The sequence below is a fragment of the Bartonella sp. AA78NXGY genome (genome assembly GCF_042197005.1).
GTDB lineage: Bacteria > Pseudomonadota > Alphaproteobacteria > Rhizobiales > Rhizobiaceae > Bartonella.
This window is the reverse complement of record NZ_JBHIRI010000004.1, coordinates 57,672-115,342: the sequence shown is the minus strand read 5'-3', so window position 1 is coordinate 115,342 and position 57,671 is coordinate 57,672. Positions and strand designations below refer to the sequence as shown.

The following is a 57,671-nucleotide window of genomic DNA, read 5'->3' as shown; positions in this document are numbered from 1 at the left end:
AAGCTGTTCCAACCATTGGAGAGGTTATTGTGTTTTTTGATTTATCTTCTTGGATAAATTGTATAGGAGATTCAGCTGTTGGAACTGGAGAAGATGTTACAGAAAAAGTAGGAGTAGAAACAGGGGCATAGATTGCTTGCTCAGAAGAAGTTAAGGTATTTTGGCGTGAGACACAAATACGAAGCTCCCCTTGTTCAACTTCAATGTTCGTTAAATTTGTATCATTCAAAATTTCAGCAAGATCACGAATAATTTTCGTATCAATTGCGGTTTTTGCCGAATCCATTTTTTTTGTTGCCATTTTATTTCTAACTCCTTGATCAATGAAGATCGTCATTATCTCATTTTATGACCGAATCTCATTTTATGACCGAATATCTCTAGATTAGGGATGACATCTTTTGAGGCTTTAAAGATTTTTATTTCCTTTAAATCATTATACTTTGCAATTTAAAACTTGTATCTGCTTTACGTAAAATTGCACTTATAAGCCTGTTATCAAAAAAGAGAAAGCATAAAATTACCTCATTTACAGTATTCTTCCTAAAACGGATCAGGTATTCACTGTGTATTATCTATCGCTTGTTTTAGAATATCTTGTCTGGCTGCGCCGATGAATATTTTATTACCAATGATGTAAGAAGGTGTTCCCGTAATATGAAGTGCAGAGGCAATTTGAATGTTTTCTTTAAAAGCGTTTTGCAGAGTGGGATCTTTTATTGCATTATGTAGTTTTTTTTCATCTGCTCCTAATGAAACAGCTATTTTTATAGCTTTAGCTTCATTTGCACGCCCTTGATGCATTAAAAGCTTTTTATGAAACTGAGGATATTTTTCTGGAAATTGTTTTCGAAATGCATAGGCAACGGTATGAGCCGCCATAGAATCAGATCCCAAAATCGGTAAATCCTTGATAATAACCCGTAGATCTGGATATTCTTTTATCAAGCTTTCTATATCTGAATAGGCACTTTTACAAAATCTGCAATTGTAATCAAAAAAATCAACAAGTATTTTTTTACCATTTGGATTCCCCAAAACAGCGTCATGAGGAGAGTGAAAAATTTCCTTTTCTAATGAATGAATGACAGAAGTTTGTTTTTGGTTTTCGTATTCATTCTGTTTTTCCAGCTTATCTTGAAGAATAAGCTGCATTTCAATCATAATTTCTGGATGAGTAAGAAGATACTCTCTGACGATTTGTTGAATATGATGAGAATCAGTATGTGGTATCATTTTTTCTTTAAGCTTAGATAAAAAGCTAGAATCTTCCAAAAGTTGTGATTTAAGCTTTTCTAAGCTTAAATCATTTGCTGTTTTTGAGTGTGATGTTGCGTTTGATAAAGAAGGTAAAAAGATTAAAATACTCGACATAACTATGACTAAAATTTTTGAAAAAAGTATTATTTTCGAGTTTTGAGAGTGATAATTCATTTGTATACCTTCACATTTTTTAGGGTGTCATTGAGTGAACTATATGAAAAGCGCTATCTATGTGCAATGAAGCATTTAGTTATAGTGTATCTTTAAGAATGAGAAAAAACATCAATTTTTCTCTAAAAAGATTTCATATGATAAACCTTGTCTTGGTAAGGATTATGTTTTGTAAAAGATAAAAAAATTCTCTTTAATTTGTCAAATGTTGTTTTGATGTATAAGGGTATCAAAAGCTTTTTGTGCATGTTTATTTTAGGAAAAAGTACGTTGATAATACAATGAAGAACACTTGTATTATTTTTTCCTGTTGATTTATTGAGTACTGAGAAACAAAATAAAATAATGAAAAGTGAAATTATGAAAACCACAACACATTATGAGCTGTTTATCATTGGAGGAGGGATAAACGGCTGTGGATTGGCAAGAGATGCAGCAGGACGCGGATTTAAAGTGGGATTGGCTGAAATGAACGATCTTGCATCTGGGACCTCAAGTGCGTCAACAAAGCTTATTCATGGTGGGCTTCGTTATCTTGAACACTATGAGTTCAAACTTGTTCGTGAAGCATTGAAAGAACGCGAGATCATTTTACGTATGGCTCCACATATTGTGCGTCCTTTGCGTTTTCTCCTTCCTTATCATAAAGAATTGCGCCCTGCTTGGATGTTGCGTTTTGGACTTTTTATTTATGATTATTTAGGGAATTGGAATCAGAAATTGTGGCGCAGTAAAACGATTAATTTTTCAAAAAAATTTTGCTCTACACTGAAGAAAGAATATCAGAGAGGTTTTGAATATTCTGATGCAAGAGTAGATGATGCGCGTTTAGTTATTGGCAATGCTCGTGATGCAGAAAAGTGGGGAGCTGATATAAAAGTACGAACAGAAGTTCTCTCTTTAAAAAAAGAAGACAATAAATGGCGTATCTTTCTTCAAGACAAGTTAAGTAGCAAAGAATATAGTGTCACAGCTTCTTATGTCGCGAATATGACAGGTCCTTGGATTGATCATGTTTTAGCAAGCATATTAGATTGTAAAGAACATTCACCAGTACGGCTTGTTAGAGGTTCTCATATTTTGGTTCCCAAGCTTTATACTCATGATCGTGCTTATATTTTTCAAAATGGTGATGGGCGTATTATATTTGCTATTCCGTATCAAGAAGAGTTTACCTTACTTGGAACAACAGATTGTAATTATCAAGGAGATCCGGCTGACGTTCATATTACTGATAAAGAAATTGATTATATTTGTGCAGCAGCCAGTGAATATTTCATACAACCAGTGTTGCCTGAAACGATTGTCTGGTCTTACTCGGGAGTTCGTCCACTCTATGATGATGGAGCTTCAAAAGCACAAGAAATTACGCGCGATTATGTTTTTAAAGAAATGGGAACAGGAACGACACCAAAGATACTTAATCTTTATGGTGGAAAGATTACAACTTATCGTAAGTTGGCTGAAGATGCGATGAAATTTGTTGAAAAAGAGCTTGGTAAAAAGGGAGCATCATGGACGGCTAAGGCAGTACTTCCAGGGGGTGATTTTCCCTATAACAAATTAGATACAATCGAAAATAGGATTGCTCTTTTAATGCCAGATTTAGATGCTTTTACACATCGCAGGCTTGCACGCTCTTACGGTACGGAAGCATTGGTGATCTTTGCACATGGTAAGGCAAATAAAGGAAAAAATTTCGGACATGGGCTTTATGAAGTAGAAGTAAAATGGTTGATGGAAAAAGAATGGGCTAAAGTATGTGAAGATGTGTTATGGCGTCGTTCAAAACTGGGGCTCCTATTTAATGAACAAGAGGTTGATACTCTTTCTTCCTATATGCAAAGCCAACAAGAGATTGAACAACGTTTATGATCATTTCATTTTACAGATTGTATCTGCAATATTGTAAAATATTTTCCTTCGAGAGATACTGATATTAGTTATAGATATTAAAAAGGCAATGGTTGTCTATACCCTGATTTTAGTTTTTTTTTGCAAGAATCACAAAATGGCAAAATTAGATAGAATATTTAAGATGAAATTTGTCTATCTTATAAAGTGAAATCTAAGAATATCACCAAAAAGAACTCATTGATAAAAAATAATTTATAATTAGATTCGTGTGAAATAAGGTTTTTTTCTTCTTTAGGAGAAGATAAAGCTACTTTCTGTATCGTTTATTTGCACAATGAGTTAAAAAAATCTAAAGAAAATTAAATCGATCATGAAAAATTGTATAATGTGTTAGTTTAGCATTTATTATCTTAAACGCTGTACTAAATCATGTAAGGGAAGAGGCTTGAAGAGCGTAAGAAGAACTTATAAATGAGTTTTTTATATTATAGTAAAAATCTTCTTTTTTCATGTTTATATACCTGAACACTAATCTATGAGAAATGCGATATTGTGTTTTGGCATGATTGATTGTAGTAAACCTTGATATCAATTGAAAATAATGAGCTGTTATTATACTCATGATAGTATAAGAGAATAAAATTTTCCGTAAACTAAAAGTAAGTATTTTTTTATGTATAAAGAGAGAGCTATAAGGACATGAGAGTAATACCCTCATGATATTTTACAACCTTCCATCGCCTATAAAATTTGCAGTAGCACCAATGTTGGACTGGACAGACCGACATTGCAGGTTTTTTTATCGTCTTTTAACGAAAAAAGCTCTCCTTTATACGGAAATGATGGTAGCAGATGCTGTCATTCATGGTGTTCGTGAACAATTGTTGGCTTTTAGCGACAAAGAACGTCCAGTTGCATTACAATTAGGGGGGGCAGATCCGAAAAAGTTAGCAGAAGCTGCACGAATTGCTGAGGATTTTGGCTACAACGAAATAAATCTCAATGTTGGTTGTCCATCAAATCGTGTTCAAGCAGGTGTCTTTGGAGCTTGTTTGATGCTACATCCAGACATTGTGGCAAATGCCGTAGAAGCAATGAAACAAGAGGTTACTGTACCTGTAACTGTCAAATGTCGGATTGGAGTGGACGAACAAGATGAAGAATTAGCATTAGATCTTTTGGCTAATCAAGTTTGGAATGCTGGATGTGATGCGCTCTGGATACATGCACGCAAGGCATGGCTACAAGGATTGAGTCCGAAAGAAAATCGCAATATTCCGCCCCTTAATTATGAAAGGGTTTACAAATTAAAACGTCAATATCCTCATAAATTCATTGGGATAAATGGTGGAATTAAATCGATTGATGAGATCAAAGAACACTTAACTTTCTGTGATGCTGTCATGGTTGGTCGCCAAGTTTATCATGATCCAACTTTGTTAAAACATATTGATTTTGAACTCTATGGTGAGTCGCAGAATAGTCTAAGTGAGAGTGATCTTATTGAGCTTATGTGTGATTATGCAGCTCGACATATTGCATCGGGGGGGCGGCTTTCTCATGTGACACGTCACATGATTGGTTTATTTCATGGGCGGGGTGGGGCACGTCGATGGCGGCAAATACTATCAAATGATGCGACAAAACCAAACGCAGATATATGTACTTTAAAAGAAGCTTTTTATGCTCTCATTTAATAACAGTCAGACAATTAACATATATTAAAGTTGAGATCCTTTGCGTTTTGATTTCTTTGCGATAATTTTGATCCTTTTAATTTTATAAGTTTTTGAAAGTTTATAACTTTTATTATGAATAAGAATGTTAGAATTTATATATTAAACGGCATGCTGATTATACCTATTAAATAAAAAATAACTTAAGGGTATCACTGTAAAGGTAGTCATAAGATATTAATAACATTTTGAATCTTGCACGTTTGTTATTGGGGTAGAAAATAGAATGTAGAAATTATTGCTTTCATAGTATTTAACATTTTTAAAGCACTGTTAAAAAAACAATAAATTATTCATATCCTGTATATATGACGTGATTTTCATAAACATTGTAGATTTTAAAAGGTATCCTTATGATCGCTAGTCCATTTGATGATTTTCGTGCTTTACTTACAAATTTACCTGTTGCTGATGAGTTTTCTATAATTTTGGCAAAAAAACGGCAAAAAAACTTAACAAAAGAGCAAGGAACATTGGGAAAACTAGGAGATCTTGCTGTTTGGTATGCGGGGTGGAGAGGTACAGAAAAACCTATAGTAACGCGACCTTTGGTTGCTATTTTTTCTGGAAACCATGGTATTGTAGAGGAGAATATTACACCATTTCCACAATCTATGACACAAAAAATGGTACAAAATTTTGCATCTGGCGGTGCTGCTATCAACCAAATTTGTATCGCTTATGATCTGGGATTAAAAATTTTTGATTTAGCATTGGAATATCCAACAATGAATATTACCAAGGATGCTGCAATGGACGAGAGAAGTGCAGCTGCTACAATGGCATTTGGAATGGAATCCATTGCTGGTGGAACAGATCTTTTATGTATTGGTGAAATGGGAATTGGAAACACAACAATAGCTTCAGCTTTATGTTTAGCATTGTTTGGTGGAGACGTTGAAGAGTGGACAGGATATGATATGGAATCGGAGGGTGATTTTTATCAGCGTAAAATAGCAGCGGTTAAGGCAGCAGTTTCCTTGCATAAGGAGCATTTAAATGATCCTTTTGAGATAATGCGTCGCTTAGGAGGACGTGAAATTGCTGCTATGGTTGGTGCTATTTTAGCGGCAAGAATGGAAAAGATACCCGTTATTTTAGATGGTTTTGTGGCAACAGCAGCAGCAGCGATCCTTTATAAAATACATCCAAAAGCTCTTGATCATACCCTTGTTGGACATGTTTCTTCTGAGACAGCTCATCGTAAACTTTTAAAAAAAATTGGCAAAGAACCACTTCTAGATTTGGGGATGCGTCTTGGTGAAGGGACAGGAGCAGCTATGGCAGCTGGTATTGTCAAAGCTGCTGTTTTAACACATGCACAAATGGTGTTTTTTTAACAAGAAAGTTTGAATGCCTAAAAGATCATAAGACGGATATAAAAAATCTTAAGAGCTTTGTTCATGCGTCTTGTCGTGTAATTTAATATAATTAAGTGGAAGTTCTGTTGTATATTTAATCTGTTCCATTGCGAAAGAAGAAGAGACATCACGGATGTCAATTTTAGAAATTAATTTTTTATAAAAAAGATCATAAGCTTCAATGTTGGGCACAACAACACGCAATAAATAGTCAATATCTCCACTCATTCGATAAAATTCAATGACTTCACGGAATTCTTGCACAATTTTTGAAAAACGCTTAAACCATTCATGACTATGTGTATTTGTGCGAATAGACACAAAAACAGTGACGTGTGCGTTTACTTTTTCTGGAGAAAGAACAGCAACACGACGTTGAATGACGCCATCTTCTTCAAGTTTTTGAATCCTACGCCAGCAAGGAGTGGTCGAAAGTCCCACTTTTTTAGCAATATCAGCAACAGAAAGTGTCGCATTTTCTTGCAAAAGATGTAAAATTTTTCGGTCAAGACGATCCATATTTCTTCTCAATATTTTAATTTATAAAAATTTACGCACTAAACGACGCAGATATACAATAAGCTCATCGTTAAACCATGGATTTTTCTGTAACCAAGAAGTATTTCGCCATGACGGATGAGGCAAAGGCATAACATTATAGCCTCGAGGTTGAGGAATGGAAAGAATATTTCTCCAATCACCAACAGTTGCAGAAACGGTTTTATGTTTTAATTCTGTAATGTGCCACTTTTGCGCATAACGACCAATGGCAAGAACAAGCTTTATTTGAGGCATTGCCTGAAATATCTTTTCATGCCATATTTCTCGACATTCACGTCTTGGTGGTAAATCAGCTTTATTTTTATCATAACTTGGAAAACAAAATCCCATAGGAACAATAGCAAAGAGAGATTTATTATAAAATTCTTCTTTCGTGACACCTAGCCAATTACGCAATTTTTCGCCAGAGCGATCATTAAAAGGGATAGAAGTTTCATGGACACGCAACCCTGGTGCTTGGCCTGCAATTGCAATCGAAGCAGTATCGGATAAATAAACGACAGGGTTTGGTTCATGAGGAAGAGGAGGAAAATAATGGGGTTGTTGGACGCAAACACGACAGGAATAGATCTCTTTTTCAAGTTTGATAATTGGGCTACATTGTTTCATTAGTAAATAAAATTAAAAAATATTTTTTTTATTCTGTGCGAGGATTTGCTTTGCGCCATTCTTTTGGTCGTTGAAAACTTGATGCCCATATTCCTTTCTTTTTCTTTCTAGCTTCTTGCTCTTCTTTGGGGTATTCATAATAATTTACAGCCCAACCATTATGTACAAGTGTTGCGTTGATATTGCTAACTTGTTTTGTTTTACATGTTGCAAGAATACGGCGATATTTATCTGTTTTTTGCCAGTAACATGTAACAGTTTGATTTTTTAATAGTTTTTCTAAATATTTTTTTGCCTCAAGCCCACAAGGGTAGCGCGCTTCCTTTTTTCCACAAAATTGGTGGAGTTCAGGAGCATCAATTCCAGCTAGTCGAATCTTAATTGAAGAAATCATAATGGTATCGCCATCAATGATTAATGCATTTCCTTCAACAGAGTTTTGAGAAGAAAATTTTTCTTTTTGAGGCAACCGCTGAGTTTTCTTAAAATAAGCTGACATAATGATAAGAATGCTAGCAGCAACAAAAATACTGAAACCGATTACTTTTAGATTAAAGCTTCTTAGATTAAAATGAGAAAAAGATTTTTTCATGAAATAAAGAAACTGCTAACATTACTATAACTCTATTTTAGTATTGTTTATAATTCACCCGAGAAACTTTATTCATATGACGAAACAATGTCTCGTTTTAATGACAAAATTTTCGTTAGATATCACAATAATCAAATACTCATGCAGAATATATGTAAGCAACTTAAATAATAATTCAACTTATCCAAATCCGTACAAAAACAAATTTTAAAGTAAACTTTTTAAACTTAAGGAAATAAAAAACAGCCCTCAAAAAATAACTTTGAAGAGCAATACTCCCACATTTCTTTTGGAGTATAAAATCTATCAATTCAATGATAATTTTATTTATTTAATTTTTGTTTCCTTAAATTCAACGTGCTTTTTTACAACTGGATCATATTTACGCTTGCTCATTTTATCTGTCATTGTACGGCTGTTTTTCTTTGTTACATAGAAAAAACCAGTATCTGCAGTTGATAAAAGCTTGATCTTAATGGTTGCTGCTTTAGCCATAATGTAAATACCCTATTTATACTGAAAAAATATTATTGCTGTCAAAACTTATTTCCGACATCATCAGATTTTCCGGCAACACTACGGATGTTCTCAAAAAAGTCAAGAGCTGATTAATTTTCTCATAAGTTGGACAAACACCAAAATGACATATAAACCGAAAAAAACAGCCATGGCTATTGAAAAACCAAAGGGTTTAAAGATATCCATGGATTTTCCGATAAAGGTCGGTCCGATGAGCATACCAATTCCATAACAAAAAATAAAAGCAGAATTAGCAGCAGCAAGTTCTTGCCCCTTGAGACGGGCTCCTAAATGTGCAAGACTAATTGTATAAAGGCTCGCTGATACACCACCCAGAAAAAACAAATCAAGCATCAGAATCCATGGATATTGAAGAATCCATGGTACTATAAAAGTTCCTATAAAACCTAGAATAGCGCAACTCATCAGCGGGTAGCGTCGATCTTTGGCGTAGTCGCTTATAATGCTGATAGGAATTAAGAGGAAAATATTCCCAAGTGCAAGGGTTGCCATAAAATGTGCTGCTTCATTCTCATTATAACCAATGGATAAACTAAAGGGTATTATAAGAGTTAATACGCCCATTTGAATGGCCCCGTAAACAAGGACCGCCATCATTGCACTTGGAACGTGAAAAAGATAACGAAAAAATGGCATATATTGATTTTTTTGAAATTCTGGACTTAATTTCCAAGCGGTAAGAATTGGTATAGTAGCAAGTATAATAAGGCTATATCCAACAGCAAAAGGAATAAATCCTTGTGTTCCCACTTTTGCTAGCAGCGTTAGACCTATTATAAACCCTAATCCTAAGACAATAGCATAAATAGAAAGGATCAAACCGCGTTTTTTTGGGGGAGCATAACTGTTGATCCAAAACTCTGATAGGATAAACATAACTGTCATGCTGAAATGTAATATAAACTTTAAAATAAACCAAATCCATATGGGATCAAAAAAATAGAATCCTAAAAAACTTAAAGATCCTATCGCCATCATAAGCAATATTGTTTGAGCGATTCCTAAGCATAAGGCAATTCGAGACGTAAAAATAGCTGCAATAATTGTGGCGATTCCACCAACTGTTCCACTATAGCCGATTGTACTGTTGGAAAGTCCTTTCTCTGCCATAAGAAGAGAGACAAGTTGTGTTCCCATTGCCAATGCTGTTCCAACAGTGCCAATGGTTGCAATAGCTGCAATAATTGCACGCAAAGAATTATTTTGAGAGTCAAAAGGTTTTTTTTTCATGAAAATGGCTTAAGGTACTCTTGTTTATTTAAACAATGAAAAGATGAGCTGAAATGAAAGGGAGCCAAAACTATCCTTTGCAGTTTCTCTCATTTCCTAAGTATAAAAAACTGCAAGATTTTTATATGGTTATTATAGACTTAACAATAAAATTTACCCTCTTGTATACTAAAGAAAGAAGATTGTACATATAAAATAATATAAATATTATATAATATAAGCCATTTCTTAAATTGAATTTATTATTCATATTATATTTAATGGAGGCAAGAAGATTAATTTTTTCTTTTCCCATAAAAAGTATACTTTTGTTTTTTTAATTTGTTTTTATGGTAGGATGTCGGTGAAAATTTTATTGGACGAGGTTTTGTTAACAGTTCAAAGCATAAAGCGCCAGCAAAAGGTTGTACCGTTATAAGTTTTACTTCTACAACATCACTGAGCTGATAGCCTTTATGGCTACGCTGTCCTACAAGAACATGTTGTGCTTCATCAAAATGATAATAATCATTTTTAAGTGTAGAAATATGGACAAAACCATCTGTATTGAGTTTATCAAGTGAGATAAAAAGACCTGCTTTTGTAACTCCGGAAATGCGGCCTGTAAAAATACGACCGATTTTATTCGTTAAATAGTGAGCAACAAGCCGATCAATCGTTTCTCTTTCAGCCATCATTGCACGGCGTTCGTATAAAGAAACTTGCGTAGCAATTTCTGCAAGATTTTGTTCTTGTGTATCTGTTAATTGATCATTTCCTAATTTGAGAGCTTTAATGAGTGCTCGATGAATAATGAGATCAGCATAACGACGGATTGGTGATGTAAAATGTGTATAGTTCTGCAAATTCAAACCAAAATGGCCACTATTTTTAGGGTTGTACTCTGCTTGTGATTGTGAACGCAAAATAACTTGATTGACTAGTTCTTGTTGTTGAGTATGAGCGACCTTTTCTAAAATTCTATTAAGGCGCGCTGAGGTAAGTTCGCTTCCGCGGGAGAGTGGTATCCCCAAACTTTGAAGAAAGCTCCGAAGTATTTCTTGCTTAGCAAGAGAAGGTTTTTCATGAATACGATAAATGAGCGGCTGGTGATGTTGTTTTAATGTTTCAGAAGCTGCAATATTAGCTTGTATCATAAACTCTTCAATTAAACGATGCGCTTCTAGTTGTGGTTCACTCACAACATCTTTTATGCATCCATTTTGATCAAGAATAATCTTTTTTTCTGCAATTTCTAATTCTAGTGGTTGGCGACGATTTCGCGCAGCTTTAAGGCATGCATAGGCTTCCCATAAGGGGTGCAAAATGCTCTCAAAAAGAGGGGTTATTTTTTCATTTATATTACCTTCAATTGCCAATTGTACTTCTTGATAAGAAAGTTTGGCTCTTACACGAATCATAGTACGATGAAAACTATGTTTTCGTTTATTACCGTTTGCATCAAAAATCATACGAACGGCTAAAGCTGGTCTTTCTTTTCCTTCACGCAGAGAACATAAATCATGAGAAAGGCGTTCAGGTAACATTGGCACAACGGTATCGGGAAAATAAACAGAATTTCCACGTTTCAATGCTTCTTTATCTAAAGCACTTCCTGTTTTGATATAATAAGAAACATCTGCAATGGCTACAATAATAATCCAACCATCATTATTTGCTGGATCCTTATCCTTGGTTGCATAAACTGCATCATCATGGTCTTTTGCATCTGGTGGATCAATTGTAATAAAGGGTAATTGTCGCCAATCTTCACGATTATCCATATTGGCAGCTTTGATATGTTTGGCTTGCTCAAGAACACTTTCAGGAAAAATATAAGGAATTCCTTTCGAAAGAAGCGCTATCATTGAGAGTGTTTTCTCACTCTTAATGTGCCCTAAAACATTCTTTATTTTTGCGCTCTTTAATCCGTAACCAGTATTTTTTTTTATTTCGACTTCAACGAGATCACCAATTTGAATCTTCATTTCTGGAGACATTTCAACAATGAGTTCATTGGTTTTGCGGTCTATAGGATCAAGGCGCCATTGATTATTTTCCAATTTTCGTACAATAGCAAATGCGCTTTTGGGAGATACATCAATTTTACGAATAATTCGTCCCGTATAAGGATGGCTTGAGCTTTCAGAATTTTTATTTCGAAAAACTTTTACAAGAATATGATCTCCAACACCAATATTACTTCCTGTTATGTGATGAAAAGAGTGTATTTCAATATTGGGCTTTGGAGAATCTTCCCATTCAAGAGGTTGTGCAATAAAACTTCCATCTTTATCACGTCCGCTAATTTTTACTAAAGAAACAGGGGGTAATTTTCCTTTGTTTATTGCTCTTTTGTGGTGTTTAGATATGAGATTTTGATCCTTTAACTCACGTAACATATCTCTAAGCCAGATACGAGAATCGCCTTTTAAGTTAAAAGCTTTAGCGATTTCTCGTTTACTTGAGTGGTTAGGATTCTCAATTATAAAGGAAAGGATTGCTTCCTTATTGGGAAAAGTTTTCCCCTTGAATGAAGAGAGATATTTTATGTTTTTTTCACCTTTAGCCAAAATTTATGTCTCTTTTATTTTTGCTTTTGTTTTAGAAGAAGCTCTTTTTGAAGTTGTTTTTTTACTCGATGCTTTAGCCGATATAAGTTCTAGTGCCTCTGGAAGTGTTACACTAATGGGATCTTTATCTTTTGGCAATGTTGCATTAATTTTACCCCAATTGACATAAGGACCATAACGCCCGTTGCGCACGGTAATGGTTCCTCCTTCGGGATGCTCTCCTAATGTTGCCAATGCTTCAGGTGTTGTTCTGCTTTGCCTGGTTTTGTTTTCTTGTTGTTCTGCTAATACTGTAACAGCGCGATTGATACCAATATCAAAAACTTCATCTGCATGAAGAAGGCGCGCAGATTTTCCATTATGGCTAAGATAGGGACCATATCGTCCAATCGTAGCCGTGATTGTTTTTCCGGTTTCAGGATGAATGCCAATTTCACGGGGAAGGGATAGTAAAGCCAAGGCTTTATCAAGGGTTACATTTTCTGCCTGCCATTCTTTTGGTAATCCTGCACGCTTAACTTCTTTGCTTTCACCAAGTTGAATATAGGGACCAAACCGGCCATTACGAAGAGAGATCTCTTTTCCTGTTTCAGGGTCAATACCAAGTATAACAGGTTCATCATTGCGTACAGCTTCATTCTCTTCTCCAGTATCTGTACCAAGTTGGTGTGTGTATTTACATTCGGGATAATTGGAACAGCCAACAAAAGCACCATAACGCCCAAGTTTTAATGATAATTGACCATTTTTACAAAGAGGACAGGAACGCACATCACTTCCATCTTCGCGTTCAGGAAAGGCGAGAGGTGCTAATGTTACATTTAAAGCATCAAGAACATTGGTTATACGGAGTTCTTGGATATTGCTAATAGATGCATTAAATCCATCCCAAAAATCTCGCAATACGTCTTTCCAAGAAAGTTTGCCATCAGAGATAAGATCCAGTTTTTCTTCAAGATCTGCTGTGAAACCATATTCTACATAGCGATTAAAAAAATTTTCAAGAAAGGCTGTAACAATACGTCCCTTGGCATCGGGAATAAGCTTTCGTTTATCAATGACAATATATCCACGGTCACACAATGTCGCTAATGTGGATGCATAAGTTGAAGGACGACCAATTCCTAACTCCTCAAGCTTTTTAATTAATGAAGCTTCAGAATAACGGGGAGGGGGCTCTGTGGTATGTTGTACAGATTCAACTTTTTCTTTTGTAAGTGCTTCACCAGTGTTTATTTGTGGTAAACGTGTTGTTTCATTTTCTTCATTATTTTCTTCGTCTCGTTGATCCGTGTAGACGGAAATAAAGCCATCAAAACGAACAACAGATCCTGTTGCCCGTAGATTTGCACGCTCTTCTCCTTGCTGTGCTTCAATTTCAACGGTTGTACGTTCAATGTCAGCAGAGCGCATTTGGCTGGCAATGGCACGCTTCCATATCAGATCATAGAGCTTTGCTTGATCGCTATCGAGAAAATTACGGACTTGACTAGGATTGCGTTGAAAATCTGTTGGGCGGATCGCTTCATGTGCTTCCTGTGCATTTTTTGCCTTTGTTGAATAAAAACGTGGCTTTTCAGGAATATAGTCTTTTCCGAAAGTTTCATGAATAACTTTTCGTGCTGAATCAATAGCCTCTGGTGCTATCTGCACACCATCGGTACGCATATAAGTAATAAGCCCTGCCGTTTCACCATTAATTTCAATGCCTTCATAAAGCTTTTGGGCAATTTGCATAGTGCGAGAAGCTGAAAAACCTAATTTTGAAGAAGCTGCTTGTTGTAGTGTAGAGGTCGTAAATGGAGGAAAAGGATTTCTCTTTGTAGGTTTTGCTTCAACACTGAGTGTATGATATTGAGCTTTCTCCAGCATAAAGCGAATTTGGTCTGCTTGTTCTTGAGATTGAATATCAAGCTTGCCTATTTTTCTTTGATTAAACATTGTCAATCTTGCTTGGAAACTATCATTTCGGATGGTTTTTAACTGTGTTGTAATGGACCAATAATCTTCTTTGATAAAATGTTCTATTTCTGATTCACGATCACAAATAATACGCAAAGCAACCGATTGAACGCGTCCTGCTGAACGCGCACCAGGGAGTTTACGCCATAAAACAGGTGAAAGTGTAAAACCAACGAGATAATCGAGAGCACGACGTGCAAGATAAGCATCGACAAGGGATGTATCAATATCACGTGGATTATTCATAGCATCAAGCACAGACTTTTTGGTGATGGCATTGAAGACAACTCTTTTAATAGGTTTATCTTTTAAAACTTTTTTTTGACGGAGAACATCCAGAATATGCCATGAAATAGCTTCCCCTTCACGATCAGGGTCTGTTGCTAATATAAGGCTATCAGCTTCTTTAACGGCTTTTGCTATTTCATTTAAACGTTTAGCGGCAGCAGAATCTATATCCCATTTCATAGAAAAATCTTGATCCGGTAAAACAGAACCATCTTTTGCAGGCAAATCACGAACATGTCCAAATGATGCGACAACTTTGTATTGAGATCCAAGATATTTATTAATTGTTTTTGCTTTTGCTGGAGATTCAACGATAACGATATTCATAATTTTACCCAAATATTGAAATAAAAATTTTTTTATAAACGCCTTTTACGCGAATAGCTAATGCCAATTGCTTAAGAGCACATAAAAAAATATTAGCCATATAAAAAACATGAATATTGTACAACTTATGATTGTCATTATTAGAGTACACCCTATATAGAATTACACGATTTATTTTCCACTGTTATTACAAAAACATACGGCGAAATACTAAGATAACGTCTATTGAGAGGTAGGAGGGGAAATGCTCAAGGATAGAGGATTATGTTTATAAATCATTTAAAAGTTATCCAATATATTACAGACATGTCAAAGCAAATGAATCAGATGGCGCGTCAGGCGCACAGTCCGCTTTTAGCATTGCTTTTGGATATGGTTGCCAAAGAAGGGCAAAGCATTATTAATAGTGCTGAGGCTCTTGGGGAAGATCAAGATTCGACAATGACACACAACCACCAGAGTGTCGAATAAGCTTTCCAGCAAGCTCGAGTTCTACCAACAAGAGGTAGAGAGTTGGGAGTGAAATACCTGAGTGGATACTGAGTGTGTCTAAGTCGATTGGCGTTGTTGAAAGAGCGGAGAGAACTGCTGCACGTGCTGCATCATCATCTGCTAAAGAGAGATCGCTGTTTTTTTCATCTGCTAAATTAAAATTCTCCTTTTCAAGTTGTAAGGAGGATGGTTCCTCAAAAAAATTGAGTTGCGAATTTGGAAGCGGTGAAATTAATGGCGTAAGTGTTTCTATAATGTCAGAAGGATGTGTGGTGAGTAGAGCACCGTCTTTGATAAGATTGTTTGTACCAACAGATCTTGGATCAAGTGGAGAACCGGGAATGGCAAAAATTAGCCGTCCCATTTCAGCTGCTTGACGTGCGGTAATTAAGGACCCTGAGCGCAGGGCTGCCTCTACAACCAAGAGACCAAGTGATAGAGCTGCAATAATACGGTTTCTTCTTGGAAAATCGATAGCACGCGGCTTCCAAGAAATGGGCATTTCGCTGATGATGGCTCCACCGTTGGCAATAATATCTTCATGCAACTTTTTATTTTCAGGAGGATAGATATGATCAATTCCTCCCGCCATGACTGCAACAGTTCCTGTTTTTAAACTTGCTTGATGCGCAACGCTATCAATTCCACGAGCGAGCCCAGAAATTGTTACAAAGTCTGCTTCTCCGAGAAAACGCGCAAATTGAGCTGTAAGCTTTTTTCCCGCAGCTGAAGCATTTCGAGAACCTATAATTCCAATAGAAGTTTTTTGAAAAATTGAAACATTACCTTTGATAGCAATAAGCGGCGGAGGGGCTTCTGTAACCTTAAGAAAAGCTGGATAATCTGGTTCTCCCATACCGATAAACCGGACACCTAATCTTTCAGCTTCTTGCATTTCTTTTTCTGCATCTTCTAAGCTTGCTATTTTAATAGATACAGAACCACCCCCTTTTCTACTAAGCTCTGGCAGTGCTGCCAGAGCATTTTCTGCTGTTTTATAATGATCAATGAGATTGCGAAAACTAACAGCTCCAATATTTTCACTGCGCAATAACCGTAACCAGCTTAGACGTTGATGATCAGTAAGCAGGATTCCTTTATTTATCTCCGTGTTGCGTACCAATCTTACTTTCTTCCCCAATTAATAATCTACCGATATTTGCAGAATGTTTTATAAACACAAATACGCTCATCACAATCAGCATACAATAGAAATAAGAAGCGGAAAAATAAAAAACAAATATCGGTGTGATCGTAACAGCAATAAGCGCAGATAATGAAGAATAACGCATGAGGAGAAAAATCGCACTCCATACAATAATAAAAATAATTGCTGCAGGCCAATAGATTCCTAAGCAGACTCCTAGATAGGTAGCAACACCTTTGCCACCTTTAAATTTAAGCCATACGGGGAAAAGATGTCCTAAGAAAACAAAAAAGCCTGCTAGAGAAACAAGGATACTATTGTCTAGCGGATCACTAAAAAACTTTATAACGAAAACAACGATAGTTCCTTTCAACATATCACAAAGAAGTGTTAGAGCAGCAAGCTTTTTATTTCCTGTTCGTAAAACATTTGTTGCTCCAATATTGCCGGAACCGATTGTTCTTATATCACCAATTTGGAACAATTTCGTAAAAAGAAGCCCAAATGGAATCGAGCCAATGAGATAAGATACGAGGAAAATAAACCATGGAGTGGACTGAAAAAATATTTCTGCTTCATTCATTAAGAATCTCATTAAGTTTGTTGATCAAGTTTAAAAACGTTTTTCCCTTTCACAAAAGTCTGGATCACGCGTCCTTGAAAACGTGCATTCTCAAAAGGGGTATTTTTTGAACGTGAATAGAGCTTCTCTTTCGAAACAACCCATGGTTCTTCAAGATCAACCACAATAAGGTCTGCATGAGCCCCTTTTTTGAGTGTTCCTGCATTGAGTCCAAAGAGCTTTGCAGGCGCCGTTGACAAAAGTTCCGTTATCCGTAGAAGAGATAGGCTCTCATTATGATAAAGACGTAAGGCTGCGCTCAATAAGGTCTCCATACCAATAGCGCCAATTGCCGCGTCATTAAATGGTAAATGTTTTGTGTCGATACTCTGAGGATCATGAGAAGAGACAATAACATCTATAATCCCATCCTTTATTGCTTCAATCATTGCTACACGGTCTTCTTCTGTACGCAATGGGGGCATTAAGCGAAAAGAAGTGCGATATTGTCCAATGTCATTTTCATTGAAAGATAAATGATTAATAGATACACCCGCTGAAATTTTCTCACTGCGTTTTTTACCTAAACGAAGTGCATCAGCAGAGAGTGCTGTCGATATTTGAGCGGCATGATAGCGTGTTTGCGTTAATGCTGCTAAACGTAGATCTCTTTCAAGTGGGATAACTTCTGCTTCGCGAGGGATGCCAGAAAGACCAAGCCAACTGGCAAGCAGTCCTTCATTCATCACACCTTGCCCTGTAAGATCTTTATCTTGCGTTTCATGCATCAATGGAACATCAAAATCGCGTGCATAAGTCATTGCACGCCGCATAACAGATGAATTTTGAAGTGTTTTTTTTCCTTCACTAAAGGCAACGGCTCCAGCATCTTTGAGCAAACCAAATTCGGTTATTTCTTGTCCGTTGAAACCTTGTGTGATTGAAGCAACGGGATAAATATTGACCAATGAGATTTCCTGTGCTGTATGCGTAATAAATTTAACGAGTGCTACATTATCAATAACTGGATGCGTGTTTGGCATCATAAGAAAGGAAGTAATACCACCTGCTGCGGCCGCGTAACTTGCTGATGTAATTGTTTCACAATGTTCATTCCCTAATTCTTCAACAAAAACGCGCGCATCAACAAGTCCAGGGAGAATTGCTTTGTTTTGTGCGTTAATAACTTCTGCTTCTTCAGGGAATCCCTGATTCAGAGCTTCTTTTCCAGCGGCTATAATTCGTCCATTTTCAACAATAACTGTACCAATTTCATCGATTGCGCGCGAAGGATCAATAATACGAGCATTTTGAAAAACAACTGGTTTTATCATTTTTTTTCTCCACTGATCTTTGCGTGTGAATCTAATAGAGCCTCCATGACAGCCATACGCACTGCAATTCCCATTTCTACTTGCGTATGAATCATACTTTGTGGTCCATCTGCTATATCGGATGCAATCTCTACACCACGGTTTATTGGGCCAGGGTGCAGAATAATAGAATCATTTTTGGCATAGGCTAAATTTTCTTTATGTAAGCCAAAATAATGGAAATATTCACGCGTAGAAGGAATAAAAGAGCCTGTCATCCGTTCATGCTGTAAGCGCAACATCATGATAACGTCAGCATTTTTAAGACCTTCTTTCATCGTGTTAAAAACCTCAACACTCATATGAGCAATTTTTGCGGGTAAGAGTGTTGAGGGAGCAACAGCACGAACACGAGCACCCAAAGCATTGAGACACAGGATATTGGAACGGGCAACACGTGAGTGTAAGATATCTCCGCAAATCGCAACAGTTAATCCTTCAATACGACCTTTTGCCCTTTTAATGGTTAGAGCATCTAATAAAGCTTGGGTTGGATGTTCATGAGCACCATCACCTGCATTAATAACACAACAATCAACTTTTTGCGCTAATAAAGCTGCCGCTCCTGCACTGTTATGGCGAAAAACCAGTATATCTGGCTTCATCGCATTGAGAGTTGTAGCAGTATCAAGTAATGTTTCTCCCTTTTTTACAGATGAGTTGCCGATCGCAAGACTCATCACGTGTGCACCTAGCCTTTTACCCGCTAATTCAAAAGAAGATTGTGTTCGCGTAGAGGCTTCAAAAAAGAGATTAATTTGAGTCCGTCCATGCAAAGTAGATTTTATTTTATCAATTTTGTTAGAAAGGATAATATTTGCTTCTGCACGATCAAGCAATGTATTAAGATCTTGTACACTCAGATCTTTAATAGCTAAAAGATGTTGATGAGGGAAAAGTGGGAAAAAATTATCTTGCATCATAGCATTCTTCTTTATCTCTCTCTAAACAGGTTAAACAAGCATTTGTTTGAATATGATAAATGTTTCTTAACTCTAAAAAGACAAATAGTCTATGATATGAATGATTTGAATGTAGGAATATACCTATGAGTGCTGTATCTGCGCAAAATACTCGTCGAAAAAATACATTTCTTAGCGATACGCTTATGTTTCGTATTGCTTCTACTTTGCCTAAGTTTTTGTTAGCAAGTTTTGAAGAAATAGGGGATTTTGCCGCGAGTCGAGAAGCATGGAAACTTTCTTGCTTAGCGAATCATTATAAGCCTTTACTATGCTATAATGATGAATGGGGGCAACCAACAGAAAGATTAGAGATCCATTCTTCCTATCAAGCTCTTCAACAATATTCTAGACAAGCAGGTTTGGTTACCTCGCTTTGGGAAAATACGAGCTCAGAAAATGGAGTACGCTATCAAGCGCGTGCGATTCGTTTAGCTTTATCTGCTGGTTTAGAAACAGGACATTTGAATGAAGTTATCATAACGAGTGCAGCTATTGCTGTTTTAATTAGTGATATTGAGCTCTTCAAAAAATGGCAAAATGTACTTTTATCACGCCAATATGATTCCTCATCAAAGCCTATTCATCATAAAAAGGCTGCTTCTCTAACTTGTGCATTTGACGATATTGAAAAATACGCTTTCAATTTTCCAAGTGTTAAGAAAATTTCTTTCGATGAAAGTATGGAACGTGATCTATATCGTTTAAATGTTGTAAAAACCAACGTTATTAATCCTACCGCTGACGGATATCTTGTTAGTGCAGATTTAGATGGTCATTTAAGTTGTTTTTTTATTCCACGCATACAAGAAAATGGCGCATTAAATGGATCTATATCGATTCGTCATTTAATTCAGCGTTCTGGAGAACTTTTAACACCAGAGGGGGTTGTCGACTTCCAAGGCAGTTATGGCTGGCTTTTGGGAAATGCTGGAGAAGGGCTTAAAGTTATTAAAGATATCGAGACGATGATGCGTTTCGATCAATCTGTCATATCGGCAGGTGTTTTACGAGCGGCTCTTCAATTTGGTATGGATTTTTTCCGGAAAAAAATGCCCAATCAGCCTTTACCTCCACTGACAGAACGTATTTTTGCAGATATTGCATTAGATATAGCTGCCTCACAAGCATTGGTTTTGCGTTTAGCGAGAGCATTTGACAATGCAGCAAATGACCGTTCTGAAGCAGCTTTTGCCCGCATTATGACACCTATTATTGCTTATCATGTAAGTCAATTGGTTGTGCCTATTATTGGTGAAATTATCGCACAACTTGGTATTGAAAGTTTTATAGAGAATAATCCATTATCACAAATGTTGCATAATGGGCCTGCGCGAATTGTGAGAAATAGTTCTGCTAATCAATTGGTAAAGGATGCCATTCTTATTGCTGAAAAAGCACCGGGATTGTTTCAGAAATTGTTGGAAAAAATTGCTCTTGATATTGGACCAGCAGGACCCCGAGCAATTGAAATTATTAGGTCAGCAGATGATATGGCATCAGCAAATGAAGGTGCAGGAAGATTTTTTGTTGAACAAGTAGCTTATGCAGCAGCAGCAGCAGCATTACGTTCTACAGACATAGAACATGTTGCGAATGCCTATATGGAAAGCCGCCTTGGGGGACAATGGAGATCTTCTTACGGGATGCTCATTGCACGATATAATGCAGGGCATTTGCTCAATGTTCTCTATCCTTCCATATGATGAAAGTTTTGAATTCTATTGAGAGCACCTTGTAATATAAAAGCGGCGGCGGCCGAATCAATACGGCTTGCTCTTTTAGCGCGCGATACATTCATTTCTAAAAGAGACCGTTCCGCAGCAATTGTTGATAAACGTTCGTCCCAAAAAACAAATGGAATTTTTGTATAAGCTTTCATATTACTCACAAAAGCTCTGGTTGCTTGAACACGAGAGCCACTGCTTCCATTCATGTTAAGAGGTAAGCCAATGATAATAACGCCTACATTTTCACGGTCAAAAATTTTAATAAGTGTGTAAGCATCTTCTGTAAATTTTTTTCGCTGTAGTACAGGACGCGGATTTGAGACAGTCAGCCCCATATCAGAAATCGCAATTCCGATAGTTTTTGTCCCTAAATCTAAGCCTGCTATTGTTTGTCTAGGCAAAAGATGTTTTATAACTTCATCTATATTAATAACAGTCATAAAGGTATAATACGTTTTTTAATGTTTCAGATCTATAGTTATATTCTTTATTCATGTTATCTAATATTCTTGCACTTACAAGTGCACCCTTGTATAGCCAGAATAAAGATCAAATAAATAAACAAAAAAGCAGAAAGGCGTAAAGAGTATGTCTGTTGATCAAGAGACAGTCAAGCGGATAGCACATTTAGCAAGGATTGCCCTCCACGATGATGAGATAGAACCTGTGACAAAAAAATTCAATGCTATTTTAGGTTTTGTAGAGCAATTGAATGAAGTTAATGTCAGTGGGGTTGAGCCATTAACATCTGTGATGCCGATGACTCTACGAATGCGTGAAGATAGTGTTACAGATGGTGATAAAGCAGCAGATATTGTAGCCAATGCTCCTGTTACAGAAGAAAATTTTTTTCTTGTCTCAAAAATTGTTGAGTAACTTTTTATATTTTTGAAATTTGAGAACCAATATGACTGATTTAACAACTCTCACAATTGCGCAAGCTCGTGATGCTTTAACAAAGAAAAATCTCAAAGCAACAGAATTAACGGAAGCTTATTTACAAGCAATAGAATCAGCTAATCCAGTTTTGAATGCTTATGTAACAATAACAGCAGAACAGGCAATGAGAATGGCTGCTGAATCAGATAGTCGCTTAGCGAGAGGGCAGGGAGGGCTTTTGGAAGGAATTCCCTTGGGGATTAAAGATCTTTTTGCAACCTATGGTGTTCATACTCAAGCCTGTTCAAATATCCTTGATGGTTTTAAACCGCACTATGAATCAACTGTCACGGCTAATTTATGGCAAGATGGTGCTGTGATGTTAGGAAAACTTAATATGGATGAGTTTGCTATGGGCTCATCCAACGAAACATCATATTATGGTCCCGTTATTAGTCCATGGAGAAAAAAAGGCTCAAATGAAAAACTCGTACCCGGTGGTTCTTCGGGAGGATCCGCAGCCGCTGTTGCTGCACAAATTTGTGCTGGTGCAACTGCAACCGATACAGGTGGCTCAATACGTCAACCAGCAGCTTTTACTGGAACTGTGGGAATAAAGCCAACTTATGGACGTTGTTCGCGATGGGGCGTTGTCGCGTTTGCTTCATCTCTTGATCAAGCTGGACCTGTTGCTAGAGATGTTCGTGATTGTGCTATCTTACTCAGATCAATGGCCTCTTTTGATGAAAAAGATTCTACTTCCGTCAATTTACCAGTTCCTGATTATGAAAGTTATCTTGGTCAATCAATCAAAGGAATGAAAATCGGTATTCCAAAAGAATATCATGTGGATGGAATGTCTCCAGAAATTATTGAGCTTTGGCAAAAAGGAATAAATTGGTTAAAAGAAGCAGGTGCTGAGATTAAAGATATTTCTTTGCCCCATACAAAATATGCTCTACCTTCTTATTACATTATAGCTCCTGCAGAAGCCTCTTCTAATTTAGCGCGTTATGATGGTGTGCGTTTTGGTTTGCGCATGCCTGGGAAAGACATCATTGAGATGTATGAAAATACGCGTTCTGTTGGTTTTGGTGATGAAGTCAAACGGCGCATTCTGGTTGGGACTTATGTTCTTTCATCAGGTTATTATGATGCCTGTTATTTAAGAGCTCAAAAAGTAAGAACACTCGTAAAACGTGATTTTGATCAATGTTTTGCTTCAGGCATTGATGCTATTTTGACACCAGCAACACCAACATCTGCTTTTGGTATTGCTGATGAAAAAATAAAAAATGATGCTGTAGCAATGTATCTTAATGATATTTTTACTGTACCAGTTAATATGGCTGGATTACCAGGAATTTCTGTTCCTGCTGGTCTGTCATCAAATGGTTTACCTCTAGGATTGCAATTGATTGGTAAACCTTTTTCTGAAGAAGTCATTTTTCAGATAGCGCACATTATTGAACAAGAAGCAGGAATATTCAGTGCAGAAAAATGGTGGATGTAATAGTCAAAATTCACAAAGGAGCATTTCTCATCCTTAATGAGAAATGCTCCTTTAAATGGTGGAGGGAATGAGCTCTATTTCCTTAATTCGTAGTCTTACCCACCAAGATAGGCTTCTTTAACACGCGAATCAGAGAGCATAGTTTTTCCTTCACCGTGAAATAAAATATGTCCTACCTCTAAAATATAAGCATAGTCAGCTATGGAAAGTGCAGCAAATGCATTTTGTTCAATAAGAAGAACAGTTTTCCCCATATCATTAATTTTTCGAATAATCGAAAAAATTTCTCGAACGAGAAGTGGTGCTAACCCCAACGAGGGTTCATCTAATATGACCATATCAGGATTGCTCATGAGTGCACGGCCCACAGCAACCATCTGTTGTTCACCACCTGACATTGTTCCTCCCAACTGTTTTGCTCTTTCACGTAGGCGCGGAAAAAGGTCAAATATCCATTCAATATCACGGGAAATTCCCTGCTTATCGTGACGAATATAAGCGCCTAGATGAAGATTCTCTAAAACAGTGAGATGGGGCATGATACGTCGTCCTTCAGGGCTTAAAGCAATCCCTAATCGCAAAATCTCTTCTGGTGATTTTTTAATAATAGATTTGCCATTATAGGTAATTTCTCCATAAACAGAGCGATTAAGCCCTGTAATAGAACGTACAATACTGCTTTTTCCTGCACCATTGGCTCCAATTAAAGTGACAATACTGCCCCGCTTTATGGACATAGAAAGATTTTGGACAGCTTTAATGGCGCCATAATGAACGTAAAGATTTTTTATTTTAAGAATATCCATAAACATCTCCGCCAAGATAAGCTTCAATAACTTTAGGGTTATTACGAATTTCATCTGGTGTACCACTGGCAATGCAACAGCCATATTCCATAACCAAAATATGTTGGCAAAGCCCCATAACCACTTTCATATCGTGCTCAATAAGAAGAATTGTAAGATCAAAGTCTTTTTGCACTTTTGCTATGAATTTTCTAAGATCTTCACTTTCTTGTGGATTCATGCCAGCAACAGGTTCATCAAGAAGAAGCAATTTGGGCTTTGTGGCTAACGCACGTGCAATTTCTAGACGTCGTTGCACACCATAAGGTAAAGCTGTTGCCGATTGATTGGCAAGATGATCAAGTTGTAGCTGTTCAAGGAGCTCCAAGGAATTTTTATAAACTTCCTTCTTTTCTTTTATTGCTTTTGAAAAAAAGAGAGCTGAAGAAAACCAAGGATATTTTTGTCGAACATGCGCTCCTACCATAACATTCTGCAAAACCGTTAACCCTGAGAAAAGACGAATATTTTGAAATGTTCTGGCAATATGGCTTCTACAGATAATATAAGGAGACGCTCCAGAAATTTTTTTCTCATCAAAAAGAATGATGCCGCTTGTAGGAGCATAAAATCCAGAAATCATATTGAAAACTGTTGTTTTTCCAGCACCATTGGGACCAATTAATCCAGTAATACTTCCTCGTTTAATTGCCATATTAACATTATTTACAGCAACTAATCCGCCAAAACGCATTACAATATTATTGAGTGAAAGGATATTGTCGTTCATAGCTTTCCCTCAGTATTAGAAAGCTTTTTGCGTGTCAAAAAGCTATAAATTCCATTCCATGAAAATTCTCGTTGTCCCATTAACCCTTTTCTCCAAAACAAGATAATTACCAGCAATAAAAGAGAAAAAACAACCATACGAAGCCCTGGGGTTTCTGGAATATGTATAAAACCTAAGTCAAATGGACTTTCAATGATACGAAGCCATTCAAGCATGACTGTAATAATAATGCTGCCAATAATGCTCCCTGTAATTGAACCGAGACCACCAGCAACAACAATCATTAAAATATTAAAAGTCAGAAGAAAATTAAACATTTTTGGATCAATGGTTGAAATAAGAGCCGCCATTAATGCGCCACCTATACCTGCAAAAAATGCTCCAACAGTAAAGGAAAAACTACGGTAGAAAAAAGCATTAATTCCCATAGTTTTCGCAGCTATTTCATCATCACGGATAGCACGTAATACGTTACCAGTATTGCTTTGCAGTAAGAGGACAATAAAGAGAACTGTAAATGCTAGCCAACCATAGTTCCACCATAATGTTGCATTTTGAGGTATTCCTTTGATTCCCAAAGAGCCATTTGTGAGCGATGTTGCGTTCGTAATGACAATGCGAATAATTTCCGCAAAACCTAATGTTGCAATTCCAAGATAATCGCCACCAAGACGCAATATTGGTAAAGCAATTAATAAACCTACAACAGCAGCACACAAACCACTTACGACAACAGCGATAAAAAAAGGTAACTGCAAATGATATAATGGTTCAGCAATAGGATCAAGAATCCACATCATTTCTTTTTGTTCAGGGGAAAGAAGTAAAATTGCGCAAACATAAGCACCAATAGCCATAAATCCAGCATGTCCAAGAGAAAACATACCTGTGAAACCGTAAATCAAATTAAGCGAAATTGCCAATATCGCATTAATAGCAATCAGATTGATGATACGAAGCGTATAGTCATTAAAATGGCTATCAGCATAAAATAAAAAACCTATGAGAACTAAAACACTTATACACGATAAAACAGTTGTCGCTGACTTTGCCATTAGATTTTCTCCTGATTTCTTTTACCCATTAATCCTGTGGGCAATATCAATAGAATCAGAATCAATAAAATGAAAGCGAAGGCATCTCGATATCCAGATAGCGCGGGGAAAAATGCGATAATCATAATTTCAATAAACCCTAATAACAATCCTCCCAACATTGCTCCTGGTATCGAACCAATACCTCCGATAACAGCAGCAATAAATGCTTTGAGACCAGGAAGAACACCCATATAAGGCTGAATTTGAGGATAACGTAAAGACCACATAATGCCTGCTATGGCGGCAAGAGCTGAGCCTATTCCAAATGTAAACGCAATAACTTTATTGACAGACACACCCATCAAACGTGTTGTTTCAATATCATGGGAGATTGCGCGCATAGCAAGACCCGGTTTTGTTTTATGGATAATCCATAATAGTAATAAAATAAGAATTAATGACACAAAGGGAACGATCAGAGACATGGGAGCAATTCTGATGATACCATCTGCTCCTGATCCTAGATGCCATAAAAATGGTGTTACAAGAAAGTCTGGCTGTTGTACACCTTTCGGAACACCACTAAAGAGTACAGTAGCAAGATTTTCAATAAAAAAAGAAACACCAATTGCACCGATAAGTGCCGAAATACGCGGAGCATGGCGTAGAGGTTTATAAGCAAATTGATCAACAGCAACACCCACAGCACTTGTAATAAAAATGGAAAAACAAAGAGCTAAAACCCAAATCGGTGTAAAGTCTTGCGGGGAAATTTTAAAATAATAAACAAATCCTAGCGCAAGAATTAAAAAAGCAGCAATCCAATAAATTGGAGGACGCCTTTTAAAGCCTATAAATACCGAATAATAAATAAGAGCAGCAAGGAACAAAAGAAGAAAAGCTACCCAAGCAGGCATAAAGCCAATTGTGGAAAAGAAAACAAAATATGCTCCCAGCATAAAGATATCACCGTGAGCAAAATTAATGAGTCTCAGTATACCGTAGACCATGGTGTAGCCAATAGCAATAAGCCCATAAAGAGATCCCAATGCCAGTGCATTAAAAAAGTACTGGATGAACATTTCAGTGCTCATCTCTCATCCTTCCACATTTGTTAATTTACATAGGACAATAAGAAATTTCTAAGTTTTTGGTTGAGAAAAAGATCCTCAACCAATTCTTGCATTTTAATAAGCACAACTTTTTAATTAAAAAGCAGGTTTAACTTCTTCTAAATAAACACGTTTTCCATCCTGTATTTTAATGATACCAATAGGAATTTTAGGATTATGATTTTCATCCATTGACATATCCCCAAAGGGGGTAGGAAAATCTTTTAATTGGCTAAGTGCGATAGTAATTTTTTCACGATCAGTGCTACCAGCATTTTCAATAGCCTTCATGAACATCATATAACTCGTGTATCCCAAAACAGAATTGATATTTGGCTCTTTGTCTGGGTAAGCTTTTTTCCATTCTTTTGTGAATTCTTGCGCAGCTACTGACATATTTGGCATATCCTCACTATAGGGAAGTGTCGTATGTAAGAAACCTTCTGCAGCTTTTCCTGCAATCGTAATGGTTTCTGGATTATCCATAGCATCTCCACCCATAATTTGAAATTTAGCCCCTAATTCTCGTGCTTGTTTCATGATGATAGCACCTTCAGAAAAGTAAGATGGAATGAATAAGATATCAGGTTTCTGGGCGATAATTTGCGTGAGAACAGCTGAAAAGTCCTGATCTCCAGAATTATAATTTAAATTTGAGATAACTTCACCACCTAATTTTTTGAAAGCACGCGTAAAATAACTTGCAAGACCAATAGCATAATCGCTTGAAATATCTTTAAGGATAGCAGCCTTTTTTGCGTGTAAAGTTTGGCTTACATAAGTTGCGATTCCTACTCCTTGATAGGAATCAATAAAGCAAGCACGAAAGTAATATTTTTTACCCTGTGTAACAAGGGGACTTGTTGAGGACGTTGCAATGGTTGGAGTCTTTGCCTTTTCAGATATTTCACCACCTGCTAACGAGAGCGAAGAACCATAGCTACCAATGATTCCACTCACTTTTTCACTTGCTGTTAAACGCATAACAGCATTAGCCGCTTCTACTTTATCAGACTTATTATCAATAATAACAAGTTCTACTTTACGTCCTAAAATTTCTGGAACTTTTTTATGGGCTAATTCTATACCTCTAATTTCAAGCTGACCTCCAAATGCATTTTGACCACTTAATGGAAGATAAACACCAATCTTAATAGGTTCACTCGCATAAACATTTGCTGTAAATGCCATAAATGCTGCGATTATCGTAAGGATTTTCTTCAATTGCATTGCGCATTTTCCTTAATTGAATTGTCGTTTTTTCACCTTATATTGAACTTCTTCATCATGCAAGTTACACATTAATCAAAATATCATTATGTAAAAAAACTTTTATATGATCTCTTTTGTAGGGCACTTCTTGTAAGGTATGTAAAGTGTACAATCAAATAGTTTTATAAATATTCACGTTGATATTCTCTGACATTAACATAGAAGATACGACAATGTGGGGAAATCTTATCTTGGGGCTTGCGTGTTGATACAAGAGCAATGTTTACTTAAACCTAGAGAATCAATATCGTACAATTTATAAGCTACAGGATCACGTTATTATGACGAGTAAGGATGCATTAAAGGATTGTTCCCCATCTGAGGATAGTATAGGTGCTTGTGGGGAGATTATCGAAATCAGTGGTGTCATTAAGTGGTTTGATGGTAGTAAGGGGTATGGATTTATTGTACCTGATTTACCTCATTTTCCAGATATATTATTGCATGTTACAGTAATGCGAAGGGATGGTTTTCAAACAGCTTTGGAGGGAGCTAAAGTCATTTGTGCTGTGGAAAAAACTGAACGAGGATTAAAGTGCGTTCAGGTGAAATCCATAGATTGTTCTTCAGCAATCCATCCATCAGAAGTTCCAGCCCGTACCCATGTTGTTGTTACTCCAGAAAGTGGACTAGAACGAGCAATTGTTAAATGGTTTAATCGTGACAAAGGATACGGTTTTCTTAGCCGTGGGCAAGGAACGGAAGATATTTTTATTCATATGGAAACATTGCGCCGTTTTGGTTTAGCAGAGCTTCGTTCGGGTCAAGTTGTTCTTGTACGTTTTGGTAAAGGAGAAAAAGGTTTAATGACAGCAGAGATTTATCCGGATATAGGCATTCCTTTAGCTACGCATTAAATTTCACGAGTGAAATCAGTGTGTTTTCTATATTTTTAAAGGTGATTGTTTCATAAATTGCTATAGAAGTAGATTTTTAAAGAAAATATAGCTCTCGTGAATCCATAAAACAAATGAAGAAAATTGTGCATATTACGTTGAAAGAAACTAGAAAATAACAAGGAAGCAATTCTCTTGTTTTTTGACTTTTAAACTCTACTACTTTTTATTTTATAAACAAAATTTAAAATTTTTCTCTGGTGGAGACAAGAATGTTAAAGCCTTTTAAAAAGGAGTATATTGTTTTATTGGTGATGCTTTTTATGTTAGATATGCGTGTTGTTGTAGCAAAGGAGCCCGTAGAGATTCCTGTGCATCCGATTCCTTTAGAAATACATACAAAGCAAGGTCCGGTTTTTTATAAGGTAGAGATTGCTTTTACGCCATCTCAAGCAGCAGCTGGTTTAATGTATCGAACTGATTTTCCACGCGATCGTGCAATGCTCTTTGAGCAGCTAAAAAGTTATCCATCGGGAGATGAGCAGAAAATTTTTATGTGGATGGCAAATACGCCTTTACCTTTAGATATGATTTTCTTAAACTCTGAGGGAATTATTGTATCGATTATTGAAAATACTTCTCCATTTTCAACAAATACCATTTCATCAGAAGTTCCTGCAGCTTTTGCACTTGAAATTAATGCTGGTGAAGTTTCTGAAAAACAGATACAAAAAGGACAACGTGTTATTCATCCTGTACTTTGTGGAAAGTGCAATAAAAAATGACCGCTGAAGATATTCGTTTTTTTGAATATAATGGTTTGCGATTTGCTTATCGAGAAGAAGGACAAGGCGCTCCTGTTTTGTTGATCCATGGTTTTGGATCTTCTGCACGGGTGAATTGGTATGCAACAGGTTGGTTTCGTATTCTCACGGAAGCAGGATATCGTGTTATTGCTCTTGATAATCGCGGTCACGGAGATTCAGTTAAAAGTTATGATCCTATCTTTTATACACCTCAAGCTATGGCTGGCGACGCAGTAAAGTTACTGCAGCATTTAGAGTTATCTAAAGCCCATGTTATGGGATATTCTATGGGGGCTCGTATTAGTGCTTTCATGGCTCTTTTGCATCCAACATATGTACACAGTGTTATTTTTGGTGGTTTAGGTATTGGTATGGTAACGGGAGCAGGAAATTGGGAGCCTGTGGCTGAAGCTCTTCTAGCGGAAGATATTTCTACCATTACCAATACGCGCGGTTTAATGTTCCGTAAATTTGCAGATCAAACGAAAAGCGATAGGCGTGCTCTTGCTGCTTGTATCATTACATCAAAACAGGAGTTAACGGCGTCTGAAGTTTACAAAATCAAACAACCAGCACTTGTTGCCGTTGGTTCATTAGATGAAATTGGCGGTGATGCAGAGCCATTGGCAGCCTTGTTGCCTTGTGGTGAAGCTTTATCAATTCCTGATCGAGATCATATGCTTGCTGTAGGCGATAAAGTTTATAAAAAAGGCGTTATCGATTTTCTTTCTCGTTATCCTATAAAATAAGAACTCTTCATAGCTTTTAGAATTTACAGAAATACCCAATATTTTTATTTCGTATAAATTGAAAAAAGCTTATTAAAAAATCTTTCTGTTATGACGTAAGTTTTTATAAAAAATGAAAAGAAAAATAAACTCTTATTAGCTTATTTTGTATATTTTCCAGAGAGGTAATTCTTCTAAGATTAGATAATTATACTTTAAAGGTTATTAAAAAGAATTATTTTCGAATGATGTAATAAATATTTTTTGCTAAAAAATGTAGTTTTAAATAAAAAAATATTTTTATTTGTATTTTTTATAAAATAAACAAAATTATAAATTATTGATCAATTTATTCTTACGAATATGCATTTTAAATACAGATGCTAAAATTGGAGATAAAGTAAAATTATTAAAAATATACAGTTTTTTTTTGCCATTTTTTAATCTATACGGGTATATTTAATAATGATAGACTCCTTTTGTAAACGTTCTTTATGAATGTATAAAGAACGTTGTGAATATATGTAATATTAAGTAAATATTCAGATTATGCTTTTTTACTGACTTTACAGAATCATAAGAGTGTCTTATTTGCACGACACGCAATTATTTTAATCGTTTCAAAAAAACAGGAGAGCATAGTGAATGCTGATGAAATAAAAAAACTTGATAATTATTTTAAAAATATATTCCAAAACTCAGCATTGCAAGTCAGAGCACGGCCTAAAAAGAGTGATTCTTGTGAGGTTTATATGGGAGATGAGTTTTTAGGCATTATCTATCGAGATGAAGATGAAGATGAGCTCTCCTATAATTTCTCAATGGCTATATTAGATATTGATTTAGAAAATTGATTCGTTATTCATAGTTGAATAAAGTCTTTTTTATCCCATAAGATTTATATAAGTTTTAACGCTTTAAAACTCGTATGGTTATTTCGTGCAATAATAAGATGGTCATGGATAATAATGCCTAATGCATTTGCTGCATCTTTTAATCTATATGTCATTGTTATATCTGCATTAGAGGGGGTAGAATCGCCAGAAGGGTGATTGTGGACTAAGATAAGTCCTGATGCGGATAACTCTAAAGCTCGAGAAATAACTTCACGAGGATAAACAGGGGTATGATCAATGGTTCCAGTTTGTTGCACCTCATCAGCAAGTAAGCCGTTTTTCTTATCAAGAAATAAAATACGGAATTGTTCACGGGTTTCGTGAGCCATAACAGCTTTACAATAAGCTAACACTTTATCCCATGATGAAAAAATATCGCGTTTAAATAATTGTGCACGAGCAAGACGTCCAGCAACATCTGAGATAATTTTTAAATCAATTGCAGTTGCGGGACCACATCCTTGAACTTCTTGAAGCCGGTGAATATCAGCTCCCAATACATCAGCTAATGAACCAAAACGTGCTATCAAATTTTTAGCTATGGGTTTTGTATTTGCGCGGGGGATTGTGCGAAAAAGCAATAATTCAAGATATTCATAATCTTCGATTGCATTTCCTTTTGACTTTAAATAGCGCTTCCGAAGACGTTCACGATGTCCTTGATAATGTTTATGAAGCTGTGCGTTTTTCTGAGGCTCTTCACTTTTTCTTTCTGATACTGGGGTGAGTGGAGAACTCGATGTTAATGCAAAGTGATTACTTTGAATATCTTCCTTTTGATTTAATTTTTTAGCCATAACATCTCTACATTGCGTTAGGTATGCGAATTTGGAATATAAAAAATATTTTTAGGAGATTGTGTAAATATTTCATACCCTTCATTTGTAACACCAATTGTATGTTCATATTGTGCTGTCAGAGAGCGGTCACGGGTAACAGCAGTCCAACCGTCAGATAAAATCTTAACTTGTGGTTTACCAAGGTTAATCATAGGCTCAATTGTAAACATCATACCTTGTTTTAATTCAACTCCTTCTCCAGGATTTCCATAATGGAGGATATTGGGAGCATCATGAAAAAGTTGGCCGATACCATGTCCGCAAAAATCTCTCACAATTGAACAGCGTTCAGATTCTGCATACTGTTGAATGGCTGCCCCAATATCACCTGTCGTTGCTCCAGGCTTAACGACAGCGATTCCTTGCATAAGACTTTCATAGGTTATTTTTAGCAAGCGTTCTGCTGCACGCCTAATTTTTCCAACAGGATACATTCGGCTTGAATCCCCATGCCAACCATCAAGGATAAAGGTTACATCAACATTTACAATATCACCTTCTTGCAAAGGTCTTTTATTGGGAATGCCATGGCAGACAACGTGATTGATAGATGTACAGCATGAATGGCTGTATCCATGATAATTTAGATCAGCAGGAAGTGCTCCTCGCTTAGCTCCAAAAATAAATACAAAATCATCTATTTCTTGCGTAGTAACGCCCGGCTTAATAATATCTGTAAGCGCATCAAGGCATTCTGCAGCAATACGACCAACTTCACGCATTTTAGCAAAAGCACAATCATCGAAAATGCGGATTTTTCCATTAAATTTTAAAGGGATTTTATTATATTCGATATACTCAGTCATTGTTTCTTCTATTTTCTATTTTTACTCTCTGAATCGGAAAAATGCCTTCTACACTTACATGACACTTTACAGCATAACATTCTACTCCTGATTTTAATGCTAAATCAAACTTACGTCCATAGAGTGGATCAAGATCATGACAAATTGTAAAAGCTGAGCAATCTTCTCGTTGAATAATATAAAGCATAGCAGCTCGTTTTCCTTGTTGTACGACTCCTATGAGTTCTTCAAGATGACGTGCACCACGTTTTGTCACGGTATCAGGAAATTCTGCTAATCCTTTTTGACGAATAAAATGAACATTTTTAACTTCTAGGTAACAATCAGGAAGAATGTCATCACGTAAAAGAAAGCCAATTCGTGATTGTGTCCCATAGCGTTGTTCTTTTAAAATTGTTTTATATCTATTTAATTCTGGTAGTAATCCGTTTTGAATTGCTTCTAACGCAAGTTTATTGGGTAAAGACGTATTAATGCCAACCAAAGTATTATCGGCTTCAATAATTTCTAATTGATAGGCATATTTTCGTTTGATGTTGTTATGATAAGAAAGCCAAATATTGGTGTTGAAAGCTGTTAATCCAAGCATTGATCCTGTATTAGGTACAGACACGGTGAGGACATGCTGATCATCTTGTTGAACATCCGCAAGGAAACGTTTATAACGACGGATAAGCTTTGCAGGAAAAAGTTTGGGAATAAAGTGCATATCCCTTTTTTAGGATTTATGATTTTATAATTCAACTGAGATTATGATTTATAGGGGCTGTTCCCTATTAAAAAAGATAAAATTGATGTAAAAAACGCTACGATATCTTATATAAATTGTTATAAATTCCATCGTTCACTTTAATGGCTTTTAAAATTTATTATTAGGTTTAGAAACTATTATCTTTGAATGAAAAGATAGATTATCTATAATTTATTATTAAACAGCATTAGAGTATTGTGAAAAAGGTTTCGTAAAAATAGTGGAGAGGGAGATAGTTTAAGTGAAACTAGGTAAAATTGATGGCAGGAACGAATAGGAATCGTGAAAATTTAACAAATGGTCCCATTATTATTTTAGTTGAACCGCAGCTTCCTGAAAACATTGGTATGGTCGCAAGGGCAATGGCAAATTTTGGGCTTTCTAAGCTTCGATTAGTCAATCCTCGAGAAATGTTTCCAAATGAAAAAGCTAGAGCTGCTGCAAGTAAAGCTGATCATGTCATTAACAATGCTGTGATTTTTAACACATTGCGTGATTCAATTGCAGATTTACACTATGTTTTTGCCACAACAGCACGTGAAAGATGTGGATTTAAAACTGTAAAAAGTGCTGTCGAAGCAGCAAGCGTATTACGTCAGCGTGAAAGTATCGGACATAAGACTGGGATTGTCTTTGGAAGAGAGAGATGGGGACTAGAAAATGATGAAATCAGCCTTGTTGATGAAATTATTACTTTTCCAGTTAATCCTGCTTTTGCGTCACTTAATATTGCGCAAGCGGTTCTTTTAATGTCTTACGAATGGATGAAAACTGGTTTAGAGAATGTCAGCGATACGGCATTTCGTGCCGCAGAGATGGAACCTGCAAATAAAATAATATTCCATGGTTTTTTATCTCAGTTAGAAGAGGCTTTGAATATCCGTGGGTATTTTAGACCACCAGAACGTAAAGAAGTAATGCTTGCAAATTTGCGCTCTGTTTTTACGCGCGCTAACTTTAGTGAACCTGAGGTTCGTTTATTGCGAGGCATTATATCTTCTTTGGATCATTTTTCGCCACAATATCCACGAGGGAGTAGAGCACCGGAAGAGCGTGATCGTAAAAAAATTAAAAATAAGTGTGAAAACTAATGGATGAACGACCTGTTCTTTTTTTTGATAGCGGTATTGGTGGTTTAACAGTATTCAGGGAAGCGCGTATTCTTATCCCTGACATGCAATTTATCTATGTTGCTGATGATGCAGGATTTCCTTATGGAAATTGGAAAGAAAATATTTTGAAAGAGCGTATTTTGAAGATTTTTAAAAATCTTTTAACACGTTACAATCCAGCTTTATGTGTGATTGCTTGCAACACTGTTTCTACACTGATGATAGCAGATTTACGACAGAATTTTCCTCATGTCCCTTTTGTAGGAACGGTTCCTGCAATTAAATCAGCTGCAGAACAAACAAAATCTGGTTTTATTTCCGTATTAGCGACTCCTGGAACAGTTAAACGTGCTTATACAAATGAATTAATTAACTCTTTTGCTGGACAGTGTCATGTTCAGCTTGTGGGAAGTAAAAAGCTGGCTGGACTTGCTGAAGATTATTTACGGGGAAAATCTATCGATTCAGAAGAGTTAAGAAAAGAAATCCTGCCATGTTTTGTGGAAAAAAATGGACAATATACGGATGTTATTGTTTTAGCCTGCACACATTATCCTTTTTTGATTAATTTCTTTCGTGAACATGCTTTATGGTCCGTTGAGTGGATTGATCCGGCGAAAGCGATCGCCAAACATATCAGATCTTTATTACCATTGTCGGGAAAGATACACCATCAATATATAAAGAAATATCAAGATTTTGCGTTGTTGACATCAAAAAATATCACTTCTTTAACGGAGAATTTGTTTAAAGGATTTGGCTTAAAACTCATGAAAGGAGTTGACTTTGGGTTACGAGACCAATAATGATGATCTAGCTATTTTTTCAAGAAAATAGCATTAATTGACGTGTCCCGTGGATAACTTTGCATATTGATATGTTAAGGTATTCTGTCAGTCTTTGGTATTTAAAGGCAGAGGAGGGCGCGTTTCCTTGGGGTCTTAAGATCTCGTGTTTTATTTTATAAGGAAATGCGATGAGTAAACGCGAAACAACAAAGTATAAAATTGACCGTCGTATGGGAGAAAATATTTGGGGGCGTCCAAAATCTCCTGTCAATCGTCGTGATTATGGTCCAGGTCAGCATGGACAGCGTCGTAAAGGAAAACTTTCTGACTATGGGGTTCAGTTGCGCGCTAAACAGAAATTGAAAGGGTTTTATGGAGATATTTCAGAAAAACAATTTCATAAAACCTATGAAGAGGCAGCTCGTCGACGGGGCGATACTGGCGAAAATCTTATCGGTCTGTTAGAATCACGTTTGGATGCTGTTGTTTATCGTGCAAAATTCGTACCTACGATTTTTGCTTCTCGCCAATTTATCAATCACGGTCATGTTAATGTCAATGGGCGGCGCACAAACATTCAATCTTATCGTTGTAAACCAGGTGATGTTATTGAGGTTCGGGAAAAATCAAAACAACTTGTTTTAGTTTTAGAATCTGTACAATTGGCAGAACGTGATGTCCCCGATTATATTGAAGCAGATCATAAACAGATGAAAGCAACCTTTACACGTATTCCTGCTTTTGCAGATGTTCCTTATGCTGTGCAAATGGAACCTAATTTGGTTGTTGAATTTTATTCTCGATAATTTTTTTATGAGAAAAATTATTTCTCTCTTCATATGGTTATAACTTAAAATATTGTGTTTTTTATAATCTTTGGAGTTAACAAGTATTTTTTGTGAATGGTTCTATATTAAGTTTATTGCTATGTTTTATAGCGATAAACTTATATAGTTCCATTTCTTTTTTATGTATCTAATTTTTATAAATTCAAAAAACATAACTGTAAGTTTACTTTATATTTGTTTCTGTCTTTGCAAAACGAGCTATTACTTGTGCAGGATATGGTATTATGAATGATGTTTCAGTTGAATATCAGACAATAGAGGAAAACAAAGAGAGAGATGATCTTTTGGAAAGAGAAGGAGATGATTGTCATCCAATATTTCGGGTTGCTCCTTCAAGCGTAGAATTTAATAAATTGCGCAAACGGCTTTTGCGTCATATGCGGCAGGCTTTGGATGATTTTTCTATGCTCTCTACGGGGAAAAAATGGCTTGTCGCTTTATCGGGCGGAAAAGACTCTTATGGTTTATTAGCGCTTCTTTTAGACTTAAAGTGGCGAGGTCTTTTATCCGTTGAAATTCTAGCCTGTAATCTTGATCAAGGGCAACCAGGATTTCCTAAGCATATTCTTCCAGACTTTTTAAGTTCTTATAAAATTCCATATCGTATTGAATATCAGGATACTTATTCCATTGTTACAGATAAATTAGCAGAGTCGCAGACATATTGTTCACTTTGTTCTCGATTGCGACGTGGTAATCTCTATCGTATTGCACGTGAAGAGGGATGTTCTGCATTAGTTTTAGGTCATCATCGTGATGATGTTTTAGAAACATTTTTTATGAATTTGTTTCACGGTGGCCGATTAGCTGCCATGCCTGGAAAACTTAAAAATGATGAAGGAGATCTTTTTGTATTACGTCCTCTTGTTTATGCTGCTGAGGAAGATATGGAAAATTTTTCTCAAGAAATGCAATTTCCAATTATTCCTTGTAATCTTTGCGGTAGTCAAGATGGATTACAACGTAATGCAATGAAAGAAATGCTGAAAAATATAGAAAGACAAATGCCAGGACGTAAAGATACGATGATTCGCGCTTTAACAAATGTACGCCCAAGTCATTTGCTTGATAAGAAATTCTTTGATTTTAAAACGTGTTAATAAAAATTAGATATTTTAAAAATAAGTTTAAAGAGTTTAAGATAAGAGACTTATTTATAATGATAATTTATTTTTTTCATTTAAATATCGTCAGATTGTTTTGTTTCAAATTCTCTTATATTGCAACCATAAAAAACATCCGTTTGCATATCACAAAGGAAGTTCTTGTGTGCATAAAACACTCTTGAAAAAAGTTTCCTTTCACTAACCAATGACTGTCGTAATATGAAAAATGGGAAAATAGTACGGTTGTCAATTTGCTCTTTTGTTAATTAAAAATGGTGAGCCTTGTGGATTTTATTCTTTTGCGCCGCCGTCACCGCCATTTAAAGCTCATTTTAAGGCATTAAATTAAGAGAATATATAACTGCTTGGTGTTTTGGGAGTGTATAGCAAACATTCAGAGTAAGGATTGCTCATAAATTCTCATGAAGTAAGTCACATGATCGGTTCTTGTTATGAAAAGTCGCTTTTTTATAAACTAATGCTGATAGAAATCTTCATCATTGAGGACAGGGAAGGAGTTAAATTTTTAAACTGCTATACCATAAAGGTCATAGGCATCCGATTGTTCGATTTTAACGGTGACAAATTCACCAACACGCAGTGGGCGTCGTGATGATATATGGACAACACCATCTATTTCTGGAGCATCGTACTGACTACGTCCTTTGGCAACTTTTCCTTGACTTTCATCGATAAGCACTCGGAGTCTTTTTCCAATTTTTTTCTTTAAAAGATGTGTAGAAATTTGTTGTTGTTTTGCCATAAAACGATGCCAGCGGTTTTCTTTCACCTCTTCAGGAATATTTTCTAATCCCAAATCATTTGCGGCAGCTCCTTTTACTTCTTCATATTTAAAGCACCCCGCGCGTTCAATTTTTGCTTCTTCTAGCCATTCTAGAAGTATATTAAAATCTTCATTCGTTTCACCAGGAAAACCAACGATAAATGTTGATCGCAAAGTAAGATCTGGACATATTTTCCGCCATTTTTTAATTCTACGGTTTGTTTTTTCCATAAGTGCGGGACGCTTCATGTGACGCAAAACAGTTGGTGATGCATGCTGAAAAGGTATATCCAGATAAGGAAGAATTTTTTTTGCAGCCATAAGTTCGATAACTTCATCAACATGGGGATAAGGATAAACGTAATGCATACGTACCCAAATACCCATATCGCCTAGTTCGCGACAAAGATCAAAGAATTTAGTTTTGATTGTACGATCTTTCCAAGAATTTTCGAGATATTTAAGATCAACACCATAAGCACTCGTATCCTGTGAAATAACCAAAAGTTCTTTTACACCCGCTTGCACGAGTTTTTCAGCTTCACGAAGAACATCGCTGATGGGACGTGAAGTGAGATCACCACGCAGTGTAGGGATGATACAAAAACTACACCGATTAGAGCATCCTTCAGAAATCTTTAAGTAGGCGTAATGGCGAGGTGTTAAACGAATACCTTGGGGAGGAACTAAATCAAGAAAAGGATCATGAACAGGAGGAATTGCTGTATGAACAGCTTCTATAACGCTTTCATAAGCTTGCGGTTTTGTAATAGCCAATACACTAGGATATGTTTGGCGAATAGCATCAGGATCAGCACCAAGACACCCTGTTACAATAACTTTTCCATTTTTTTTAAGAGCTTCATCAATATTGGCTAACGATTCTCTCCTTGCCGAGTCAAGAAAACCACAGGTATTCACAATAACGACATCAGCTCCTTGATGTTGACGTGAAATCTCATACCCTTCAGAGCGAAGGCGTGTAATAATTCGCTCAGAATCTACGAGTGCTTTTGGGCATCCGAGGGAGACAAAACTAATACGAGGTGCTACCATGATGATCCTACAATTACTATGAATGATTGAGTTACGCTTTTATTAATTTAAAAATAATGTTCTTTGTTTTTATACCTATGCAATACAATCTGTTACAAAGTTATTTGATTTTTTTCTACAAAATTTTATGTGTTTGTATGCATGCATACAATTTTGTCTTATTATATCGTAAAATTCCGTTATTGAGGATGATGATATAAGAAAGCTTCCTTCAAAGCATTTAAGTTCTTTTCAAAGTACGTGGTGAATATTTTAAAACTTACTTGTCAAGCCTTGCATTAAGTGAAGAACATGGAGGGAAGGGAAAATTAAACCCGCTCGATAAGGATCTGGATTGTTTATAAACCGAATTGGGGGCATCCTTTGGCTGTGGAGAAGAAGTCAATTGCGTGTGGCACAATAAAAAAATACTCAACAGCTTCTTACTGCGATATCTATCGCGTACTATAAGGTTTATTTTTTAATATTTGCGAATAAGTCCGGTAAGTTTTCCTTGTATTTCTATACGCTCGGATTCGTATGTCCGTACTTCATAATGAGGATTTGCGGCTTCTAATGCAATAGAAGCTCCTTTGCGTCGATAACGTTTTAATGTGGCTTCTTTTTTATCAATAAACGCAACAATAATTTCACCTGTTATTGCTGTATTTTGACGTTTTACAATGATCGTATCTTTATCAAAGATACCAGCCTCCATCATAGAATCATCTTTAACTTCTAATGCGTAGTGCTCACCTGTATTAACCATATCGAGTGGAAGAGAAAGGCTGTTTATTTGTTGCAGTATAGCAGAGGCGGGTACGCTCGCAGAAATACGTCCCATAATAGGAATGGTGATATTTTTTTTTTCTTCTTCATCAAAGGGACTCAAGCTTTTTGATATTTCCCTTTTCTTTCTTTCTATCATACTGGGAGAAATTTTACGTGCTAAAGAAAGGTTAAATGTTATTTTCTCAGGAAGTCGAATCACCTCCACAGCACGAGCACGATTGGGCAAGCGACGTATAAAACCTCGTTGTTCTAAGGCTATAATGAGCTTATGAATACCAGACTTTGAAGAAAGTTCTAATGCATTTTTCATTTCTTCAAAAGAAGGAGGAACACCAGTTTCTTTTATATGGTTATGAATAAATAAGAGTAGCTCATACTGTTTACATGTTAGCATTCAACATTCCAATCAAAATAATAAAAATTAGTAAAGTAAAAATACATGTATATATAACACTTTTACAATTTTTTATCGCCAAATCAAAATTATTTTATTTGTTTTTGATCTTATCATTTAATAAATCAATATGTTTATTTATAGATATATTTAAATTATTATTTATATACTGTATATATACATTAATATTAAATAATGTATAAATATACTTTATAGTTCTGACTGAATTATCCAACACTAAATTTTGTGACTAGTATTATCCTTTTCTTCTAAAAATATATCTACGTATTTTATAATTTTTGATATAAAAAAGTTAACTAGAAGGCATTCTATATATTCAAAACACTTAAAATAATTTTGCATACTGCATATTATTTCTGCTTTTTTATTCTTAGTAAAATTATCTACAGCTCTAATAGTGAGCATAATTTATAGTCATTCGGGATATTTTCAATGAGACTAAATTTTTGCTTCATATCTACTTGATTCTATAGGATAAATTGGCTTTCGTTATATATTCATTATACATGAATAAAAATCATACTCTCAAAGCCATTGTTGCTCATTGTTCCATTTTCAAGTCTAACGTGTCAACCGCTATATACTATTTCCATGAACCCTAATGTTGCGATAATTTTTGGTTATTGAAAGGAAGCATAAAAGGTATTTTCATTTCTTTTTTATAGTTTTATTCTCTCGCTTATATCGGTCAAGAAAATGCTTTTTATTGTTTCAATATAAAAAAGATTTGAAATGAGAAAAACTTACAGTATTTGAGAATTTTCACTCAAGTAAAAAGTAATAAATTATTATAAATCAATATATTATCTTATAAAGCTGTATTCATATTTGAGAATTGAACACTAAATATAAAGATATAAAAATAATATTATAATAAAAGGTATTTTTTCTTCTCTACCCATTATGCTCAACAACCCATGTGAGGGGAAGGGGGTATTTCTCATAATTTTAACGCTTCGAATCTATGCAATATTTTGCAGTGAAATTTTTCCTTTATTGAAACTTCAAAAAGAAGATTAAAGAGTACTTATACAATGATGAAGTAAAGGGGCGAAAACGGAAAATTATTGATAACTGAAGAAAATAATAATATTTTTTTTCCAAAAGGTGTTGACCAAATGGAAAGTCAACCGTATGTTCCCTTCACTTTCTACAAATTAGATAGTGTGCAAACTAGATAGCTTGTGTGAGAGCGCGTAGCTCAGCTGGTAGAGCAACTGACTTTTAATCAGTAGGTCCAGGGTTCGAATCCCTGCGCGCTCACCAAATTTAAGTAATATCAATAGGCTATAAAAAATTTAAGAATCTTTTTTGTTTTGATTCTTTTTCAAGTTTTTATTGATTCTATAGCCTGTCATTTTCTATCAGCTGTTTTGGAATAGAGCGGTGCTATGCTGTCTCTTGTCCAACAAAAAAGAGCTTTAAGATTACGATAGGATTGTACCTGCGTTGGCAGCACATGTGGTTTCTAATTTTCTCAATCTATAGGTTGATTTTTTAATACCCACTGCATTACATGATTCGCAAAACAGTTGCTAAAATCACCACTTATTCACACTTAATATTATGAAATGAATTTTCTATAAGATGTTGATTTATTTAATTTTTACTCTTTTTAACATCTACTATAGTACATTTATTTCTTATGAAGATCATAAAAAGGTTAACAATACGTTAATTTCTTGATAGAAGGGGCCAATTCAAGAGTGGTATATGCGCGAGGGGAATCATTTAAAAACGTAAATTCTTCCGTTGCGTACAAAAAGCGTGACGTGGTTTTTACAGTAGTACTTAACAGAAATAAGTGGACTGAATAGATGCCTTCAAATAGAAAAAAGAAATTTACTTTTATGATTAAACCAACACTTCAATTGTTTTCTATGATCGTCATTTCTCAGTCACTGGTATCTTGTTGCGCAAGCCAAACTATGAATTTTTCAATAAAAGATTCCTATCATAATAAACCAATTAACGTAAACACTTCTGTACTACCTCAACAAGTATCCAATAAGAAGAATCAATCGGAAGAAAAAAAGCGTGGACGAGCGATTGTTGGTAAACCTTATCAAATAAAAGGAAAGTGGTATTATCCTCAAAGTGATCCAACTTATAAACGTGTTGGCGAAGCATCATGGTATGGTTCAGATTTTCATGGACGTTTAACTGCCAACGGTGAAATTTATGACATGAATCTTTTGACTGCTGCTCATCCTACAATGCCTTTACCTAGTTATGCTCGTGTTACTAATTTGAAAAATGGATCTTCAATCGTTGTTAGAGTGAATGATCGCGGACCTTTTATGAAAGACAGAATCATTGATTTATCAAGGCAAGCTGCGGCAATATTGGGGTATGTAGATAAGGGGGTCGCAGATGTTAAAGTAGAATATATTGCTGAAGCACCTGTTGGCTATTATGATGCTGCATATTTAATGTCCTCTTATACTCCTGGAAATGCTGCCCCATATTCATTAGCGTCAGAAAATGTTGCGAAAAAAAGAGAAACTGTTTTGTTAAAAGAGCAGCGCAATACAAGAAACAAAAAAGAATTAGCTAAAGCAGCTGCTGTTGAACAAGAACAACGTAATAAAACTGTTGTAGTTAAATTGCCAGAAATTGGTCCTATCATGGTTGATAAGCCGATACCATTCGATCAAGTTGCTTCTATAAATAAGCTAAACAAAAAAACAAAGGTTAATTGGCTACAACTGTTTTAAGAAAAAATGCATTGATTTTTTATCTATATAATTTTCTAGTAAAAAAGGTAAGAAATTACGGATTTAGTGTAGGATTTTTATCTTAAAGCGCTTTGTCCTTTTCAAAAAGCTTGGTTGGGTTCTATTATTATAAATTCAGTACGGCCTTTCCACTCCATTGCTGGTCTATTCGTCGTTTTATGATATTGCTTGCTTAATAAAGCGTGTACTTTTCTTGCTGTAATAGCTTTTGCTAGACGAAGGTAAATTATTGTGTCAGTCTGTTTGTGTAATCTCTAAAACAACTTGTACAATCGATTTGAGATGAATAAAAAGCTTAACAAGTAAAAAAATATTTTCTTTTGATTCGGCCTTGCATCTTTCTAAAGTATCTACGGTAATATCTTATGAAAAGATTATGCATTATCTTATGCTTTTGTTTATCATGTTCTTTAATGGAGTAAGTTCCCTCACGAAAAACAGAGCGTCTCAAACAAAATACACTTACATTGCCAATTCATGGACTTATTTAAAAGAGACATACTTTAACACGCTACAAGCCTATTTTGCGACAGCGCCTGTGAATGGTATAACTGTTAACGCCTTTAGACATCAGCATCTTTACTCTTATGAAGATATAAATCGACACCATCATACACTTTGCAAGTCCCCAATATTTTGTGCGATAATTCTTAACACTTGAGAGGTTTATAAGAAGTATTTTTACTCTCTTTTTTAATAATTTTTATCCATATACGAACCCTACTTATGACCCGTAAGTAAGCGATTTTTAATGAATTCAATATGAGAAGAGGGGATGAGAGAATCTTACAGTATTTTGAGTTAGCTTCAATTTTAAAATGATAATTTATCATAACAAATCAAAATACTATCAATAAAAATAGGAAAAAATCTTTTGTCTCTCATACATTTAAAATGTTAAACTGAACCTACATGGAAGATAAAAAACGTGTCATATTATTTTTTCTAAAGCTAAATGAAAATAAAATCTTTTTATGAGTTGTAAATAATTCCTCAATTTTCAGAAATCAAAAAGTTTTTTCCTATATAAGATTCTTTATGTTGATCTTTGGGATGGGAGGAGCAGCTATGTACACAATATTAAGGATCTTATTGATATTATGGGGAGTATTGGCATTTGATACGTGGGGGAGAGCACAAGATTTTCAAACTCCCGCATCACAACTGTTATTACTCGATGATGATACAGAGACAATACTTTATGAAAAACAAAGTGATATTCCTTTTTTTCCTGCTTCATTAGTAAAATTGATGACAGCAGAAGTTGTATTTCATCAATTAAAAAAAGGATTATTAAAAAGTACGCAGAAATTCAAGGTCAGTGAAAATGCTTGGCGCAAAGGTGGAGCACCTTCCGGTACAACCACTATGTTTGCAAAGATAAAGACAGAAATCAGTGTTTCTGATCTTTTACGTGGTTTAATTATTGTGAATGGAAATGATGCTGCTATTATTCTTGCTGAAGGAATATCAGGACATGAAGATCATTTTGTAAAACTGATGAATCAGCGCGCAAAAATAATCGGGTTATCTCAGAGTCATTTTGTTAATGCAACAGGGTTACCCGAAGAGGGACAATTTGTAACTGTGCGTGATATGATTATATTAGCACGTCATATTGTTCAGGAATATCCGGACTATTACGCACTTTATTGTGAGCCTCATTTTACATGGAATAATATTTTTCAACGTAATAAAAATCCTCTTATTTCTAAGGAAATTGGTGTAGAAGGATTTGGTTTTGGCTACAGTGAAAAAGAAGGTTTTTCAATGGTTGCCACCATTTCTAAAAATCATCGACGTCTTTTTTTAGCAATCAATGGTTTGCAAGATGGTAAAAAATATACAAAAGAAATAGAACGCATTCTTCAATGGGGAATGACGGCTTTTGATCTCAAAACGATTTTTACAAAAGAAGAAACGGTTGGTCGTGCTTCTGTTTATGGTGGTACGCAAAATTTTGTTCCACTCATTGTTAAAACACCAATAAGTTTTATGCTTTCGAATGAAAAAAAATTAAATGTTAAAGCAAAAATTAAATATCATGGTCCATTGAAAGCTCCCATCGTTTCTGGGAAATCAGTTGGCGTTATTCAAATTTTAGAAGATAAAAAGGTTCTTCTGGAAAAACCAGTTTTTGCCGGAATGAATGTTCAGGAAGGAAGTTTCTTTGCAAAAGTAAAAAATGCATTCTATGAAATAACAATTGGATGGTTACGAAAATATTTATAGTTACGCGCTAATAAGGTTAAGATCATACGTGTCAGGTTATTTTATTACATTCGAAGGAGGGGACGGGGTAGGGAAAACGGTGCAGATTTCTTTACTTGCTGAGTCTCTCTCACACCAAGGTTATGATGTTGTCACAACACGAGAACCAGGAGGAACACCAGGAGCAGAAGCAATCCGGCATATTTTGTTGTCGGGGCAGGCGCGACAGTATGGACCGTTGATTGAAGCTGTTTTGTTTACAGCTGCACGTGTCGACCATGTTACTGAGGTTATCGCACCTTCTTTGCAAAAAGGTAAAATCGTTTTATGTGACCGCTTTATTGATTCTACACGCGTTTATCAAGGACTCAATGATAGCGTCAGTTCTTCTCTTCTTTCTGTTTTAGAGTGTATTGCGCTCAATGGTATTTTGCCTCATTTAACATTTTTATTAGATATGCCTGCAATGTGTGGTATGAAGCGTGCAAATTTGCGAAGAAAAAAAACAGAAGAAATTGATTATTTTGAAAAAGATCAGTTGGAAATTCAAGAACAAAGGCGTCAGGCTTTTCTTCAATTGGCCAAACAGGAACCCCATAGATTTCGAGTTATTGATGCCACTGGCTCAGTGGAAGCCATTGCTCATCAAATAAAAAATATTTGTCATCAGGTATTGTTGGATCAGCTTTCATGAGTAATGTAAATACCTTACGCCAATATGATGATATTGATACAATTTTATCACCATCCCAGAACAATGTTATCTTTGGTCATGAGGATGTGCGTCATTTTTTGACACAAATGCTTAAAGAAGAGCGTTTACATCATGCATTATTATTTGAAGGAGAATATGGGATTGGAAAGGCTACATTAGCCTTTCATCTTGCTTGGAACATTTTAAGTTTTCAACAGAGTGCTTTCTTGAAACCCGATCCTTATTCTACCCCATGGCGCCAAATTACACAAGGAAGTCACCCTGGTCTTTTGTATATTTCACGTCGATTTGATGTGAAAACGCAAAAGTTTAAAACAGGAATACTCGTTGATGATATCCGTGATATTATGCATTTTTTAAGCCGAACATCACAAGAAAATGGATGGCGTATAGTTATTGTTGATTCTGCAGATGATATGAATAGAAATGCAGCAAATGCAATTCTTAAAATACTTGAAGAACCACCTACAAAAACGTTATTTGTTATTATCGCGCATTCTTCTGGCAAATTGCTTCCAACAATCCATTCACGGTGTCAAAAAATCTCTTTTCGTCCCTTGAATAACGATGAAATGAAAAAAGTTATTACACATATTTTCGCCAATCAGGATTTACCTGATGAGAAAACAATTGAAATGATTATTGAAAAATCTAAAGGAAGTCCTCGAAAAGCTGCTTTACTTGTTTGCCATGGCGGTTTTGAAATTATTAAAACAATTGATGCTCTCCTAGAGAAACCTGTTTGTAACGCAATGATTGTACATACTCTTGCACAAACATTTTCATCTGTTTCTTCTACATTCCAATTTCAACAATTTTGTGATGAAATTCTTAATAAAATTCAAAAAAAAGCTATCATGCTCGTTGAAAAGGGAGACTTATTTCTCTCAAAAAAATATGCGGAAAAATGGCGGGAGATTCATCAAGAAATAGAGGAAATACAACTGTTTAATCTCGATAAAAAGCAGTTTGTTATTAACTTGCTTTTTAAAGTTCATAAGATCATTCATGAGGATTAGTTTTTCCGTGACAATGCGATAAACAAACGTTATGTCATAATATCTTTTATTTATAGCGTTTTACAACGAGTATGACATGCGTGACACATATTACATAACAACTCCCATTTTTTATCCTAATGGTGCTCCACATATTGGACATGCTTATAGTGCAATTGCAAGCGATGTTTTAGCCCGCTTTCAACGGTTAAACGGAAAAAATGTATTTTTTCTTTCTGGTACAGATGAGCATGGTCTCAAGATGCAACAAACCGCAGCTGCATTAGGCATGACACCTCAGCAGCTTGCAGATCGTAATAGTGCGGTGTTTCAAAAAATGCTTGCAGTATTAAATTGTTCTAACGATGATTTTATCCGTACGACAGAAGAACGCCATTATCAAGCTTGTCAAGAAATTTGGAAAAAGATGGAAGCAAATGGCGATATTTATCTCGGTCGTTATACGGGGTGGTATTCGGTTCGCCAAGAAGCCTATTATGAAGAAAAAGATACGGAAGTTGGACCAGACAACATCCGTCGTGAGAAGGAATTAGGCTCTCCAGTTGAATGGAATGAAGAAGAAAGTTATTTTTTTAAACTTTCTCATTATGAAAAGGCTCTTCTTGAATATTATGAAAAACATCCTGATTTTATTGCTCCATTTGAGCGGCGTAATGAAATTATAAGTTTTATCAAATCAGGTTTAAAAGATATCTCTATTTCACGCGCAAGTTTTAACTGGGGAATTGCTGTTCCTGAGAATCCAAAGCACGTGATGTATGTCTGGGTTGATGCGCTTACAAATTATCTATCAGCAATAGGTTTTTTCAATGAAAATTCAAAAAAACGTGATTTTTGGCCTGCAAATACGCATATTATTGGTAAGGATATTATTCGTTTTCATGCAGTCTATTGGCCGGCATTTTTAATGTCTGCTGGAATTGAATTGCCTAAAAATATTTTTGCACATGGTTTTTTACTTAATCGTGGTGCAAAAATGTCAAAATCTATTGGAAATGTCGTTGATCCTTTTGAAATGGTTGATCATTATGGTCTTGATCAGGTCCGTTATTTCCTTCTCCGTGAAGTGCCATTCGGACAAGATGGTAGTTATAGTCATGAAAGCCTTGTGAACCGTATTAATGCTGATCTTGCTAACGATCTTGGTAATTTAGCACAGCGCTCTTTATCTATGATTGCCAAAAATTGTAATGCACAAGTCCCAAAACCAGCTTCATTTTTAGCTCAAGATAAACAGCTTTTAGAACAATCTCTTCAAGTACTTGAAACTGTACACCAAGCTATGTCTTCTTATAGTATGCATTTAGCACTTTCAGCTATTTTTTCAATTGTAGCAGATGCCAATCGCTATTTTGCCAACGAACAACCTTGGAGTTTACGTAAAAACGATCGAGAACGATTTTCTACAGTTCTTTATATAACTGTAGAAATCTTGCGGAGAATGGGAATTATGCTTTTGCCTTTCATACCCCAATCAGCAACGAAACTTCTTGATAGCCTTGCGGTTGCTGAAGATGATCGGTTATTGTATCATATAAGTCATTCAAAAATTCAAGAAGGGCTTGATCTTCCACCACCAGAACCAATTTTTCCTCGTTATATCTTGAAGAAAGAAGATACTCATCATGTTGATTGATACACATTGTCATCTTGATTTTGAAGATTTTTCACAAGATTTGGATAATGTTATCCAACGGGCTTTAGATGCTGACGTTAAACGTATGATAACAATTTCAACCCATGTTTATAAGTTAGATAAACTGTTAGCCATTGCGCAAAGCTATGATCAAGTCTTTTGTTCCGTTGGAACACACCCCAATCACGCGCATGAAGAACAAAATATTACAGCGGAAGAGCTTATACAGCTCTCGAATCATCCTAAAATTGTTGCGTTTGGGGAAGGGGGCCTTGATTATCATTATGATTACTCTACACCAGAAGAGCAAAAGAAAGTTTTTCAAGAACATATCATTGCTTCTCGAGAAACACAGATTCCTCTTGTTATCCATTCACGCAATGCAGATGATGATATGGAGAAAATATTACGTGAACAGATAAAAGAAGGAGCTTTTCCCTTTATCCTTCATTGTTATTCGTCTGGAATGCAACTTGCTCGTGCAGGAATTGAACTTGGTGGTTATATTTCTTTTTCAGGTATTCTTACTTTTAAAAACGCACTTGAAATCCGTGAAATAGCAAAAATTGTACCCCATGAGCATTTGTTAGTGGAAACAGATGCTCCATTCTTAGCACCTAGTCCCCATCGGGGCAAAACAAATGAACCATCTTTTGTATGCTATACGGCAGCTGTTTTGGCTGAAATAATTGGCTTAAGTATTGAAGAAACAGCCCAAATAACAACCCGTAACGCTTTTCGTTTATTTAGTAAAATGAAATAAGGCAAAAGATATGTGTGATCAGTACCGATTTACAATATTAGGCTGTGGTCCCTCTCCAGGAGTGCCCCGCCCCAATGGTGATTGGGGAACATGTGATCCGAATAACCCTAAAAATAAACGCTACAGAAGTTCTTTATTAGTTGAACGTATTAAACCATCAGGAGACAAAACAACGATCGTTATTGATACGGGTCCAGATTTTCGCTCACAAATGATCGATGCGCATGTGAACCATCTTGATGCTGCTCTTTACACGCATTCTCATGCTGACCATATCCACGGTATTGATGATTTACGCAGCTATGCACTTGCACAAAAATGTTTAATAGATATCTATGCCGACAGATTTACACTAGAACATCTCAAAAGTGCTTTCGGATATTGTTTTCAAACACCAAAAGATTCATCTTATTCTCCCATTTTAAAAGAGCATCTTATCAATGAAGATAGCCAATTTATTATTCAAGGGCAGGGTGGAGCAATAAGCATCAATACACATTTACAACACCACGGAAACATTCATTCCTTAGGTTTTCGGATTGGGAACGTTGCCTATTGTACGGATGTTAGTGAATTTCCTGAAAAAACATTATCCAAATTAATGGGTTTGGATGTTCTCATCATCGAAGCCCTTCAATTTAAATCTCACCCAAGTCATTTTTCTGTTGATCAAGCATTACAATGGATAAAATATTTAAAGCCAAAACAAGCAATACTCACACATATGGATAGATCGCTGGATTATAATGCAGTCGTAAATTACGTTCCATCCTATGTAAAACCTGCGTATCAGGGCCTTACTTTCGAAACAACTGCATAAGCTTATTCATACAATATTTTACGTTAAATAAAGTTTTTTGAAGATTATCCTTTATTTTGTTTTATTTTTGACATAAATATCACTTTTTTATGTTTAAAATGAGGTTTTTATGTATAAGAATTTTAAGCGGGGTGTATGTATTGCCGTTTTAGCAGTTTCCTTGACAGCATGTGGGGGGCGTTTAGAAAAAAATATTGCAACGACAACATTACATGATGGATCAATGAGTTGCACCGATATTCAACGGGAGTTTTTTGCTAATAAACGACAGATTAATGATACAATTAGAGAGCGTTCTACAGCAAGAAATAAAAATGTAGCTTTAGCAGCGGCAGGTGTTGTATTTTTACCTGCTCTGTTTTTTATGGATCCTAAATCCAGTGAAAGCAATGAAATTTCGGCTTTAAATAATCGTAATGCTGTTTTGAGTGATCTTGCACGTATGAAACGTTGTAAAATAGTACAGTAATTTTTCTTATTTATCATATGTAATTTCATTTTTTGGTCTTTAAGGAATATACCTTAAAGACCAAATCGAAATTAATGGATTTGGATGTTCTCATCATTGAAGCTCTACTCACACATAATTACAATGTGGTCGTAAATTACGTCCCATCCTATGTAAAACCTTGCATATCAAGGTCTTACTTTTTAAACAGATGCGTGAACTTATTAACGAAATATATTTTTGTTGATAGTATATTTGTTAAAATTTTAATCTTACTTTTGCTCTATTCAAATCTCATTAAAAACATTTTGTGTTAAAAGTGAGGTTTTTATGTATAAAGAAAATTTTAAATGGGGTGTATGTATTGTCGTTTTAGCGTTTTTTTTGACAGCATGTGGGGGGCGTTTAGAAAAAAATATTCCAGTTACCACATTACATGATGGAACAATGAGTTGTTCTGATATTCAACGGGAATTTTTTGCTAATAAGCGCCAAATCGATGCTACAATTAGAGAGCGTTATAAAGCAAGAAATAAAAATGCGGCTTTAGCAGCAACAAGTCTTGTATTTCTTCCTGCTTTGTTTTTTATAGATCCTAAATCCAGTGAAAGTAATGAAATTTCAGCTTTAAATAACCGTAATGCTGTTTTGAGTGATCTTGCACGTACGAAACGTTGTCAAATAGCACAATAATTTTTCTTAGTTTTATTATACGTAATTTCATTATCACTATCACTATTTTTGGTCTTTAAGGAATGTACTTTAAAGACCAAATTTTATTTTAAAAGTAAATTGTATGATATAAATATGATGATGTTTTAAAGGAGGGTTTTCTTTTTGGATAAAGGATTTATCTTCTGCATCATATTATCGCATAATATATATTATGGAACTTTATGGAGAAGTATAGCTAGCATCAGTGTTTTGAGGAACGAAGCTTTAAAATGAGCTACTTGAGCTAGTTAAGTTAGCTAAGATCGAAAATTGAGCCTGTTATTCTGGCTCGAAAATTTTAATCACAATGTTTTTTTATTTTTTACTCTTTTAAAAAAAATAATTACAATTTGTAGTACTATAAAAGCTAAAAACAATATTCCATGAAATAATGGTACAAATGGCTGATAAATAAAATCGGAATAATATATTGTTATTGCTTCAATCAACGCTGCAATACACCACACAATGATACCCCATAGTGAATACATCCAAAGTCCAACTAAGGCAATAGGATAGAGAATAGCCAATATAGCTGATGCAAATTGCCACTGCCAAGGCATAAGATCAAAACGCCATAGAATACCTGGAAAAACCCCAACAAGGCGTATCCAATAACAAATACCTAGAACTAAGCAAATAAATGCCAAAAACCGTAAGTAACAGTTATAGATTAAATTGATTTTTGAAATCTGTTTGTGAGAATTATTTTTCACAATAATAACTCTTGTTCAACAGGTTGGAAGTAAGAATCTACCATTTCATCTGTCACATTTGAAAGTTTATCTGGTTGCCATTGAGGTCTTTTATCCTTATCGATTAACATAGCACGTATACCTTCATAAAAATCATGTGAATGAATCATATGATACGCTATGCGGTTTTCAATTTTCATACAATCTTCCAACGTTTGAGATGAATTTTGTTTCATTTGTTTCCAGATAACTTTTAAACTTGTCGGAGAACGTGACTGCAAAATATCATAACATTCTTTAGCAAATAAAACATCTTCATTGCTTTTTTTATGTAGCAACTCAAGACATTCTTCTAAGGTATGTGCACTAAAACAAGTGTTAATAATACAACGTATTTCATGACTTGTTTCATAGTCTTTTGTAATTGCTCGCTCGTTTAAAGCTAAAGTAGGATCTCCTTGCTCAATAACAGCTTTTCTAATCATATCGAATTCAGTTTCAGCAACGGCGTGTGTTGCTAATCCTAAATTTAAGCAATCTCCCCACTTTATACGTGCGCCCGTTAATGCAAGATAGATACCAAAATGATTGGGAAGAGATGGTAAGAAAAAACTTGCACCTACATCTGGGAAAAATCCAATCGCACCTTCTGGCATAGCAAAAACTGTATTTTCTGTAACAATTCGATGCGAGCCATAGAGAGAAATACCTACCCCTCCTCCCATCCAAATACCGTTTAAGAAAGAAATGTAGGGCTTTGAAAAATGTTTGATATAAGCATTTAAACTATATTCATTTCTAAAGTATTGACAAGCAGCAGCACTTTTCCCCATATGATAGATTTCTACAACATCTCCACCAGCACAAAAAGCACGCCCTTCCCCTTCAATTAAGACACAAGAAACATTATCATCTGTTTCCCATGTTCTGAGAGCTTTTTTTAAAGCTGAAACCATTCGTTGATTAAGAGCGTTTAATGCTGAAGGACGTGTGAGCTTTATAATACCAGCACGCCCTTCTTTCGTAAAAGAAATATCATCATCTGCTCCAAAATTAATTTGCATCTCACACCCTTCTTAAAACAATTATTTCATTGTTTTTTTTATACTTTTTGCCCCAAGTTTAGGAAATATTTGCATGATTGCGCCAATACAATATATATAAATTCCTGTTACCGAAATTCCTATTTTAACCCAATAGGGAGCCTCTAGTTGATAAAAGAAGGCAGAAACACCAAAAAAACACCATAAGAGAAAAATGGGAAAATTAATTCTACGTAAACGAAGTACTCTTACTGGATGAATAAAATAAATTGGCAAAAAAGATATAATCGCCGATAGAACAATAATGATAAAAGTAATCCACTCTCCTGGTCTGACGACAAAAAGCGTAAAAATCATCATATTCCAAACAACAGGAAATCCTTTAAAAAAGTTTTCTTTGGTTTTCATACTAGTATCTGCATAATAAATAGCAGATGAAATAACAATAATTGCACTCAATGAAAATGATAACCCTACCCCCATGAAACCACTTTGATAGAGTGCAAAGGCAGGAATTAAGACATAAGTCACGTAATCAATAATATTATCTAACAGCTCTCCAGACCATGTTGGAAGAACGTACTTAACATCAAGTTTGCGTGCAATTGGTCCATCTATACCATCAACGAGAAGAGCAAGCCCAAGCCAACAGAACATAGCTGTCCATTCTTTTTGAGAGGCTGATATAAGAGAAAGAAACGCTAAAAATGATCCCGAAGCTGTTAGTAAATGAACGGAAAAGGCCTTTGCTTGTGGCATTGTTACTTTTTTATGGCGTAATAATTTAGCATTTGTTTTGATTTTCTTTGTTAATTTACGTTTCAAGGTTTTCTTATCCTCGTTTTTAAAGTCTTCAACCATCTATCAATACGCCATTTTTTAACGATGATATAACTCAGCATTTAAAAAAATCATAAAAAGGTTACTTTTTTATATCGCATTATTTATTACATACTATAATAATAGAAGAGCTTCATATAATAAAAAGAGAGAGATCATTTGGAAATGTTAAAATATTTTCTCAATGAATAAAGGTTCAAATCGTTGTGATATTTGAAAAGGAAGAGCATAAAGATATTGCTGTTATTGGTGCAGGTCCTGTCGGAATGTTAGCCGCGCTGAGTCTTGCACAGAAGGGGCTTTCTGTTTTTCTTGTTGGACCCCCTGCTCATACAGATGAGTTACGGACAACGGCTCTTATGATGCCCGCAATACGCACGCTTCAAAAACTCAATATTTGGGATAATCTTCAAAAACATGCAGCTGCTTTATCGTCCATGAGAATTATAGATATAACTTCTAGAATTGTGCATGCTCCTACGGTGCATTTTTCTTCTACTGAAATTGGCGAAAAAGCTTTTGGCTATAATATACCTAATGTAAAATTGAACAGTGCTTTAGTCGACGCTGTTACACATACGCCCAATATTACAAGATTTGTTTCTGCAGCCAAATCTGTTCATCACACAAAAAACCATGTATGCATTACTCTTGCTGATCATAGAATTATTCAAGCACCACTTGTTGTTGCAGCTGATGGACGTCACTCTCTTACACGTGCCGCAGCAGGGATAAGTGTGAAACAGTGGAATTATCCACAAAAAGCACTTGTTCTCAACTTTTCTCATGAGTTTTCTCATCAAAATACATCAACTGAATTTCATACAGAACACGGTCCATTTACACAGGTTCCACTACTAGGACGAAGATCTAGTCTTGTATGGGTTGTTCATCCTTCCCGCGCTGAGGAATTATTAAATATAGAACCAAAAACAATTGCAAAAATGATCGAAAACCAAATGCAATCAATGCTTGGAAAGCTAAGCTTAGAAACATCAATTCAAGCATGGCCGCTTTTCGGACTTCTTTCTCATCATTTTGCTGCTAATCGAACAATTTTAGTGGGTGAAGCCGCTCATGTTTTTCCCCCTATTGGGGCACAGGGATTGAATTTAGGATTCCGTGATGTCCAAACTTTAATTGATATTTTACCCAATAAAATATCCAATTCTAACTCTGAAATGATTGTTGCACATTATAACAAATGCCGCAAACCAGATATATTAATCCGAAGTGGAGCTGTTCATACACTGAACTCTGCTCTACTTTCTCATATGTTGCCTGTTCATATCATACGAAGCATTGGGCTTGGTTTGTTGCATAGTTTCCCACCATTACGTAATTTATTTATGCGCGAAGGAATGTATCCCGGTTATGGATTCAAGGAAATTATGCAAATATTTCCAACAAAATCATCAAAACAGCTCTACTAAGCAATAATGAATAATAACGTAAGATAAAAAATAATAAATTGTATTTTGAATCATATCTATTACTGATGTAAAAAAATATTTTTGTTCTTTCTAAGAAGTAACAAATTATATTAAAATAATTAATTATATTTATTGATTTATTTATAATAATAACATGTTTAATTAATATAACTGTAAATTATTTTTTATTAAAAATTATTATATTATTTAGTATGTTGATATGAAATAAGAGAAAACTGAATTATAGACTACAAATTAAATTATAAAGATATCTTGCTAAATCATAGCTGTTAAATTTAGAAATATAAATAAAATGAAAAATAATACCGTTTTGAAAAATTTATTTTATTAAATTAATTTTAATAAGAAAATAAATAAAAACAGTTTTATTTAATCAATATATTTTCAAAAATTTTTATTGTTAAGTATAATATTAAAAATAAAATCATCTTTGGAACCTGTTAGTAACACAGAGGTTAATGAAGTGTTGTTTCAACAAATGGTAACAAGATGACACTAAATAATTTTTTGAAATTAAGTACTTTTTTTATAATGATTGCATGTGTCTCGTTGATAGTCACGACTTCAATAAGTGAAGTTTTTCACCTTCCTTATTGTCAAACCTTTACCTATAGCTCTACTCAAAAGGTCACTAAAATAGGTCAGAACTCATTTACTGCTTCACAAGTTAAAAATTGTCTTATGCAAAATGGTTTTGAGAATATTAAACGATTGCGCTTAGATGACAATGGTATCTGGCGTGCTTTAGTAAAATTTAAAAAGTCCCATTTTTTCGTATCCGTTGACTATTCAGGAACAGTTAGCATTCAAAATGAAAGAAAAGAATATGATTGATTTAAAAACTTACAGCAACGTTTCTTTTCACAGCTGTAAGAAAAAAAAATTAAAAAAGTACTGCCATTCTATTAAAGAATTTTCTTTCATTGGCGGTTTAAATGGTAGCATATCAGGAGCTATCGCGGCAACTCTTGCAGCTTATGGTTATATTGCTCTTCCAGGATTTGGTCCAGTTATCGCAATGGGTATAGGAGTAGCACTTTCTTCCGGAATAATAATAGGAGCACTGATAGGATCAGGAATGGGAGGGAGTGTCGGTATATGCTGTATTTTATTGGGAAATTTATATGAATCATAATAATTTTTTCTCTTATAAATTTCATAATGAATAGAAATTTCTCGTCATTTTTTCTATGAAAAACAATTAAATCATCAACAAATTATATGTTCTTTTTTTGATGAAACGATCATCATATTGTAAATGAAATAATAGCTAACTTACTAAAATTCCTTATTTAATTTCTTATTATACCTCAAAAAGTAGATTTTTTAA

General features: G+C 35.3%; 53 protein-coding genes, 1 tRNA gene and 3 pseudogenes (1 of these 57 only partly in view). 29 read left to right on the top strand and 28 right to left on the bottom strand.

Features of this window, described 5'->3' with window-relative positions; all coding sequences use genetic code 11:
• A protein-coding gene (accB, locus tag ACFINL_RS03850; RefSeq protein ID WP_375611948.1) for an acetyl-CoA carboxylase biotin carboxyl carrier protein crosses the window boundary here: on the bottom strand, nucleotides 1-301 show its 5' portion. The gene continues 197 nt to the left of window position 1, outside the view; 301 of the gene's 498 nt are visible here — the first part of the coding sequence; it begins with the start codon at nucleotides 299-301; its stop codon lies beyond the left edge, outside the window.
• 260 nt (nucleotides 302-561) lie between these two features.
• Nucleotides 562-1,434, bottom strand: coding sequence for a DsbA family protein (locus ACFINL_RS03845; RefSeq protein WP_375611947.1), 873 nt, complete (start codon nucleotides 1,432-1,434; stop codon nucleotides 562-564).
• A gap of 345 nt (nucleotides 1,435-1,779) precedes the next feature.
• Between ACFINL_RS03845 and glpD the strand changes: the two genes are divergently transcribed.
• From glpD to cobT, 3 genes are all read left to right on the top strand, one after another.
• Nucleotides 1,780-3,309, top strand: coding sequence for a glycerol-3-phosphate dehydrogenase (gene glpD / locus ACFINL_RS03840; RefSeq protein ID WP_375650403.1), 1,530 nt, complete (start codon nucleotides 1,780-1,782; stop codon nucleotides 3,307-3,309).
• A gap of 698 nt (nucleotides 3,310-4,007) precedes the next feature.
• The gene (dusA, locus tag ACFINL_RS03835) at nucleotides 4,008-4,988 is read left to right on the top strand and encodes a tRNA dihydrouridine(20/20a) synthase DusA (RefSeq protein WP_375650399.1); all 981 of its coding nucleotides are present in this window, start codon (nucleotides 4,008-4,010) and stop codon (nucleotides 4,986-4,988) included.
• Nucleotides 4,989-5,380: 392 nt separating this feature from the next.
• Entirely contained in the window at nucleotides 5,381-6,367 is a 987-nt protein-coding gene (cobT, locus tag ACFINL_RS03830; RefSeq protein ID WP_375650395.1) for a nicotinate-nucleotide--dimethylbenzimidazole phosphoribosyltransferase, read from the top strand.
• Between the two features lie 48 nt (nucleotides 6,368-6,415).
• On the opposite strand, the gene ACFINL_RS03825 is transcribed toward cobT, so the two are convergent.
• The 7 genes from ACFINL_RS03825 to topA all read right to left on the bottom strand — a co-directional run bounded on the left by ACFINL_RS03825 (nucleotide 6,416) and on the right by topA (nucleotide 15,049).
• Nucleotides 6,416-6,907 carry an Lrp/AsnC family transcriptional regulator gene (locus tag ACFINL_RS03825; RefSeq protein ID WP_375608344.1) on the bottom strand — a complete coding sequence of 164 codons (492 nt, stop codon included), beginning with the start codon at nucleotides 6,905-6,907 and terminating at the stop codon, nucleotides 6,416-6,418.
• Between the two features lie 21 nt (nucleotides 6,908-6,928).
• Complete coding sequence (locus ACFINL_RS03820) at nucleotides 6,929-7,558, bottom strand: uracil-DNA glycosylase family protein (RefSeq protein ID WP_375650391.1); 630 nt, start codon at nucleotides 7,556-7,558, stop codon at nucleotides 6,929-6,931.
• 28 nt (nucleotides 7,559-7,586) lie between these two features.
• A complete protein-coding gene (locus ACFINL_RS03815) occupies nucleotides 7,587-8,150 on the bottom strand; it encodes a thermonuclease family protein (protein WP_375650387.1) in 564 nt (187 codons plus the stop codon).
• Nucleotides 8,151-8,477: 327 nt separating this feature from the next.
• The gene (gene rpmG / locus ACFINL_RS03810; RefSeq protein ID WP_004864083.1) at nucleotides 8,478-8,645 is read right to left on the bottom strand and encodes a 50S ribosomal protein L33; all 168 of its coding nucleotides are present in this window, start codon (nucleotides 8,643-8,645) and stop codon (nucleotides 8,478-8,480) included.
• Between the two features lie 102 nt (nucleotides 8,646-8,747).
• Nucleotides 8,748-9,920, bottom strand: coding sequence for an MFS transporter (locus ACFINL_RS03805; RefSeq protein WP_273791015.1), 1,173 nt, complete (start codon nucleotides 9,918-9,920; stop codon nucleotides 8,748-8,750).
• A 275-nt stretch (nucleotides 9,921-10,195) separates the two neighbouring features.
• A complete protein-coding gene (gene rnr / locus ACFINL_RS03800) occupies nucleotides 10,196-12,472 on the bottom strand; it encodes a ribonuclease R (RefSeq protein WP_375650382.1) in 2,277 nt (758 codons plus the stop codon).
• Nucleotides 12,473-12,475: 3 nt separating this feature from the next.
• Nucleotides 12,476-15,049, bottom strand: a complete 2,574-nt coding sequence (gene topA / locus ACFINL_RS03795) for a type I DNA topoisomerase (protein WP_375650379.1) — start codon at nucleotides 15,047-15,049, stop codon at nucleotides 12,476-12,478.
• A gap of 264 nt (nucleotides 15,050-15,313) precedes the next feature.
• Here topA and ACFINL_RS03790 point away from each other — a divergent pair, with 264 nt between their 5' ends.
• Nucleotides 15,314-15,520 (top strand): hypothetical protein, encoded by a 207-nt coding sequence (locus tag ACFINL_RS03790; RefSeq protein WP_005773510.1) that lies wholly within the window; start codon nucleotides 15,314-15,316, stop codon nucleotides 15,518-15,520.
• On the opposite strand, the gene dprA is transcribed toward ACFINL_RS03790, so the two are convergent.
• Genes dprA through ACFINL_RS03770 form a run of 4 tightly spaced genes read right to left on the bottom strand, consistent with a single transcriptional unit; the run spans nucleotide 15,450 to nucleotide 19,546 of the window.
• Complete coding sequence (gene dprA, locus ACFINL_RS03785) at nucleotides 15,450-16,682, bottom strand: DNA-processing protein DprA (protein WP_375650374.1); 1,233 nt, start codon at nucleotides 16,680-16,682, stop codon at nucleotides 15,450-15,452. The genes ACFINL_RS03790 and dprA overlap by 71 nt on opposite strands.
• Nucleotides 16,639-17,271 carry a glycerol-3-phosphate 1-O-acyltransferase PlsY gene (gene plsY, locus ACFINL_RS03780; RefSeq protein WP_375650370.1) on the bottom strand — a complete coding sequence of 211 codons (633 nt, stop codon included), beginning with the start codon at nucleotides 17,269-17,271 and terminating at the stop codon, nucleotides 16,639-16,641. Before plsY ends, dprA begins: the two co-directional genes overlap by 44 nt.
• Before the next feature lie 11 nt (nucleotides 17,272-17,282).
• Nucleotides 17,283-18,584, bottom strand: coding sequence for a dihydroorotase (locus ACFINL_RS03775; RefSeq protein ID WP_375638415.1), 1,302 nt, complete (start codon nucleotides 18,582-18,584; stop codon nucleotides 17,283-17,285).
• Nucleotides 18,581-19,546 carry an aspartate carbamoyltransferase catalytic subunit gene (locus ACFINL_RS03770; RefSeq protein WP_375650365.1) on the bottom strand — a complete coding sequence of 322 codons (966 nt, stop codon included), beginning with the start codon at nucleotides 19,544-19,546 and terminating at the stop codon, nucleotides 18,581-18,583. The genes ACFINL_RS03775 and ACFINL_RS03770 overlap by 4 nt, the downstream gene beginning before the upstream one ends.
• Before the next feature lie 125 nt (nucleotides 19,547-19,671).
• Here ACFINL_RS03770 and ACFINL_RS03765 point away from each other — a divergent pair, with 125 nt between their 5' ends.
• Nucleotides 19,672-21,291 carry an acyl-CoA dehydrogenase family protein gene (locus ACFINL_RS03765; RefSeq protein WP_375650360.1) on the top strand — a complete coding sequence of 540 codons (1,620 nt, stop codon included), beginning with the start codon at nucleotides 19,672-19,674 and terminating at the stop codon, nucleotides 21,289-21,291.
• On the opposite strand, the gene ruvX is transcribed toward ACFINL_RS03765, so the two are convergent.
• Complete coding sequence (gene ruvX / locus ACFINL_RS03760) at nucleotides 21,276-21,755, bottom strand: Holliday junction resolvase RuvX (RefSeq protein ID WP_375611932.1); 480 nt, start codon at nucleotides 21,753-21,755, stop codon at nucleotides 21,276-21,278. The two genes, ACFINL_RS03765 and ruvX, sit on opposite strands and share 16 nt — an antisense overlap.
• A 148-nt stretch (nucleotides 21,756-21,903) precedes the next feature.
• Here ruvX and gatC point away from each other — a divergent pair, with 148 nt between their 5' ends.
• Both gatC and gatA read left to right on the top strand, forming a co-directional pair.
• Nucleotides 21,904-22,191: an Asp-tRNA(Asn)/Glu-tRNA(Gln) amidotransferase subunit GatC gene (gatC, locus tag ACFINL_RS03755; RefSeq protein WP_375650356.1), complete on the top strand. Its 288-nt coding sequence runs from the start codon at nucleotides 21,904-21,906 to the stop codon at nucleotides 22,189-22,191.
• Nucleotides 22,192-22,222: 31 nt separating this feature from the next.
• A complete protein-coding gene (gatA, locus tag ACFINL_RS03750; RefSeq protein WP_375650351.1) occupies nucleotides 22,223-23,707 on the top strand; it encodes an Asp-tRNA(Asn)/Glu-tRNA(Gln) amidotransferase subunit GatA in 1,485 nt (494 codons plus the stop codon).
• Between the two features lie 95 nt (nucleotides 23,708-23,802).
• Here the strand turns inward: gatA and ACFINL_RS03745 are convergent, their stop codons facing one another.
• From ACFINL_RS03745 to ACFINL_RS03725, 5 genes are all read right to left on the bottom strand, one after another.
• Nucleotides 23,803-24,513: an ABC transporter ATP-binding protein gene (locus ACFINL_RS03745; RefSeq protein ID WP_273791026.1), complete on the bottom strand. Its 711-nt coding sequence runs from the start codon at nucleotides 24,511-24,513 to the stop codon at nucleotides 23,803-23,805.
• The gene (locus ACFINL_RS03740; protein WP_375611930.1) at nucleotides 24,500-25,282 is read right to left on the bottom strand and encodes an ABC transporter ATP-binding protein; all 783 of its coding nucleotides are present in this window, start codon (nucleotides 25,280-25,282) and stop codon (nucleotides 24,500-24,502) included. The genes ACFINL_RS03745 and ACFINL_RS03740 overlap by 14 nt, the downstream gene beginning before the upstream one ends.
• Complete coding sequence (locus ACFINL_RS03735) at nucleotides 25,279-26,337, bottom strand: branched-chain amino acid ABC transporter permease (RefSeq protein ID WP_375611929.1); 1,059 nt, start codon at nucleotides 26,335-26,337, stop codon at nucleotides 25,279-25,281. Before ACFINL_RS03735 ends, ACFINL_RS03740 begins: the two co-directional genes overlap by 4 nt.
• The gene (locus tag ACFINL_RS03730; protein WP_375650346.1) at nucleotides 26,337-27,413 is read right to left on the bottom strand and encodes a branched-chain amino acid ABC transporter permease; all 1,077 of its coding nucleotides are present in this window, start codon (nucleotides 27,411-27,413) and stop codon (nucleotides 26,337-26,339) included. The genes ACFINL_RS03735 and ACFINL_RS03730 overlap by 1 nt, the downstream gene beginning before the upstream one ends.
• Before the next feature lie 114 nt (nucleotides 27,414-27,527).
• On the bottom strand, nucleotides 27,528-28,661 hold the full coding sequence (locus ACFINL_RS03725) for an ABC transporter substrate-binding protein (RefSeq protein ID WP_273791030.1): 1,134 nt from the start codon (nucleotides 28,659-28,661) through the stop codon (nucleotides 27,528-27,530).
• A gap of 323 nt (nucleotides 28,662-28,984) precedes the next feature.
• Between ACFINL_RS03725 and ACFINL_RS03720 the strand changes: the two genes are divergently transcribed.
• The 4 genes from ACFINL_RS03720 (at nucleotide 28,985) to ACFINL_RS03705 (ending at nucleotide 31,927) form a co-directional block, all read left to right on the top strand.
• Nucleotides 28,985-29,560 carry a cold-shock protein gene (locus ACFINL_RS03720; protein WP_273791031.1) on the top strand — a complete coding sequence of 192 codons (576 nt, stop codon included), beginning with the start codon at nucleotides 28,985-28,987 and terminating at the stop codon, nucleotides 29,558-29,560.
• Between the two features lie 251 nt (nucleotides 29,561-29,811).
• On the top strand, nucleotides 29,812-30,324 hold the full coding sequence (locus ACFINL_RS03715; protein WP_375650342.1) for a DUF192 domain-containing protein: 513 nt from the start codon (nucleotides 29,812-29,814) through the stop codon (nucleotides 30,322-30,324).
• The gene (locus ACFINL_RS03710; protein ID WP_375613418.1) at nucleotides 30,321-31,094 is read left to right on the top strand and encodes an alpha/beta fold hydrolase; all 774 of its coding nucleotides are present in this window, start codon (nucleotides 30,321-30,323) and stop codon (nucleotides 31,092-31,094) included. The genes ACFINL_RS03715 and ACFINL_RS03710 overlap by 4 nt, the downstream gene beginning before the upstream one ends.
• 620 nt (nucleotides 31,095-31,714) lie before the next feature.
• Nucleotides 31,715-31,927: a DUF3126 family protein gene (locus ACFINL_RS03705; RefSeq protein ID WP_375621268.1), complete on the top strand. Its 213-nt coding sequence runs from the start codon at nucleotides 31,715-31,717 to the stop codon at nucleotides 31,925-31,927.
• Nucleotides 31,928-31,971: 44 nt separating this feature from the next.
• On the opposite strand, the gene radC is transcribed toward ACFINL_RS03705, so the two are convergent.
• The 3 genes from radC to sfsA are packed head-to-tail and all read right to left on the bottom strand — an operon-like array spanning nucleotide 31,972 to nucleotide 34,323.
• Nucleotides 31,972-32,766 carry a DNA repair protein RadC gene (gene radC, locus ACFINL_RS03700; protein WP_375650337.1) on the bottom strand — a complete coding sequence of 265 codons (795 nt, stop codon included), beginning with the start codon at nucleotides 32,764-32,766 and terminating at the stop codon, nucleotides 31,972-31,974.
• A gap of 17 nt (nucleotides 32,767-32,783) precedes the next feature.
• On the bottom strand, nucleotides 32,784-33,614 hold the full coding sequence (map, locus tag ACFINL_RS03695; protein ID WP_375650334.1) for a type I methionyl aminopeptidase: 831 nt from the start codon (nucleotides 33,612-33,614) through the stop codon (nucleotides 32,784-32,786).
• Nucleotides 33,607-34,323, bottom strand: a complete 717-nt coding sequence (gene sfsA, locus ACFINL_RS03690) for a DNA/RNA nuclease SfsA (protein ID WP_375650330.1) — start codon at nucleotides 34,321-34,323, stop codon at nucleotides 33,607-33,609. Before sfsA ends, map begins: the two co-directional genes overlap by 8 nt.
• Nucleotides 34,324-34,625: 302 nt before the next feature.
• Here sfsA and ACFINL_RS03685 point away from each other — a divergent pair.
• The 4 genes and pseudogenes from ACFINL_RS03685 (at nucleotide 34,626) to ttcA (ending at nucleotide 38,213) form a co-directional block, all read left to right on the top strand.
• Nucleotides 34,626-35,463, top strand: a pseudogene (locus tag ACFINL_RS03685) (RNA methyltransferase).
• Nucleotides 35,456-36,283 carry a glutamate racemase gene (murI, locus tag ACFINL_RS03680; RefSeq protein ID WP_375650328.1) on the top strand — a complete coding sequence of 276 codons (828 nt, stop codon included), beginning with the start codon at nucleotides 35,456-35,458 and terminating at the stop codon, nucleotides 36,281-36,283. Before ACFINL_RS03685 ends, murI begins: the two are co-directional and overlap by 8 nt.
• Nucleotides 36,284-36,453: 170 nt before the next feature.
• Complete coding sequence (rpsD, locus tag ACFINL_RS03675; protein WP_273722651.1) at nucleotides 36,454-37,071, top strand: 30S ribosomal protein S4; 618 nt, start codon at nucleotides 36,454-36,456, stop codon at nucleotides 37,069-37,071.
• A gap of 266 nt (nucleotides 37,072-37,337) precedes the next feature.
• Nucleotides 37,338-38,213 (top strand): tRNA 2-thiocytidine(32) synthetase TtcA, encoded by an 876-nt coding sequence (ttcA, locus tag ACFINL_RS03670; RefSeq protein ID WP_375650325.1) that lies wholly within the window; start codon nucleotides 37,338-37,340, stop codon nucleotides 38,211-38,213.
• A gap of 532 nt (nucleotides 38,214-38,745) precedes the next feature.
• Here ttcA and rimO read toward each other — a convergent pair.
• Nucleotides 38,746-40,059 carry a 30S ribosomal protein S12 methylthiotransferase RimO gene (rimO, locus tag ACFINL_RS03665; protein WP_375650321.1) on the bottom strand — a complete coding sequence of 438 codons (1,314 nt, stop codon included), beginning with the start codon at nucleotides 40,057-40,059 and terminating at the stop codon, nucleotides 38,746-38,748.
• A gap of 460 nt (nucleotides 40,060-40,519) precedes the next feature.
• On the bottom strand, nucleotides 40,520-41,224 hold the full coding sequence (gene lexA, locus ACFINL_RS03660) for a transcriptional repressor LexA (protein WP_375650318.1): 705 nt from the start codon (nucleotides 41,222-41,224) through the stop codon (nucleotides 40,520-40,522).
• A gap of 1,211 nt (nucleotides 41,225-42,435) precedes the next feature.
• Here lexA and ACFINL_RS03655 point away from each other — a divergent pair.
• Nucleotides 42,436-42,511 (top strand) — tRNA-Lys (locus tag ACFINL_RS03655).
• Nucleotides 42,512-42,599: 88 nt separating this feature from the next.
• Here ACFINL_RS03655 and ACFINL_RS03650 read toward each other — a convergent pair.
• A pseudogene (locus tag ACFINL_RS03650) lies at nucleotides 42,600-42,777 on the bottom strand (integrase); the annotation flags it as partial.
• 285 nt (nucleotides 42,778-43,062) lie between these two features.
• Between ACFINL_RS03650 and ACFINL_RS03645 the strand changes: the two are divergent.
• The 10 genes and pseudogenes from ACFINL_RS03645 to ACFINL_RS03600 all read left to right on the top strand — a co-directional run bounded on the left by ACFINL_RS03645 (nucleotide 43,063) and on the right by ACFINL_RS03600 (nucleotide 52,288).
• Nucleotides 43,063-43,962, top strand: coding sequence for a septal ring lytic transglycosylase RlpA family protein (locus ACFINL_RS03645; protein WP_375650314.1), 900 nt, complete (start codon nucleotides 43,063-43,065; stop codon nucleotides 43,960-43,962).
• A 1,089-nt stretch (nucleotides 43,963-45,051) separates the two neighbouring features.
• The gene (locus ACFINL_RS03640) at nucleotides 45,052-46,215 is read left to right on the top strand and encodes a D-alanyl-D-alanine carboxypeptidase family protein (RefSeq protein ID WP_375650310.1); all 1,164 of its coding nucleotides are present in this window, start codon (nucleotides 45,052-45,054) and stop codon (nucleotides 46,213-46,215) included.
• A gap of 28 nt (nucleotides 46,216-46,243) precedes the next feature.
• The gene (gene tmk / locus ACFINL_RS03635) at nucleotides 46,244-46,888 is read left to right on the top strand and encodes a dTMP kinase (RefSeq protein WP_375611916.1); all 645 of its coding nucleotides are present in this window, start codon (nucleotides 46,244-46,246) and stop codon (nucleotides 46,886-46,888) included.
• Nucleotides 46,885-47,928 (top strand): DNA polymerase III subunit delta', encoded by a 1,044-nt coding sequence (locus ACFINL_RS03630; protein ID WP_375611915.1) that lies wholly within the window; start codon nucleotides 46,885-46,887, stop codon nucleotides 47,926-47,928. Before tmk ends, ACFINL_RS03630 begins: the two co-directional genes overlap by 4 nt.
• A gap of 76 nt (nucleotides 47,929-48,004) precedes the next feature.
• Nucleotides 48,005-49,564, top strand: a complete 1,560-nt coding sequence (gene metG / locus ACFINL_RS03625; protein ID WP_375650306.1) for a methionine--tRNA ligase — start codon at nucleotides 48,005-48,007, stop codon at nucleotides 49,562-49,564.
• Nucleotides 49,554-50,327, top strand: a complete 774-nt coding sequence (locus ACFINL_RS03620; RefSeq protein ID WP_375650302.1) for a TatD family hydrolase — start codon at nucleotides 49,554-49,556, stop codon at nucleotides 50,325-50,327. Before metG ends, ACFINL_RS03620 begins: the two co-directional genes overlap by 11 nt.
• Before the next feature lie 10 nt (nucleotides 50,328-50,337).
• A complete protein-coding gene (locus ACFINL_RS03615; RefSeq protein ID WP_375650298.1) occupies nucleotides 50,338-51,147 on the top strand; it encodes an MBL fold metallo-hydrolase in 810 nt (269 codons plus the stop codon).
• A gap of 109 nt (nucleotides 51,148-51,256) precedes the next feature.
• A complete protein-coding gene (locus ACFINL_RS03610) occupies nucleotides 51,257-51,616 on the top strand; it encodes a hypothetical protein (RefSeq protein ID WP_375606871.1) in 360 nt (119 codons plus the stop codon).
• Nucleotides 51,617-51,660: 44 nt separating this feature from the next.
• A pseudogene (locus ACFINL_RS03605) lies at nucleotides 51,661-51,802 on the top strand (MBL fold metallo-hydrolase); the annotation flags it as partial.
• Nucleotides 51,803-51,925: 123 nt separating this feature from the next.
• On the top strand, nucleotides 51,926-52,288 hold the full coding sequence (locus tag ACFINL_RS03600; RefSeq protein WP_375618144.1) for a hypothetical protein: 363 nt from the start codon (nucleotides 51,926-51,928) through the stop codon (nucleotides 52,286-52,288).
• A gap of 323 nt (nucleotides 52,289-52,611) precedes the next feature.
• Here the strand turns inward: ACFINL_RS03600 and ACFINL_RS03595 are convergent, their stop codons facing one another.
• The 3 genes from ACFINL_RS03595 to pcsA are packed head-to-tail and all read right to left on the bottom strand — an operon-like array spanning nucleotide 52,612 to nucleotide 54,908.
• Nucleotides 52,612-53,025: a DUF6163 family protein gene (locus ACFINL_RS03595; RefSeq protein WP_375613429.1), complete on the bottom strand. Its 414-nt coding sequence runs from the start codon at nucleotides 53,023-53,025 to the stop codon at nucleotides 52,612-52,614.
• Nucleotides 53,022-54,068: an enoyl-CoA hydratase/isomerase family protein gene (locus ACFINL_RS03590; RefSeq protein WP_375650295.1), complete on the bottom strand. Its 1,047-nt coding sequence runs from the start codon at nucleotides 54,066-54,068 to the stop codon at nucleotides 53,022-53,024. Before ACFINL_RS03590 ends, ACFINL_RS03595 begins: the two co-directional genes overlap by 4 nt.
• Nucleotides 54,069-54,089: 21 nt before the next feature.
• Nucleotides 54,090-54,908, bottom strand: a complete 819-nt coding sequence (pcsA, locus tag ACFINL_RS03585) for a phosphatidylcholine synthase (RefSeq protein WP_375650291.1) — start codon at nucleotides 54,906-54,908, stop codon at nucleotides 54,090-54,092.
• Between the two features lie 185 nt (nucleotides 54,909-55,093).
• On the opposite strand from pcsA, the gene ACFINL_RS03580 reads away from it, so the two are divergent.
• From ACFINL_RS03580 to ACFINL_RS03570, 3 genes are all read left to right on the top strand, one after another.
• Entirely contained in the window at nucleotides 55,094-56,320 is a 1,227-nt protein-coding gene (locus ACFINL_RS03580) for a UbiH/UbiF family hydroxylase (protein ID WP_375650287.1), read from the top strand.
• A gap of 510 nt (nucleotides 56,321-56,830) precedes the next feature.
• On the top strand, nucleotides 56,831-57,175 hold the full coding sequence (locus ACFINL_RS03575) for a hypothetical protein (RefSeq protein ID WP_375611907.1): 345 nt from the start codon (nucleotides 56,831-56,833) through the stop codon (nucleotides 57,173-57,175).
• Nucleotides 57,168-57,476, top strand: a complete 309-nt coding sequence (locus ACFINL_RS03570) for a hypothetical protein (protein ID WP_375611906.1) — start codon at nucleotides 57,168-57,170, stop codon at nucleotides 57,474-57,476. Before ACFINL_RS03575 ends, ACFINL_RS03570 begins: the two co-directional genes overlap by 8 nt.
• The last annotated feature ends 195 nt before the right edge of the window (nucleotides 57,477-57,671 follow it).

What these genes read in the sequence shown, in the direction of transcription:
- ACFINL_RS03710 (WP_375613418.1), top strand. Translation starts at nt 30,321, where the DNA reads ATGACCGCTGAAGATATTCGTTTTTTTGAATATAATGGTTTGCGATTT.
- lexA (WP_375650318.1), bottom strand. Translation starts at nt 41,224, where the DNA reads ATGCTAACATGTAAACAGTATGAGCTACTCTTATTTATTCATAACCAT.
- metG (WP_375650306.1), top strand. Translation starts at nt 48,005, where the DNA reads ATGCGTGACACATATTACATAACAACTCCCATTTTTTATCCTAATGGT.
- ACFINL_RS03740 (WP_375611930.1), bottom strand. Translation starts at nt 25,282, where the DNA reads ATGAACGACAATATCCTTTCACTCAATAATATTGTAATGCGTTTTGGC.
- rpsD (WP_273722651.1), top strand. Translation starts at nt 36,454, where the DNA reads ATGAGTAAACGCGAAACAACAAAGTATAAAATTGACCGTCGTATGGGA.
- rimO (WP_375650321.1), bottom strand. Translation starts at nt 40,059, where the DNA reads ATGGTAGCACCTCGTATTAGTTTTGTCTCCCTCGGATGCCCAAAAGCA.
- gatC (WP_375650356.1), top strand. Translation starts at nt 21,904, where the DNA reads ATGTCTGTTGATCAAGAGACAGTCAAGCGGATAGCACATTTAGCAAGG.
- radC (WP_375650337.1), bottom strand. Translation starts at nt 32,766, where the DNA reads ATGGCTAAAAAATTAAATCAAAAGGAAGATATTCAAAGTAATCACTTT.
- ACFINL_RS03735 (WP_375611929.1), bottom strand. Translation starts at nt 26,337, where the DNA reads ATGGCAAAGTCAGCGACAACTGTTTTATCGTGTATAAGTGTTTTAGTT.
- ACFINL_RS03620 (WP_375650302.1), top strand. Translation starts at nt 49,554, where the DNA reads ATGTTGATTGATACACATTGTCATCTTGATTTTGAAGATTTTTCACAA.
- pcsA (WP_375650291.1), bottom strand. Translation starts at nt 54,908, where the DNA reads ATGGTTGAAGACTTTAAAAACGAGGATAAGAAAACCTTGAAACGTAAA.
- glpD (WP_375650403.1), top strand. Translation starts at nt 1,780, where the DNA reads ATGAAAAGTGAAATTATGAAAACCACAACACATTATGAGCTGTTTATC.
- map (WP_375650334.1), bottom strand. Translation starts at nt 33,614, where the DNA reads ATGACTGAGTATATCGAATATAATAAAATCCCTTTAAAATTTAATGGA.
- gatA (WP_375650351.1), top strand. Translation starts at nt 22,223, where the DNA reads ATGACTGATTTAACAACTCTCACAATTGCGCAAGCTCGTGATGCTTTA.
- ACFINL_RS03615 (WP_375650298.1), top strand. Translation starts at nt 50,338, where the DNA reads ATGTGTGATCAGTACCGATTTACAATATTAGGCTGTGGTCCCTCTCCA.
- ACFINL_RS03640 (WP_375650310.1), top strand. Translation starts at nt 45,052, where the DNA reads ATGTACACAATATTAAGGATCTTATTGATATTATGGGGAGTATTGGCA.
- ttcA (WP_375650325.1), top strand. Translation starts at nt 37,338, where the DNA reads ATGAATGATGTTTCAGTTGAATATCAGACAATAGAGGAAAACAAAGAG.
- ACFINL_RS03820 (WP_375650391.1), bottom strand. Translation starts at nt 7,558, where the DNA reads ATGAAACAATGTAGCCCAATTATCAAACTTGAAAAAGAGATCTATTCC.
- ACFINL_RS03730 (WP_375650346.1), bottom strand. Translation starts at nt 27,413, where the DNA reads ATGAGCACTGAAATGTTCATCCAGTACTTTTTTAATGCACTGGCATTG.
- ACFINL_RS03790 (WP_005773510.1), top strand. Translation starts at nt 15,314, where the DNA reads ATGTTTATAAATCATTTAAAAGTTATCCAATATATTACAGACATGTCA.
- ACFINL_RS03600 (WP_375618144.1), top strand. Translation starts at nt 51,926, where the DNA reads ATGTATAAAGAAAATTTTAAATGGGGTGTATGTATTGTCGTTTTAGCG.
- ACFINL_RS03770 (WP_375650365.1), bottom strand. Translation starts at nt 19,546, where the DNA reads ATGATGCAAGATAATTTTTTCCCACTTTTCCCTCATCAACATCTTTTA.
- sfsA (WP_375650330.1), bottom strand. Translation starts at nt 34,323, where the DNA reads ATGCACTTTATTCCCAAACTTTTTCCTGCAAAGCTTATCCGTCGTTAT.
- ACFINL_RS03570 (WP_375611906.1), top strand. Translation starts at nt 57,168, where the DNA reads ATGATTGATTTAAAAACTTACAGCAACGTTTCTTTTCACAGCTGTAAG.
- ACFINL_RS03575 (WP_375611907.1), top strand. Translation starts at nt 56,831, where the DNA reads ATGACACTAAATAATTTTTTGAAATTAAGTACTTTTTTTATAATGATT.
- ACFINL_RS03630 (WP_375611915.1), top strand. Translation starts at nt 46,885, where the DNA reads ATGAGTAATGTAAATACCTTACGCCAATATGATGATATTGATACAATT.
- ACFINL_RS03775 (WP_375638415.1), bottom strand. Translation starts at nt 18,584, where the DNA reads ATGATAAAACCAGTTGTTTTTCAAAATGCTCGTATTATTGATCCTTCG.
- ACFINL_RS03825 (WP_375608344.1), bottom strand. Translation starts at nt 6,907, where the DNA reads ATGGATCGTCTTGACCGAAAAATTTTACATCTTTTGCAAGAAAATGCG.
- ACFINL_RS03765 (WP_375650360.1), top strand. Translation starts at nt 19,672, where the DNA reads ATGAGTGCTGTATCTGCGCAAAATACTCGTCGAAAAAATACATTTCTT.
- ruvX (WP_375611932.1), bottom strand. Translation starts at nt 21,755, where the DNA reads ATGACTGTTATTAATATAGATGAAGTTATAAAACATCTTTTGCCTAGA.
- plsY (WP_375650370.1), bottom strand. Translation starts at nt 17,271, where the DNA reads ATGAATGAAGCAGAAATATTTTTTCAGTCCACTCCATGGTTTATTTTC.
- ACFINL_RS03845 (WP_375611947.1), bottom strand. Translation starts at nt 1,434, where the DNA reads ATGAATTATCACTCTCAAAACTCGAAAATAATACTTTTTTCAAAAATT.
- ACFINL_RS03725 (WP_273791030.1), bottom strand. Translation starts at nt 28,661, where the DNA reads ATGCAATTGAAGAAAATCCTTACGATAATCGCAGCATTTATGGCATTT.
- ACFINL_RS03645 (WP_375650314.1), top strand. Translation starts at nt 43,063, where the DNA reads ATGCCTTCAAATAGAAAAAAGAAATTTACTTTTATGATTAAACCAACA.
- ACFINL_RS03590 (WP_375650295.1), bottom strand. Translation starts at nt 54,068, where the DNA reads ATGCAAATTAATTTTGGAGCAGATGATGATATTTCTTTTACGAAAGAA.
- ACFINL_RS03805 (WP_273791015.1), bottom strand. Translation starts at nt 9,920, where the DNA reads ATGAAAAAAAAACCTTTTGACTCTCAAAATAATTCTTTGCGTGCAATT.
- ACFINL_RS03815 (WP_375650387.1), bottom strand. Translation starts at nt 8,150, where the DNA reads ATGAAAAAATCTTTTTCTCATTTTAATCTAAGAAGCTTTAATCTAAAA.
- ACFINL_RS03745 (WP_273791026.1), bottom strand. Translation starts at nt 24,513, where the DNA reads ATGGATATTCTTAAAATAAAAAATCTTTACGTTCATTATGGCGCCATT.
- ACFINL_RS03720 (WP_273791031.1), top strand. Translation starts at nt 28,985, where the DNA reads ATGACGAGTAAGGATGCATTAAAGGATTGTTCCCCATCTGAGGATAGT.
- cobT (WP_375650395.1), top strand. Translation starts at nt 5,381, where the DNA reads ATGATCGCTAGTCCATTTGATGATTTTCGTGCTTTACTTACAAATTTA.
- rpmG (WP_004864083.1), bottom strand. Translation starts at nt 8,645, where the DNA reads ATGGCTAAAGCAGCAACCATTAAGATCAAGCTTTTATCAACTGCAGAT.
- ACFINL_RS03610 (WP_375606871.1), top strand. Translation starts at nt 51,257, where the DNA reads ATGTATAAGAATTTTAAGCGGGGTGTATGTATTGCCGTTTTAGCAGTT.
- ACFINL_RS03715 (WP_375650342.1), top strand. Translation starts at nt 29,812, where the DNA reads ATGTTAAAGCCTTTTAAAAAGGAGTATATTGTTTTATTGGTGATGCTT.
- murI (WP_375650328.1), top strand. Translation starts at nt 35,456, where the DNA reads ATGGATGAACGACCTGTTCTTTTTTTTGATAGCGGTATTGGTGGTTTA.
- topA (WP_375650379.1), bottom strand. Translation starts at nt 15,049, where the DNA reads ATGAATATCGTTATCGTTGAATCTCCAGCAAAAGCAAAAACAATTAAT.
- dusA (WP_375650399.1), top strand. Translation starts at nt 4,008, where the DNA reads ATGATATTTTACAACCTTCCATCGCCTATAAAATTTGCAGTAGCACCA.